We start from the raw sequence: 53883 nt of genomic DNA, 5'->3' as shown, positions 1-53883 counted from the left end.
CTGCGGGGCCTGGCCGTACGGGGCCGGCTGGGCCTGCGGGGCCTGGCCGTACGGGGCCGGCTGACCGTAAGGGCCGGCCTGGCCCTGCGGGGCCGGCCAGCCCTGCGCCGGCTGGCCGGGCCCGACCGGCTGGCCGTAGCCGGGCTGGGCCGCGCCGGCGAACTGGTGCGCCGCTGCCTGCTCGCGGGCCTCCTTGCGCGCCTTGAACGCCCGGACGATCAGCAGGATCGGCAGGATGAAGACGTAGAAGAAGATCCGGTACGTCCCGCCCTCGAAGAGGAACATCAGGTAGAAGCCGTAGCCGAACATGGCCAGGCCGACGACGACGTTGAGGATCCGGGATCCGGTGGACTGCTCGCGGATCGCCAGGCCCAAGACGATCATCGCGATGCCGCCGAGCAGCAGCAGCAAGTCATAGATGAGGAAGAACATCTGATTCCTGTCAATCGGTGAAGATGCCGGCCCACCATAGGGGAGCCGTCACTGGCCCCGCTGCCCCGTTGCCTGTGGCAACCGCCACCTCATTTGAGCTGGCCAGCGGTGAGGCCCGCCTGGATCTGCCGCTGGAACGCCGCGTAGACCACCAGCACCGGCAGTGTGGCGATGGTCAGACCGGCGAACAGGCCGCTGTAGTCGCCCTGATAGCCCTGGCTGACCGCGAGTGCCGTGAGGCCCTGGGCCAGGACGTACTTCGAGTCGTCGCCCTGCATGAGCACCTGCGGCAGGATGAACTGGTTCCAGTGGCTCAGGAAGTTGAAGATCGCCACGCTGATCAGTCCCGGACGCGCCATCGGCAGCATCACCCGGAAGAACAGCCGGAAATGGCCACACCCGTCGATCAGGGCCGCCTCCGCGACCGCGGTCGGCAGGGTGCGGAAGAACGCGGTCAGGAAGAACACCGTGAACGGCAGCGAGTACGCCGCGTACACCAGCATGAGGCCGGGCCAGGTACCGAGCAGACCGGCGTTGCGGACCACGAAGAAGAGCGGGACGAGGGCGAGGAAGACCGGGAACATCATGCCGCCGACGAACAGGTAGTAGACGACCTGACGGCCCCGGAACTCGTAGCGCGCGAAGACGTACGCCGCAGTCGCGCCGAGCAGCATAGTCAGCGTGAGCGAACCCGCCACCACGATGGCGCTGTTGAGGAAGTACCGGCCGATGTGCGCCTCGGTCCAGGCCCGGGCCCAGTTGTCCAGGCGCAGCGCGCCGGGCAGCCCCCACGGGTCGGAGAGGATCTCGCCGTCGCTCTTGAACGAGCTGAGGAACATCCACAGCAGCGGCAGCACGGTCAGCGCGCCCCAGACCAGCAGGAAGCCGTGCGACGCGACTTTCACCACACCCAGCTCGCGGCGGGCCGGCCCCGGGTCGTGGCGGGTCGGGCCCGGCTCCGCGCCCGTCGTGGTGGGCCTGTCCAGGGTGGTCATGAGTACTCGATCCTCTCGCGCCGGGCGGCCCGCAGCGCCAGCACCGCCACCGTGAGGGTCAGGAAGAACATCACCACGCCGATTGCCGAGGCGTACCCGAACTTGCTCTCGCTGCCGAACGCGGTCTCGTACATCCGCAGCCCGATGACGTCGGAGGAGAAGTTCGGTCCCCCGTTCGTCATCAGCTGGACGAGGATGAAGCCGTCCAGCGCCGCGATGGCCAGGTAGATCCAGGCGACCTGCACGGTGTCCCAGAGCAGCGGGATGGTGATCCGGCGCAGCGTGACCCACCGGGACGCGCCGTCGAGCAGGACCGCCTCGTAGATGTCGCGCGGGATGGCGGACATCGCCGCGCCGAAGAGCACCACGTAGAAGCCGACGTTGCTCCACACCATCACGGCGAGTACGCACCAGAAGGCGGTGCGCGGATCGCCGAGCCAGGTCGGCGCGGGCAGGCCGACGGCGCGTAGCAAGCCGTTGAGCAGGCCGCTGTTCGGGTGGTAGATCTCCCGCCAGAGCAGCGCGATGATCACTACCGAGAGCACCTGCGGGAAGAAGTAGACCAGCCGGTAGAACGCTGATCCGCGGACTCCGGTCACGCCGGCCCGGTCGCCGCGACCGCCCATCGACAGCATGGTGGCGAAGAACAGGCCGAGGCCGATGGTCAGCACCGGCACCACGGCGAGCAGGATGGCGTTGTTGCCGATCGCGTTCCACACCCGGTCGTCATGCAGCATCGTCCGGAAGTTGGCGAGACCGACCGGGTCGGCCTGCGCCGAGTAGCCCAGCCAGCTCGTCGTCGAGATCTGGAACGCCTGCAGGTACGGCGAGATCACGAACAGGACGTAGAGCGCCAGCGGCGGCAGCAGGAACGTGATGATCAGCGGGTACTTGCCATGTCGCACGAGGGGGATCCTCCTCCAACCGGCCAGGGAGGTGGGGGCGGGCCGACGCCCACCCCCACCGGCTGGCTACGCGGCCCGCTTGTACTTCTTGATCGAGCTGTCCTGGGCGATCGAGTCGGCGCCCTTCTGGCACTGGTCGAGGAACTCCGCCGGGCCGATCCGCCCGCTGAAGAACTCACCGCACGCCGCGTCGACGAGTTCCCGCTCCAGCTTGCGGTAGAAGTTGTTGTAGACCCAGTTGAAGCCGTTGGAGCCGGAGGCCTCCAGCGCCTTCGACACCGTGCTCAGGCCGAACGGCAGCTCGACGCCCTCGGTGGCGCCGGCGACCACGGGCAGGCTGGAGACCTTCTTGGTGAAGTCCTGGGCGCCCTTCTTGGAGAGCATCACCCGCATGTACTCCAGGCCGCCGGCGACGTTCTTGGCCTTGGCCGGGACGATGAACGGCTCGCCCGCGGTGCCCCGGATCGCCTCGAACGGCAGCTTGTCGCCGGTGCTCAGGCTGGGCGTGGGCACCACGGTCATGTTGAAGCCGGCCGGGGTGACCTTCGCCTGCTCGTTCTCCAGCCAGGAGCCGCAGGAGATGAAGGCGGCCTTGCCCTGGCACCAGGCCGTCTGGGACTGGATGTGGTCCAGGCCCGGCGAGCCGTCCAGGATGTACTTGTCCTTGACGATCTGGTGCCACGCGTCGGCAGCCGCCTTCATCGCGTCGGACTTCCACGCGTTCGGCTCGAGGTTGTCGATCGCCATCGCCACCGACGGTCCGCCGAACTTGATCGCCGTGGAGATCAGCGGCCAGCTCATGTAGCGGGGGTGCTTGCCCGCGTACGTCCACGGCGCGATGCCGGCGGCCTTGATCTGCTTGCAGAGCGCGATGTGCTCTTCCCAGGTCTTCCCGTACTGCCAGTTGCGCTCGGTGAAGAGCTTGGTGGAGTACCAGATGCCGTACGCGGTGTACGTGTAGTTGAGGACGAGGAACTTGCCGTCGTACGAGCCGACCTCGACGGTGCCGGGCAGCAGCGTGTCGCGCACCTTCTTGCCGGGGATGTCGAGGCTCGGGGCGTCGAGCAGTTCGCCCAGGTCGGCGATGGCGCCCTGGGACACCAGGCCGTTGGGGTCGATCTGGCCGGCGCCGGAGTTGTTCACCACGTCCGGCGGGTTGCCGTCGACGAAGCGCGGCTGCAGGGTCTTGTTGATCTCCTGCGTCGCCGCGTGCTTGATCTCCGCCTTGGGGTATTTCTCCTTGTACATGGCCTCGTGGGCCTTGGCGTACTCCTCGCCGAAGCCGCCGTTGAAGATCACCACCTCGAGCGGGGCGTCCTCCTTGACGCCGAGCGGGTTCTGCTCGCTCTTGCTGCCCTTGTAGCCGGTGTCCTTCTTGTTGTCGTCGCCACCGGAGGTGGCGCAGCCGGCGAGCAGGCCGGCGGCGGGGGTGACCAAGAGGCCGGCGGCGGCGGTGCGCTGCAGGATCTCACGCCTGTTCATCGCATCTCCTCGGTTCGGGTACGGGGCGGCCCGCCGGGGATGGGGGACGGCGGCCGCGACGGCGAGGCACGGTGGGGTTACGCGTCGCTTGTCTTCAGTTCAATCCGAATTGCTGAAGAATTTCTACGACAGTGGGGCGCGGACCACAAGACCCGACGACCGAACCGTTATCACCGCGAGCCAGAACTCGCTGGAATAGCCTGGGCCCATGCGCCGCCTGCGGCAGCTCGCCGAGCGCACCCCGCCCAGCCGCGAGCGCTACGCCGACCTGCTCCGGGCGCTCGCCATCACCCTGGTCGTCCTCGGCCACTGGACCATCGCCGTGATCGGGCACGACCAGTCCGGCCGACCCACCGGGCACTCCGCGCTCGGCGACCTCCCCTGGGCCTGGCCGCTGACCTGGGTGGTCCAGGTGATGCCGATCTTCTTCCTGGTCGGTGGTTACGCCAACGCCGCCGCCCTGACCTCCTGGCGGTCCCGGGGCGGAGACGCCACCGGCTGGCTGATCGACCGCAGCAGCCGGTTGATCCGGCCCACCACCGCGCTGCTGGTGGTGCTGGCGGCCGGCGCGGCGGTGGCCCGGCTGCGCGGCGCCGACGCCACCGAGATCCGCACGGTGGCCTGGTTCGCCACCATCCCGCTCTGGTTCCTCGTCGCCTACCTGGTGGTGGTCCCGCTGACCCCCGTCATGTACGCGCTGCACCGCCGCCTCGGCCTGGTCGTACCGCTGGTGCTGGTCGGGCTGGTGGCGCTCGGCGATCTGGGCCGGATCCTCGGCCCGGCCGACCTGGCCACCGGGAACTACCTCTTCGGCTGGCTGGCCGTCCACCAGCTCGGCTTCGCCTGGTACGACGCCCGGCGCCCAAGCCCCACAGCACCGGATCAAGGCAGCGGGGACCGTGCCGGACTGCGCCGGCGACGGCTGCCCACCTCGCGGCGCGCCGGGGCGGTGCTGGTGCTCGTGGGGCTGGTCGCGCTGCTGCTGTTGACCCGCGTCGGGCCGTACCCGGTGTCGATGCTGAACGTGCCGGGCGAGCGCCTGGACAACACCGCCCCGCCGAGCGTGGCGCTGCTCGCGGCGGCCATCGCGCAGCTCGGGCTGATCCTGTTGCTGCAGAATCCCGCCCGACGGTGGCTGCGCCGCCGCGGCCCCTGGCAGGCGGTGATCGCGGTGAACGCGGTGGTGCTGACCGTCTTCCTCTGGCACCTGACCGCCGCCGTCCTGCTGGTCGGCCTGCTGGACACCCTGGGGGTGCTGCCCACACCGCAGGTCGCCACGGCGGCCTGGTGGGCCTGGCGGGTGCCCTGGCTGCTCGCCCTGGCCGTGGTGCTGGCCGCGCTGGTCGCCGTGTTCGGCCCGATCGAGGCCCGCACCCGCCGGCACGGCCGGGCGAGCACCGGCGGACCGGTCCGGACCGCGCTGGTCGCGGTGGGCTACGCGGGCCCGGTCGCCGGGCTGCTGATCAACAGCCTCACCGGCAAGACCGCGCCCGAGCCGCTGGGGCTGCCCGCCCCGGCGCTGGCGGCGTACCTGGCCGGGGCGGGGGTGCTGCGACTGCTCAGGTCTGAGTGGGGAAGCCGAGGTTGACCCCGCCGTGCCGGGGGTCGAGCCAGCGGCTGGTGACCACCTTGCCCCGGGTGAAGAAGGCCACCCCCTCGGCGCCGTGCGCGTGCAGGTCACCGAAGAGCGACGCCTTCCAACCGCCGAAGGAGTAGTACGCCATCGGCACCGGGATGGGGACGTTGATGCCGACCATGCCCACCTCCACCTCGTGCTGGTACCGCCGGGCGGCCCCGCCGTCGTTGGTGAAGATCGCCGTGCCGTTGCCGTACGGGTTGACGTTCACCAGGTCGACCGCCTCGTCGTACGAGCCGACCCGGACGACGCTGAGCACCGGCCCGAAGATCTCGTCGGTGTAGATCGACATGTCCGGGGTGACGTGGTCGAAGAGGGTCGGCCCGAGCCAGAACCCCTCCGCCACGCCGTCCGGGGTGACGTCCCGCCCGTCCACCACCGGCACCGCGCCGGCCGCGATCCCGGACTCCACATAGGACCGGACCCGCTCGGCGTGCGCGGCGGTGACCAGCGGACCCATGTCGCAGCCGCGCCGGCCGTCCCCGGTACGCAGCCGGGCCATCCGCTCGGCGATCTTCGCCACCAGGGCATCCGCCACCGGCTCCACCGCGACCAGGGCGGAGATCGCCATGCACCGCTCCCCCGCCGAGCCGAAGCCGGCGTTGACCGCCGCGTCTGCGGCCAGGTCGAGGTCGGCGTCGGGGAGCACCACCATGTGGTTCTTCGCCCCGCCCAGCGCCTGCACCCGCTTGCCGGCCAGCGCGGCGCGCTGGTGCACGTACCGGGCGACCGGGGTGGAGCCGACGAAGGACACCGCCTTCACCCCCGGGTGGTCGAGCAGGGCGTCGACCGCCTCCTTGTCGCCGTTGACCACGTTGAGCACGCCGTCGGGCAGGCCCGCCTCGCTGAACCACTCCGCCAGCAGCAGCGCCGCGCTCGGGTCCTTCTCGCTGGGCTTGAGCACCACCGCGTTGCCGCAGGCGACGGCGACCGGGACGAACCAGAGCGGCACCATCGCCGGGAAGTTGAACGGCGAGATTACCGCCACCACCCCCAGCGGCTGGCGCAGGCTGTACGAGTCGACCTCGGTGGAGACGTTCTCGCTGAAGCCGCCGCGCAGGGCCGACGGGATGCCGCAGGCGTACTCGATGACCTCCAGGCCCCGCTGCACCTCGCCGCCGGCGTCCGCGAGCACCTTGCCGTGCTCGGCGGTGATCACCTCGGCAAGCCGGCCGCGCCGGGCGTGGACCAGCTCGCGGAAGGCGAACAGCACCGCCGTCCGCTTGGAAAGCGACGCGTCCCGCCAGGCCCGCGCCGCCCGCTCGGCCGCCTCCACCGCGCCCGCCACATCCGCCGCGGAGGCCAGCGCCACCAGCCCGGTACGCCGGCCGGTGGCCGGGTCGAAGACGTCCCCGCGCCGCTCCGAGTCACCGACGACCCGCTTGCCGTCGACGAAATGCCCGATCGTGTTCACGCCGCCACCTCCGCCGCCACGCAGGAACGGATCGCGTCGACCAGAATCGCCAGGCCCTCCCGGGCCTCGTCCTCGGTCAGCGTCAGCGGCGGACCCATCCGCACCACATTGCCGTAGAGGCCGCCCTTGCCGACCAGCAGACCGCCGGCCCGGCACGCCTCGAAGACCCGGGCGGTGAGCGCCGGGTCGGGTTCACTGGTGCCCGGGCGGACGAACTCGACGCCCAGCATCAGGCCCTTGCCGCGCACCTCCGCGACACAGTCGAGATCGGCCACCGCGGCGCGCAGACCGTCGCCGAGGATCGCGCCCACCCGCTCCGCGTTGGCCTGCAGGTCGTGATCCAGCAGATAGTCGAGGACCGCGTTGCCGGCCGCCGTGGAGATCGGGTTGCCGCCGAAGGTGGAGAAGCTGATCGCCGGCACCGACTCCAGCACGTCGGCCCGGCCGACCACGCCGGCCAGGGCGAAGCCGTTGCCGATGCCCTTGGCGAAGGTGAGCAGGTCCGGAGTGACGCCGTGCGCCTGGTAGCCCCAGAAGTGCTCGCCAGTCCGTCCCCAGCCGGTCTGCACCTCGTCGCTGATCAGCAGGATGCCGTGCTCGTCGAGCACCTTCTTCCAGCCCGCGAAGAGCCCGTCCGGGCCGTGCACGAACCCGCCGACGCCCTGGATCGGCTCGGCGATCAGGCAGGCCACGTCGCCGGAGGTCTGGGTGGCGAGCACCTCGCGCAGGTCCTCCACCGCGGCGTCGATCCGGTCGGACTCGTCGAGCCGGGACAGCAGACCGCGCAGCCGCTCACCGGAGTGCAGCCAGGCCACCTGCAAGGGGTTGAGCGCACTCGCCGACCAGCTGCGGTTGCCGGTCACGCCCATGGCCGCGTACGACCGGCCGTGGTAGCTGTTGCGCACCGCGAGGATCTGGTGCGAACGGCGGTGGTTGGTGGCGACCAGCAGCGCCGCCTCGTTCGCCTCGGTGCCCGAGTTGGTGAAGAAGACCCGCGCGTCGGGGATGCCGGAGATTCGGCCGATCTTCTCGGCCAGCTCCACCTGCTGCCGGATCAGGTAGAGGGTCGAGCTGTGCACGATGCCGGTGCGCAGCTGCCGCTCGACCGCGTCCCGGATCTCCGGGATGTCGTAGCCGATCATGTTGGTCAGCACCCCGCCGAAGAAGTCCAGGTAGCTGCGTCCCTGGGCGTCGGTCACCCGGCGGCCGGAGCCGGAGACCAGCTCGATCGGTTCGGCGTAGTAGAGCGGCATCCAGGACGGGAGCACGGCCCGGTGCCGGGCCAGCAGATCGTCGGAGGTCATCGTCGCACCCTTCAGCGGCGGTTGGTCCTCGCACGCTCTCACCGCCCGATGAGGGGGACAACTGTCACTGTGTAGCGCAGCGGCCCCGGCCGCCTGACACCGCGTCAACCCGCGCCGCTGCCGCTGTGGCCACGATCCACAACGGCCGGTGCCCGCGTACGGACGGGCGGTAGCATCCGCCGGGTGCGGACGACGGGGGTGGCGCTGCCGGCCGGCGCGGCGGGAACGACCGACGGGGAACTCACGGCGGGGGTACGGGCGTGGGTGGACTCGCCGCCGCTGCGCGCCCTGGTACGGCACTTCGGCGGTGACTGGCCGGCCGGGGACCTGCCGGCAGTGCTGTCCGGGCTGGACGACTTCTCCGCCCGGCACTGGGACTTCCGCGAGGGGCGGGAACGCCCGGAGGCCCGGGAGCCGGCCTTCGACCCGGCGACCGTCCGGCTGGTGCTCGACGCCGCGGCGGCACTGGGCCTGGTCCGACCCGTCCCGCCGGCCCTACCCCGATACGCCCACCTGCTGGTGCTCGGCGGGCTGGCGCACGCCTGCCTGCGGCGCACCGCGTACGCCGCGCACCTGGCGCGCACGGTCGCCGGGATCACCGGCGAGGTGGCGGTGCTGGGCAGCTGCCGGCTCCTCTCCCCGGCCGAGTCACGGATGCTCGCCGACGCCGGGATCACCGGCTGCTCGACCGAGGTGGACGCCCTCGACGCGGGCGTACGCGCCGCGTTCGGGGTCACGACGCCGAGCGAGGAACGCGGCGAGCCGGCCGACCACCCCCACCGGGCCTGGTCCTCGCGCACCTACCGACCGGCCGGCCTGCCCCCGGTCCGGGTCCTCGCCGCCCCGTCCAGCGAGCCGGACCGGCGCCGGGCGCACACCGCCGACACCCAGCGGTTCTGGGCCGAACACGTCCGGCTGCGGGCCGGCGACCCGGTGCTGATGGTGACCGCGCCGATCTACGTGCCGTTCCAGCACTGCGACGCGCTGCGCACCCTCGCCGTGCCGTACCGCTGCGGGATCGACACGGTCGGGGTCGACCCGACGCTGGCGGCGGTGGCCGGGCTACCCGAACCCACCCTCACCCCGGGCCGCTACCTCCAGGAGATCCGGTCGGCGATCCGGTCCATGCGCGCCCTGCACGCGGTACTGCCAAGCTGAGACGGCGCCGGTGCAGGAGCCCGCCCCGGTTGCCCTCACCGGGAGGGACTCAGCGGAACCGGGCACGCGCAATCGCCCGAGAGACCTCCGCCGGCTGCTCCACCTCCAGTACCAGCCGGTCGTACGGCTCCCCGTCCAACTCGACCAGCAGCACCTCCTCGGCGCGGTGCACGCACCAGAACGACCGGCCGTTGGTCCGGGAGACGTAGCTGCCCGCCATGATCAGGCCGGGCCAGAAGGTGCCGGGTAGCCGCCAGCCAGAGCCCCGCGCGTACGCCTCGGCGCGGGAGACCGGCCGCACGCCGGTGATCGCGGCGGTGGGCACGCGGACCCCGGCGGTGAGCGCCCACAGCCGGTCGGCGCCGGTGAGCCGGACGACCAACTGGTCCGGGTCCACGTCCACCAGCACCGCCATGATCACGAGGTTAGCCCGACGGACCGGCCCCGACCAGGGCCGGCCGGGGCTCAGCGGGCGGTGTCGGCGACCGCCTGCGCGAAGACCTCGGACCGGTGCTCGAAGTTGCGGAACCGCCCGTAGCTCGGCGCGGCCGGGGAGAGCAGCACCACCCCGCCGGCCGGGGTGAGCTTGCGGGAGAGCCCTACCGCGGCGACCAGGTCCTCGGCGAGCTCGGTCCGCACCGCCGGCAGCCCGGCGAGCGCCTCGACGATCCGGGGGCCGCTGTCCGGGATGCCGATCACGGTGACCTCCCGCTCGGCCAGGTGGTCGCGCAGCGGGCTGTAGTCCAGGCCCCGGTCGGTCCCGCCGACGATCACGGTCAACGGCCGCCCCTCGTACGCGTCGATCGCGTGCATCGCCGCGTACGGGCTGGTGGCCAGGGTGTCGTCGACGAAGGTGAGGCCGGACGGGTCGGGGATCTCGGTGAGCCGGTGGGCGAGCCCTTGGAACCCGGCGACCGCCACCGCGAGGGTGTCCTTGGCGGCCACCACGTCCACGCCGAGCGCGTCCAGCACGGCGAGAGCGACGCAGAGGTTGCCCTCGTTGTGCCGGCCGACCAGCGGCAGCACCGCGCGCGGGAAGAGCGGCTGGTCCCGCAGGTGGAACCAGGGGCTGCCGTCCGGGCCGGAGGCGACGTGGGCGGCGTCCGGCAGGCCGACCCGCACCGCGGCCCGGTCCCCCAACTCCAGGGCCAGCCGCGGGTCCGCGCCGTTGACCACCACCGTGTGCGGGCCGTGCGCGAGCAGGTTCAGCTTGTCCCGGTAGTACTCCCGCTCGCCGCCGTGCGCGTCGAGGTGTTCGGGGAAGAGCGCGGTGACCACGGCCACCCGGGGGGAGTCGGTCAGGTCGGCGCACTGGTAGCTGGACAGCTCCAGCACGTACAGCTCGGCCTCGGGCAGGTCGAGCAGCGGCACACCGATGTTGCCGCCGAAGACGTTGGGTCGGCCGGCCGCGGTCAGCAGGTGGCTGATCAGGCTGGACGTGGTGCTCTTGCCCTTGCTGCCGGTGACCCCCACCGTCCGGGCCGCGTGGTCGGCCATCCAGAGCGCGCTGCCCTGGGTGATCGGGACGTCCCGGCGGCGCAGCTCGACCATCCACGGGTGGGTGTTCGGCACGCCCGGCGAACGGACCACCACGTCGGCGGCGGCCAGCCGGGCGAAGCCGGCCTCCCCGGTGACCAGCGGAGCGGCCTCCGCCAGCGCCCCCTCCCAGGGCAGGGTGAGGAAGTTCGCACTGTCGTCGACCACGACCAGCTCGGCCGGGCCGTGCGCGGCGATCGCGGTCACCGCGGCCCGGCCCTCCCGGCCGGCGCCCCAGACGGCGACATGACGTCCGCGCAGATCAGACAGGCGCACAGGCTCTCCTCGGGTCGCGACGGTGGTCGGCGGGCACGGTCCGACGCAGCCGGACACGGCCGGACGAACCAGGGCCTAGTATTGCGTGTGCCCAACGAGCAGCTCCGGCGGATGGACGCCTTCACCTTCCCGTCCTACTCGATCGACTTCGCCACCGGCGAGGCGTTGTTCGACTACGCCCTCACCGGCCCCGACGGCGAGCAGCGGTTCACCGAGGTGATCACCTTCCCGTTGCCCGCCGAGCCGGTGTCGGACGAGACCGCGGCCACCGTCAACCGGGTGCTCGACCTGCTGCACATCGTCGCCGGGGTCAGCTACTACAAGGCCGCCGCCCCGCCCCGGCTGGTGCTGCCGGCGCCGCTGGGCGCGGCCGCCGTCGAGCTGGTCACCGCCGTCTACACCAAGGGCCTCGGCGAGTACGCGTACCGCAACCAGCTCCCGCACGTGCTGGAGCTGCGCCCCGAGGTGCCGGCCGGGGAGGTCACCCCACCCCGGGTGTACGACGACTCGGACCGGCGCCCGCTCTCCGCGGTCGGCGGCGGCAAGGACTCCATCGTCAGCCTGGAGGCGCTGCGCCGGGCCGGCTTCGACCCGGTGCCCTTCTCGGTCAACCCCAACCACGTCATCGTGTCGGTCAACGAGGCGTCCGACCTGGTGCCCCTCGCGGCCCGGCGGCGGATCGACCCGGTGCTGTTCGACCTCAACGCGGCCGGCGCGCGCAACGGGCACATCCCGGTCACCGCGATCAACTCGCTGATCGCGGTCGCCACCGCCGTGCTGCACGGCCTCGGCCCGGTGGTGATGTCCAACGAGCGCTCGGCATCCGACCCCAACCTCAGCTGGCAGGGGCACGAGATCAACCACCAGTGGTCCAAGGGCGTCGAGGCGGAGGGGCTGCTGCGGGCCGCCCTCGCCGAGCACGCCGGGCTCACCGAGCCGTACTTCTCGCTGCTGCGGTCGCTGTCGGAGCTGCACATCGCCCGGCTGTTCGCCGAGATCGACCGGTACGACGCCGTGGTGACCAGCTGCAACGCCGCGTTCAAGCTGCGCGACGCGAGCGAGCGCTGGTGCCGCGACTGCCCGAAGTGCCGGTTCGTCTTCCTGGCCATGGCGCCGTTCATGCCTCGGGAGCGGCTCACCAGGATCTTCGGTGGCGACCTGCTCGCCGACGAGGCGCAGATCCCCGGCTACCGCGAGCTGCTCGGCGTGGACGGGCACAAGCCGTTCGAGTGCGTCGGCGAGGTCGAGGAGTCGGTGGTGGCGCTGAGCCTGCTCGCCGAGCAGGACCAGTGGCGCGACGCCCCGGTGGTCCGCGCCCTGGTCGACGCGGTCCCGGACACCGCCTGGTCGACCGCGGCCACCTCGGACGTCTTCACCCCCGCCGGCCCCACCTTCGTCCCCCCCGCCTACGCCAAGGCCCTCACCACCCTCACCTAACCCCTTCCCCACCCCACCCCACGCCGCCCCGCCGCCGCCGTCGTTGATCAAGAAGTTGTTGCCGCGACACGCCGAAGCAGCGGGCAACAACTTCATGATCAACCGCGCGAAGGCTGGGGTGGGGGCGGGCGGGGTTAGGGGGTGCGGACGGCGTCCAGGGCCAGCAGGGCCACGTGGAGGGAGAGGCAGGCCTCGACCGAGTCGAGGTCGACGTCGAGGATCCGGCCGATCCGGGCCAGCCGCTCGTAGAACGCCGGCCGGGACAGGTGCGCCGCCGCGGCCGCCGCCGACTTGTTCCGGCCCTGCTCCAGGTACGCCCGCAGGGTGCCGAGCAACTGCTCGCGGGGATGCCGGGCGTCGTACGCCAGCAGCGCACCGAGTTCCCGCTCCACGAAAGTCTGCAGGCGCGGCTCGTCCCGCAGCAGGTGCAGCAGGCCGGCCAGCCCGACGTGCGGCAGCCGGAAGATCGGCAGATCCCGCCGGTCCCGGCGGGCCGCCTCGGCGATCTGCCGCGCCTCGACCAGTGAGCGGCCCGCCTCCCGCAGGCTGCCCACCCCGGACCCGGCCGCGATGATCACCGCTGCCGGAGCGGCCGCCCGCGGCGGGACGGCAGTCGGACGGGCCGGCCCGTCGGCGGCACGCGGCGCGCCGACGGCGACGGGACGGGTGGCCACGTCGACCGGGCGGGGGGCGGACCGGGGGCCCGGCGGACGGGCCGGGACGGCGTCGAGGCGTACCCGGCGCAGCGCGGCGGCGAGCGCGGCGAGCGCCTTCTCCTCGGCGGCCGGGTCGGCGAGGGCGAGCAGCGCGCCGACCGCATGGTCGTCGACGGCGCTGGTCAGGGCGGTGAGCCTGGCCTCCCGGAGCGCCTGGCCGACCGACTCGGCGAGGTCGCGCAGCCGGGCCGGGCCGGCCTCCGGACCGGACTCCCCGGCCTCCGCCGCGTCGTCGGCCCGGTACCGCACCACGACGCCGACCAGGTGGCGGCGGTCCAGCGTCACGCCGAGGGCCTTGGCCCGCAGCGCAACCTCGTCGACCGGACGGGAGTGGTCGATCAGGGCGGTGAGCAGGGTCCGGTGGATCTGCCGTTCCAACCCCTCGGCGTCGCGCCGGATCAACCGGCCGAGGGCGAGCGTGGAGGCGGCCCGCTCGATGAGGATGGTGAGCCGGGTGGGCGGGGTCGGCCGGGTGCCGTCGATCCCGTCGAGCGGGACGACCTCCGGCGGGCGGTCGTCGGCGGCCAGCAGCCGGTCGGCGCCGCCCGTGGTCAGCTCGCCGCCGGCCGGCCAGCGCAGCAGCAGCCGCCCCCAGTCCTCGCCCCGGGCGCCGACGGTGGTGACCAGCCACCCGCTGTCCGGGTCGTACGCGGTCCGCCCGGCGGGCCGGATCCGCCGCGAGTGCTGCTCCCAGCCGTCGAGCAGCAACTCGGCGCTCTCCCCCGCCGGGTCGTACGCGAGCACCCGCCGGGACAGGTTCTCCAGCACCACCGGACACCCGGCCAGCTCGGCGGCCTGCCGCACCACGTCTTCCGGGCCGGCGCCCTCCACGGAGAGCTCGGTGAACCGCTGGTGGATCTCCTCGGTGGCCCGCAGCTCAGTGAGCTGGGCGTCCACGATCAGCGCGTGCACCGCCTCGGTGATCCGGACGAACGGGGTGGCCCGGCGCAGCTCGACCAGGGGCAGTCCGCGCCGCTCGGCCGCGGCGGCCATCACCCGGGGCACTCCGCTGAGGTAGCGGCGACCGAGCTCGACGACGAGCCCGGACACCCCGACGTCGGCCAGGTCGTCGATGAACGCGCGCAGCCCCGCGTCGTCCGGAGGTAGCCCGATGCCGGTGGTGAGCACGAGTTCCCCGCCGCCGAGCAAGGTGGCGATGTCCGGCACCTCGGCCACGTGCACCCAGCGGACCGGGCGGTCCAGCCCCGCGTCGCCCGCGACCAGGCGCGGGGCGCCGTGGCGTACCGGCACCAGGGCGAGCACTTCACGGACGGTAGGGAACACGGGCGTCACGCTACCCTGCGTCACCGCCGATCACGAAGACCCGCCGCCGCCACGTCCCGAGTCCGTCGAGTAGCGTCGCCATGATCGTGATCAATCGGAGGGGGACGCATGGACGGGACGACGGTCAGCCGACGGACGTTCGGGAAGCTGGTGGGTGCCGCCGGGGTGGGCACGCTCGGCGCGGGGGCGCTGGGGGCGGCGCCGGCGAGCGCCGCAGTGGACACCTGGACGGCGTCCGGCACCGCGGTCAGCTCGCTCAGCGCGTTCGACGACACCATGAAGGCCTTCATGCAGGCCCGGCACATCGAGGCCGGCCAGCTCGCGGTGACCTACCAGGGGCGGCTGGTGCTGGCCCGGGGCTACGGCAACAACTCGCCGCAGTACATCCAGCCCACCTCGTTGTTCCGGGTGGCCAGCCTCTCCAAGTCGTTGACCGCGGCGGCGATCGTCCGGCTCGCGCAGGACGGCAAGCTCAACCTCGGTGACCCCATCACCAAGTTCCTGAACCTGACTCCGCCGCCCGGGCAGACCGCCGACCCCCGGCTGAGCCAGGTCACCCTCTGGCGGCTGCTCCAGCACACCGGCGGCTGGGACCGGGACCTGACCGCGTTCGACCCGGTGTTCAAGGACCGGGTCATCGCCAACGCGCTGGGCGTGCCGATGGAGCTGACCCACGCCGACGTCATCCGATTCATGTCCGGCCAGCCGCTGATGCACGACCCCGGCTCGACCGTCTCCTACAGCAATTACGGCTACCTGCTCGCCGGCCGGATCATCGAGAAGGTCACCGGCCTGCCGTACGAGACGTACGTGAAGCAGAAGCTGCTCGCCCCGCGGGGCATCACCCGGATGGCGACCGGCTGGACGATCAGCCGACACAGCGGCGAGGTGGGCTACCACTCCCAGTACACCGGTCCGACCGTGCTGGACAACTCGGGCACGATCGTCAACGCCCCGTACGGCACGTTCAGCATGCGCATCCACGACGCCAACGGCGGCTGGCTCGCCTCCGCGGTGGACCTGGTCCGCTGGGCGGCAACCTTCGACAGCGGCAACACGGTGCTGAACAGCACCTCGATCGGCCGGGTCTTCGCCGTGCCCAACCCCACCGGCGTGAACGCCGACGGCTGGTACTACGGCCTGGGCTGGCAGGTGCGCCCAGTCAGCGGCGGCACCGGCCGCAACACCTGGCACACCGGCAGCTTCGCCGGCACGTACAGCATCATGGTCCGCACCTACCACGGGATGAGCTGGGCGGCCGTGTTCAACCAGCGCGACGACGAGTCCGGGCTGAGCTACGGCGCGATCGACTCGGCGCTCTGGACCGCCTCCCGCGCGGTAACCAGCTGGCCGACCCACAACCTCTGGTCCACGTACTTCGGCTGACCGACGTGACGGCGGGGCGGTCACCGCCCCGCCGTCACAGCGCACCCCATTCCCGAGGCATCGCTCAGTCGACGCCGAACTCCATCGCGGCGCGGTCGAGTGCCTCGTCGTCGGCGGAGGAGACGCCCCGGGAGGCGATGGCTTCCGCGCCGCCCTGGGGCATCGCACCGATCAGCCCGGTCGAGGCCGCCTGCGCGGCGCCGACCATCCGCTGCGGGGCCGCGCCGCCGACCATGCCAAGGGTGGCGTACTGCTCCAGCTTCGCCCGCGAGTCGGCGATGTCCAGGTTGCGCATGGTGAGCTGGCCGATCCGGTCCGACGGGCCGAACGCCGAGTCCTCGGTACGCTCCATCGACAGCTTGTCGGGGTGGTAGCTGAACGCCGGGCCGGTGGTGTCCAGGATCGAGTAGTCCTCGCCCCGGCGCAGCCGCAACGTCACCTCACCGGTGACCGCCGTGCCGACCCAGCGCTGCAACGACTCGCGCAGCATCAGCGCCTGCGGGTCCAGCCAGCGCCCCTCGTACATCAGCCGACCGAGGCGGCGGCCCTCGTTGTGGTAGTTCGCCAGCGTGTCCTCGTTGTGGATGGCGTTGACCAGCCGTTCGTACGCGGCATGCAGCAGCGCCATGCCGGGCGCCTCGTAGATGCCCCGGCTCTTGGCCTCGATGATCCGGTTCTCGATCTGGTCCGACATGCCCAGGCCGTGCCGGCCGCCGATGGCGTTGGCCTCCAGCACCAGATCGACGGGGCTGGCGAACTCCTTACCGTTGATCGTCACCGGACGACCCTGGTCGAAGCCGATCGTGACATCCTCGGTCGGGATCTCCACCGACAGGTCCCAGAACCGGACTCCCATGATCGGGTTGACCGTCTCGATGCCGGTGTCGAGGTGCTCGAGGGTCTTCGCCTCGTGCGTGGCGCCCCAGATGTTGGCGTCGGTGGAGTAAGCCTTCTCGGTGCTGTCCCGGTACGGCAGGCCGCGTTCGAGCAGCCACTCCGACATCTCCTTACGTCCGCCCAGTTCGGTGACGAAGTCGGTGTCGAGCCACGGCTTGTAGATGCGCAGCTGCGGGTTGGCCAGCAGGCCGTACCGGTAGAACCGCTCGATGTCATTGCCCTTGAAGGTCGAGCCGTCGCCCCAGATCTGGACGTCGTCCGAGATCATCGCCCGCACCAGCAGGGTCCCGGTCACGGCCCGGCCCAACGGGGTGGTGTTGAAGTACGCCCGCCCGCCCGAGCGGATGTGGAAGGCCCCGCAGGTCAGCGCTGCCAGGCCCTCCTCGACCAGGGCGGCGCGGCAGTCGACCAGGCGGGCGACCTCGGCGCCGTAGCTGAGCGCGCGACCGGGCACCGAGGCGATGTCGGGCTCGTCGTATTGGCCGATGTCGGCGGTGTAGGCGCAGGGAACCGCGCCCTTGTCGCGCATCCACGCGACCGCTACCGAGGTGTCGAGGCCGCCGGAAAAGGCGATGCCGACGCGTTCGCCGATGGGCAGGGAGGTGAGAACCTTGGACACAAGGAAGATTATGCACCACCCCGCATCATCATGCAAACAGAAGTGCTCGACGCCGGCAGGGGCTACCCGATGCCGAACGGTGGGTCGTCGCGACCCAGTTCCCAGAACGCCACCGCCGCAGCGGCGGCCACGTTCAACGAGTCCACTCCGCGCCGCATCGGGATGACCACCCGTACGTCGCTGGCGGACTGGGCCGCCGCAGTGAGGCCGGGGCCCTCGGCTCCCAGCAGCAGCGCCGCCCGCTCGCGCTGCGCCGGAGCCACCCGCTGGATCGGCACGGCGTCCGGAGCCGGCGTCATGGCAAGCACGGTGAAGCCCGCTTCCCGCACCTGGTCCAAACCCGCGGGCCAGCGTTCGAGCTTGGCGTACGGCACCGCGAAGACCTCCCCCATGCTGACCCGCACGCTGCGCCGGTAGAGCGGGTCGGCGCAGGACGGCGACAGCAGCACCGCGTCGACGCCGAGCGCGGCGGCCCCCCGGAAAATCGCGCCGAGGTTGGTGTGGTTGTTGACGTCCTCCAGGATCACCACCCGGCGGGCGGCGGCCAGCACCTCGGCGGCGGCGGGCAGCGGCTTGCGGTGGAACGAGGCGAGCACCCCTCGGTGCACGTGGAAGCCGGTGGCCCGCTGGAGCACCTCGGGGGTGGCCGCGTACACGGGGGCGTCCCCGATGTCGAGGTCGGCGAGCTGGTCGACCCGCTTGGCGTCGACCAGGTACGACCGGGCCGGGTAGCCGGCCCGCAGCGCCCGCCGCAGCACCAGCTCCCCCTCGGCGATGAACAGGCCGTGCGGGGGCTCCCAGCGGGTACGCAGCTCCACGTCGGTCAGCGCGCGGTAGTCGGCGATCCGGTCGTCGTCGGGGTCGGTGATCTCGTGGACGGGCACCCGACGATTCTGCCTGGCCGGCCGCCGGGTCCCGGGCACCGGGCCGGGCGGCCGGCCACCGCCGGGTGGTGGGCGGCCCGGGGCCGCCCCACCCACCTCACGCCCGCACGTAGCGCAGCAGCACCGACCGACCGTCGAAGCCCCGGGTCTCCACCAGCCGCAGGTCGAGCCGGTCCTTGTCCGGGAAGACCGGCGTGCCACCGCCGAGCACCACCGGGTGCACCACCACCTGGTACTCGTCGATCAGGCCCAGCGCGGTCAGCGCGGCCGCGGCACCGGAGCCGCCGGTCAGCAGCAGTTCCCTGCCGGGCCGGGCCTTCAGCTCGGCGACCTCGGCGGCGAGGTCGCGGCCGATCACCCGGGCGTCGTACTCGGCGCTCTCCAGGGTCCGGGAGATGACGATCTTCGGGGTACGCCGCCAGATCGGGGCGAACCCCAGGTTGTGCGGGTCCTGGGAGATCTGCTCCGCCCGCGGCCAGTACCACGACATCATCCCCCACACCTTGCGGCCGTAGAGGAAGGCGTCGGCCCGGTCGCACAGCTCCAAGGAGTACGCCGAGATCTCCGGCCCCATGACCGGCCAGTCGAATTCGCCGTTCGGGCCCTCGATGAAGCCGTCGACGGACTGGTGCACCCAGTAGACGAGCTTGCGCATTGGTGTCCTCCTGCTCGGTCGCGCCCCGGCGGGCGCGCTCACCGGTGAGTCGGAGCCGCCGCACGGGATCCGACACCCGCGCGGATTTCTTTTCGCCGAATTTGCGGCCGGCGGCTACCGTGCCGACCCGTGGCCAACCCCGTGATGATCGCCCTGGTCGGTGTCGACGGCTCCGGCAAGAGCACCCAGGCCCGGGCCCTGGTCCGCCGGCTGACCGCCGGGGGCGTGCCGGCGACGTACTTCGAGAACGCGGGCGGGCGGCCGCTGTGGAACCGGCTCGCCCGGGCGCTCGGCCGGCCGGACGGGGTGGCGCTGTTCGGCCGTACCCTCTATCCGGCATTGGAGGCGACCGTCCGCGCGGTCGCGATGGCCCGCACGCTGCTGGTCAGCCGGCTGACCGGGCGGACGGCGGTGCTCGACCGGTGGACCTGGTGCCAGTACGTGATCATGGCGGCCCGCGGCGACCGGGGACGGCGGGCGGTCCGGGCCTGCTACGCCATCTTTCCCCGACCCACCGTCGTCTGCTTCCTGGCGACCTCGCCGGAGGTGGCCCGGCGACGGGTCCTGGCCCGCGGCATCGACACGGAGGAGTTGGCGCACCTGCGCGCGCTGGACGCCGCCTACCGGGCGCTGCCCGAGTTCGGGTCGTTCGTGGTGGTCGACGGCGACGGCGACCTAGACGAGGTGGCCGCGGCGCTGGACCGCGTGGTGTCGCCCCTGCTCCGGCGCTGACCGGGCTAAGTTCCGAAGGTGGAGTACCACCTGGTCGACCGGCTGCCCACGGTCGAGGAGTTCGTCGACGTCACCACCGCCGTCGGCTGGAACGAGGCGTACGACCCGGCGGCGATCCCGGCCTCGCTGGCCGCCTCGCTGCACGGGGTGGTGGCGGTCGAGGGCGACCGGGTGATCGGGATCGGCCGGCTGATCGGCGACGGCGCGATCTACTACTACCTGCAGGACCTCGCCGTGGTGCCGGAGCGGCAGCGGCGCGGCGTGGGCGCGGCGATCCTCGGCCGGCTGGAGGAGTGGATCGCTGGCCGGGCCTCGTCCCGCACCTTCGTCGGTCTGTTCGCCACCAGCGAGTCGATCAGCCTGTACCGGCGCTTCGGCTACGCCGTCCACGACGAGATGACCGGCATGTTCCACGTCGGCCCCCACCGCCCCGCCGGAGCGGGCTGAGCGGTAAGGAGGGGCCGCCGGTCAACGCTCCCTTCCTGACCTCAGCCGCGGCCGCGGTTCTGGAGCCAGCGCAGGAGGTCCTGCGGGAGGCCGCGGTCCTGCTGCTGTCGCTGCTGCGGCTGCGGGGTCGGCTGCGGCTGGGGGCGCTGCGGGTCGCCGGCCAGGTCCTGGCTCGGCGCGGTGAAGTCCTTCACCGGCTTACCGTTCACCGCGGTCCGGATCACCCGGGCCACCGCGTCGATCACCTTCGCCTGCACCGCCGAGCCGACCAGGTCGGTCGAGTCGTCGGGGTTGGCCGCGATGCCGGCGACGGCGACCTGCGGGGTGAACCCGACGAAGGTCTCGGTGGCGTTCTGCTCGGAGCTACCGGTCTTGCCGGCGACCGGCCGGCCGACGATCCCGTTCACCCCGGTGGCGGTGCCACCGTTGCACTGCCCGTACGCGGACTGCTGGCCGACCGGGCAGCGGGCGGCGTCGGTGGCGGCCCGGGCGATGTCCGGTTCCAGGACCTTCTTGCAGGACGGCTGGCCGACGTCGACCTTCTCGCCGTTGGCCGCGGTCACCGAGGTGACCGGCAGCGGGGAGCAGTACGTCCCCTCGGCGGCCACGGTGGCGTACGCGTTGGCCAGGTCGAGCGGGGTGGTGGCGGCGACGCCCAGGGTGAACGCGCCCCAGTTGGCCGCGTTGTCCTTGGCGAAGGCGGCGTCGGAGTCGGCCCGGAAGGTGATGCCGAGCCGCTGCGCCATCTCCACCACCTTGTCCTCGCCGACCTGCTCGGCCAGCCAGACGAAGTACGTGTTCACGGAGCGGCCGAAGCCGTCCCACATCATCCGGTAGCCGTCCATCCACTGCGGGTTGGCGTTGGCCGGGCACCACTTGCCGTCGCAGTTGCCGTCGGCGTCGGAGGCGTACCGGGTGGGCAGCTTGGCCGGGGCGTCGAAGCCGGTGGCGAGCGGCTTGCCGGCCTCCAGCGCGGCGAGCATGGTGAACAGCTTGAAGGTCGACCCGGCCTGGTAGCCGTCGACGCTGGCGCCGCCGGAGATCAGCGGGTTGACGGTGTTCGGGTAGTTGGTCTGCCCGGCCGGGTTGTCGGCCAGGCTGTAGTGCCGGTTGACCGCCATGGCCAGCACCCGGCCGGTGCCCGGCTCGACCGCCGCGATCGGCAGGGCGCGCTTGTTGTCGTAGCCGTAGACCTTGGTGGCCTGCTGCTGCGCGGTCGCCTGGATCTTCGGGTCCAGCGTGGTGACGACCGTGTAGCCGCCGCGGCGCAGCGCCTGCTCGCGCTCCTTGACGGTGTTGCCGAAGGCCGGCTGGGTCAGCCACCACTGGCGCAGGTAGTCGCAGAAGAAGCCCCAGTCGTCGTGGCCCTGGGCGCCCGCCGTGCAGCCGTTGGGCTGGGCGGTCGGGTGCAGGGTGAGCGGCTCCGCCTTGGCCGCGGCGGCCTGCTGCGCGGTGATCGCGTGGGTCGCCACCATCGAGTCGAGCACGTACGCGCGGCGCTGGAGCGCCTTGTCCTTGTTCCCGTCGATCGGGCTGTACTCGTCGGGCGACTGGACCAGGCCGGCGAGCAGGGCCGCCTCGCCCAGGGTCAGGTCGGCCGGCGCCTTGCCGAAGTAGCGCTGGCTGGCCGCGGCGACGCCGTACGCGCCGGAGCCGAAGTAGGCGATGTTGAGGTAGCGGTTGAGGATCTCGTCCTTGCTGAGGGTCTTCTCCAGCGCGGACGCGTACCGGATCTCCTGGAGCTTGCGCCCGACGGTCTGCTCGGTGGCCGCCTGCCGCTCCTCGGCCGTGCGGGTCGGGTCGGTCTTGAGCACGTTGCGGACGTACTGCATGGTCAGCGTGGAACCGCCCTGCTCGGTGCCGCCGCCCTTGACGTTGGCGACCAGGGCGCGGACCATGCCGCGCAGGTCGGCGCCGCCGTGGGAGTAGAACCGGCGGTCCTCGGCGGCCACGATCGCCTGGCGCATCACCGGGGCGATCTCCGCCAGCGGGACGTCGGTGCGGTTGACGTCGTAGAACGTCGTGATCAGCGTCTTGCCGTCGTTGGCGTAGAGGTAGGAGCGCTGCGGCTGCGCGGGGGTACGCAGCGCGTCGGGCAGTTGCGCGTACGCGCCCAGCACCGACTTGGTGACGAACCCGCCGAGCAGGTTGCCGGGCAGGGCGGCGACCGCGACGACGAGCCCGGCGAGGACGCCGGCGAGGAGCACGGTGAACAGGCGCGACAGCGGCGACCGGGGAGACGGCATGGCCCCCAGGATTGCCGCAAACACCGCTATCCGGCCACCCCGCCAGGCAACTGTCAGTTACCTCACGGCGACCTCCCAGCCACGTCGGCACCCGGTTGATCATGAGGTTGGCGGCGATGTGGATCTCGCGGACCGCCGCCAACCTCATGATCGCCGCTGGGCACGCCGCCGTCAGGTGGGCCGGGTGGGGTTGGTGGGGGTGGTGGGGGTGGCGAGGGCGCTGGCGGCGAGTGCGTCGCGGGCGATGGCGGCGGGCACCAGGCGGCCGGAGCGGTAGCCGATGCCGATCCCGGAGACCAGCGCGAAGATCGCACCGAAGGTCTGCAACGAGCCGATCAGCGCGCCGGCCAGGCCGAGCAGCGGGGCGGCGATCATCAGCATGATCCCGTCGCCGTAGGAGAACATCCCGGACCGGGCGACCGACCAGCCGGTGAGGAACCAGCCCACGCTGTAGCAGGTGGCGCCGAACAGGACGAGGGTGCGCGCGGTGGTGCCGAAGACGGGCGCCTCCTGGGCCATCCCGGCGAAGGGCAGCATCAGCACCGTGCCGGCGATGCTCACCAGCAGCCCGGCCGCGGCGATCCGCCGGCACCGGGTGGCCGCCAGCAGGCCGGTGAGGGCCAGCAGGGCGAGCAGCCCCAGCCAGACCGCGGCCACCCAGCCCACCAGGTAGAGCGGGTTGCCGTCGGCCGGGTAGGGGTCGTTGCCCACCCCGCCGTCGCTGGCCATCGCCACCAGGCCGTAGAGGATCGCGTACGCGGGCAGCAGCCAGACCGCCGCGCGGGCGAACCGGCGTACGGACCAGGCCCAGCTCGCGTTGGTGGCGGGGGCGGCCGGCCCCGGCTCGGAGACGAACGGCAGCACCCCGAACCCGCCCCCGGTACGCCGGGTGCCGAGCGGTCCGGCGGGATCGTGCGCGCCGGGGAACTGGTCCTTGGAGAACAGCTCCTTGGAGAAGAGGTCCTTGGAGAACAGCCTGTTCGCCGGATCCTTCATGCCTCACCTCGCTCCGCCCACGGGCGGCGCGGGACGCGTACGGCGCCCCGGTCCTGCTCACCACCCGTCCTCAGACCGATCGTGGCAGGCACCGGGGCGCCGCATGAGGCTTTCTCGCATTTGCCGTCCGGGGCGGACGGCCGTCCGGATCAGCCCCGTTCGCGCTGGTCCGAGGGGTCGTTGAGCAGGCTCTCCGGGGAGACCGGCTCGGGGGCCGGCAGCCCCTGCGGGCCCTTGCCGCCGGTGGCCTGCGCCTCGGCGACGCGTACCTCGTTGTGGATCTCCTGGGCGGCGGTCGCGGCGGCCTGCGCGGCCTCGGCGGCCTCGCGCTCCACCTCGCCGGCGCCCTTGCTGGCCTCCGGCGACGGCACGTCGCCGACCATGTTGGCCAGCCCGCCCAGCGCGCCGCCCATCCCCTCCAGGGCCTTGGTCAGCTCGGCGGGGACGATCCAGACCTTGTTGGCCGAGCCGTTGGCGATCTGCGGCAGCGCCTGGAGGTACTGGTAGGCGAGCACCTTCTGGCTCGGGTTGGCCTGGTGGATCGCGTCGAAGACGGTACGGATCGCCTTGGCCTGGCCCTCCGCCTGGAGGATCCGGGCCTGCCGGTCACCGTCGGCGCGCAGCACCGCGGCCTGCTTCTCACCCTCGGCGGTGAGGATCTGCGACTGCTTGAGGCCCTCGGCGTTGAGGATCGCGGCCCGGCGGTCCCGCTCGGCGCGCATCTGCTTCTCCATCGAGTCGCGGATGCTCGGCGGCGGCTCGATCGCCTTGATCTCGACCCGGGTGACCTTGATGCCCCAGCGGCCGGTGGTCTCGTCGAGCACGCCGGAGAGGTGCCGGTTGATCTCCTCGCGGCTGGTCAGCGCCCGCTCCAGGTCCAGCGAACCGATCACGTTGCGCAGCGTGGTGACGGTCAGCTGCTCGATGGCCTGGAGGAAGTTGGAGATCTCGTAGGTGGCCCGGACCGAGTCGACCACCTTGAAGTAGAGCACGGTGTCGATCGAGACGACCAGGTTGTCCGAGGTGATCACCGGCTGCGGCGGGAAGCTGACCACCTGCTCCCGCATGTCGACCTTGGTACGCACCTTGTCGATGTACGGCACCAGCAGGTTCAGCCCCGGGTTCAGGGTCCGCTTGTATTTCCCCAGGCGCTCCACCACGTCCTGGCGCTGCTGGGGCACGACCCGCACCGCCTTCACCAGCGTCACCACGACGATCACCGCTACAGCGATCAACACGATCGCGGCAAACTCCATACCCTTCACCTTTTCGCTTCGGGCAACCCGCCCGGGGTGGAAATGTCGTCCTGCCAGACCAGGGCGATGGCGCCCTGGACCTTTATCACCTGCACCCGCTCACCGGCGGCGTAGCTCCGCGTCGCGTCGTACGCCCGGGCGCTCCACAGCTCACCGTCGATCTTGACTAGCCCCCGATCGGCCGTCACCGGCTCCAGCACCAGGGCCGTAGCCCCCTCGAGCGCCTCGATGCCGAACGGCTGCTCGCCGCTCTCCAGCGCCGGGCGGGCGTGCCGCCGGATCACCGGCCGGACCACCGCCACGCAGAGCGCGGAGACCACGGCGAAGACCAGCGCCTGGAGCGCGACCGGGGCACCGAGGGCGGCAGCGCCGGCGGCAGCGAACGCCCCCGCCGCGAACATGATCAGGAACAGCGTCGTCGTGAAGATCTCGGCGACCGCCAGCAACACACCCAACACGATCCAGAACACGGCGTCCACCCCACGATCGTGACACGTCGACGCACGCGGCAACGACCCGAGATCATCTCCTAAGCTCGGCACCGCCGAACCGCGACGAGGAGGACCCACCATGGCTCTGCTGCCGGAGACCGCCCGACAGGTGGACGCGCTGGTCGCGCGGGCCCAGGCCGAGGGGCGCGCACCCTCCCTCGCCCTCGGGGTGATCCGGGACGGCGCGCTCGCCCACCTCGCGGTCGCCGGCGAGCAGCCCCGCCCCGACGGGGACCTGCAGTACCGAATCGGGTCGATCAGCAAGACCATGACCGCCGTGCTGGTCATGCAACAGCGCGATGCCGGCAGGCTGGCCCTGGACGACCCGCTGGAGCGGCACCTGCCGGGCACCCCGGTGGGCGCGCTCACCCTGCGCCAACTGCTCGGGCACGCCAGCGGGCTGCAGCGCGAGCCGGACGGGCAGTGGTGGGAGCGGGCCGCGGGCGCCGACCTGGCCACCCTGCTCGCCGGGCTGACGCCGGAGAAGATCGCTCACCCGCCGCACCGGGTCTACCACTATTCGAACCTGGCGTACGGGCTGCTCGGCGGGGTGCTGGAGCGGATCACCGGGACCCCATGGGCCGACCTGCTCCGCGAGCGGATCCTCGAACCGCTGGGCATGCGGCGCACCACCTACCACCCGACCGAGCCGTACGCCCGGGGCTACGTGGTCCACCCCTGGCACGACACCCTCCGCGAGGAGCCCCGCACCGACACCGACGCCATGGCCCCCGCCGGCCAGCTCTGGTCGACGGTGGCGGACCTGGGCCGGTGGGCGGCGTTCCTGGCCGACCCGGCCCCGGACGTGCTCGCGCCGGCCACCCTCACCGAGATGTGCGCGCCCGTGGTGATCAGCGACCTGGACTCCTGGACCGGCGGGCACGGCCTCGGCCTGGAGCTCTACCGGGTCGGCGACCGGGTGTACGTGGGGCACGGCGGCTCGATGCCCGGGTACGTCGCCGGCCTCGCGGTGCACCGGCCCGGCCGGGCCGCCGTGGTCGACTTCGCCAACGCGTACGGCCTCAGCCGCGGCCACCACGTGGTCGGCCTCGCCCGCGAGGTGCTCACCCTGGTGCTGGACGCCGAGCCGACCCCGCCCACCCCGTGGCTCCCGGCCCCGGAGCCCGCGGCGGGACTGGCCGAGCTGACCGGCCGCTGGTGGTGGATGGGTCTGGAGTACGAGTTCCGCCCCGACCCGACCGGCGACCTGCTGGCCGGGCCGGTCGGGCGGCCGGTGCTCCGGTTCACCGCCGAGGGCCCGGACCGCTGGCGGGGTCGCTCCGGTCCGCAGGACGGCGAGATCCTCACTGTGATCCGCGACGAGGCCGGCCGCCCGGTCGCCCTGGACCTGGCCACCTTCGTCTTCACCCGCACTCCCGACCAGGAGCCCTGACCCGCCCCGGAGCTATCCTGCCGCGACCTGCATCGACGGCGTCCCGGTGACGGTGGCAACGCTGGCTGGACGCCGCAGCCGGATCAACGCCACCACCCGGGCCGCCAGCACGCCACCATTCATCGCAGCGGCGACGGCCGACCACAACACCAACGGCAGGGCGGCGTAGCACAGCTGTCCGAAGGTGATGTCCCGTCCGCCGGCGTACACCAGCCCGAGCAGGTCCGGCAGGTTCACCAGCAGCAGCACCGGCACGAGCCGGGGCAGCAGCCGGAGAACCGTCAGCCACAGCGGCCGGCGACCAGCCTTCGCCAGCCACACACCCGTACGCCGCAGCCCCCGGACACCGAGCGCGACGCTGAGCAGGGTCAGCCCGGCCAGAACGAGGTCGGTAACCAGCCGGACCGGAGCGGGCACCGGCGGCCGCCCGCCGCCGGTGACGAGCTGCGCCAGCGAGTCGGCGAGCTGGTCGGTGCCCTCGTTGCCCAGGCCCAGGCCGCTGTTCCCGACCACGGCGATGCCATAGCCGGAGGGCAGCAGCAGCTGGCTCGCCGTGTGGGTGAACCAGACGCCGTTGTGGCGCACCCAGCCGCGCTCGTCCCGCTCCCAGCCGATGCCGTAGGTCGATCCAGGGCTGCTGGGCGTGTGCATCGCGGCGACGCTCGCGGCCGAGACGAGGCGGGTACCGTCGGCGGACACGCCGCCGCGCCCCTGCATGATCAGCCAGCGGGCCATGTCGTGCGCGGTGGTGATGACGCCGTCGGAGCCGGCGACGAAACGCTTTGGCTCGGTCGCTGGCACGGTCACGCCGTACGCGTACACGTAGCCCGCACGGACCTGCGGTGGCAGGTCCCGTGGGGTCTGGTCGATGCTCGTGGTGTCGGTCATGCCGAGCGGCGCGAAGACGTGATCGTGCAGGTAGGCGGCGAACGGCTCACCGGACACGACCTCGACCAGCCGGCCGGCAAGGTGATAGTTCGTGTTCGTGTAGGCGTACTTCGTGCCGGGGCCAGTGGCCAGCGTCGCCGACCGGGCCCGCAGCACCGCGTCGGCGAGCGAGTCCGGCTGCGGCAGACTCTTCTCGGCGAGCGTACGGTCGGTGATGCCCGAGGTGTGGTTCAGCAGCTCGCGTACGGTGATCTCCGCTCCGCGCGGATCGGCGAGCTGGAAGTTCGGGAGATATCGCCGCGCAGGTGCGTCCAGCGCAATCTTTCCGGCCTCCACCAGCTGCATCACGGCCAGCGCGGTGAACGACTTGCTCACGGAGGCGATCGGCATCGGCGTGGCAGCGGTCACCGCGGCCCCCGACGAGTCATGCCCGTATCCGCCCACATGCACGACCCGACCGTCGCGAACGACCGCGACGGCGATCCCCAGATACCCGGCCCGGTGTGCGAAATCCGCTACGACCCGTTGGATCTCCGCGGTGTCGAGCTGCCGTCCGCCCGCGGCTGCCGGGCCGGGCGCAGCGGCCACGGCCAGCCCCGTGCCCGCCATCACCATTCCCGCCAGCCGCATCCACCTGTCGTACCGCACAATGCGCTCCCGTCGTCTCAGTCAGCGACGGCCACGCTACGAATCCGAACAGCCTCGCCACAGGAGCCGATCGGCAGCTTCCCGCACTGACCTTCGTCAGGTCCAGCCACCGACCGCCGCCGCGATCCGGGGCGGGAAGGGCACTCCCGCCAAGATCGCTCGCCGGTCACCGCTGCCCTCAGGGCTACCGGAACCGAACCACGCAGCCGACGCACGACGGGTCGGGGCGACCGTGCCCAGGCGGAGGGATCAAGCCTGACCGCCCGGAGCCGGGCAACGTCGCCCCCGGCCCACAAGCGCAACCACTACGCAGGCGCGGTCACGAAATCGATCAACCGCTCCATCGCGTTGATCAGCGGCGTCTCCACGTCGGCAAAGCTGTCCACCCGGGACAGGATGTGCCGCCACATGTCCGCCGGCTCGGCCACCCCGAGGGCCGCGCAGACCCCCTCCTTCCAGGGCCGCCCCGGCGGCACCACCGGCCAGGCCGGGATGCCCAGCGCCTTCGGCTTCACCGCCTGCCACACGTCCACGTACGGGTGGCCGGTGACCAGCACGTGCGGCGAGGTCACGGCCGCCACGATCCGGCTCTCCTTGGAACCCGGCACGAGGTGGTCGACGAGCACGCCGAGCCGGCGACCCGGGCCGGGGTCGAAGGCGCGCACCTCGGCGGCCAGGGCGTCGATGCCGTCCAGCGGCTCCACCACCACGCCCTCAATCCGCAGGTCGTCGCCCCAGATCCGCTCGACCAGGGCCGCGTCGTGCACCCCCTCGACCCAGATCCGGCTGGCCTTGGCGACCTGCGCCCGGACGTTGTCGACCGCGATCGAGCCGGAGGCGGTCCGCCGGCGGGCGGCGGGCACCGGGGCGCGTACCGGCCGGCGCAGGGTGACCGGCCGGCCGTCGAGCAGGAACGCGGCCGGGAGCAGCGGGAAGTTGCGCCGCCGGCCGTGCCGGTCCTCCAGCACCACCGCGCCGGACTCGAAGCCGACCACCGCGCCGCAGAACCCCGAGTCGGCGTCCTCGACGACCAGTTCCGGTTCGGCGTCCACCTCCGGGGTGACCTTCCGCCGCCGCCAGTCCCCCGCCAGCACGTCCTCGCCGTATCGCCCCGCCATGTCGATCACGCTAATCGCCGCCCCGGCGCGCCGCCCGCCGACGCGCCGCCCCGACCGCTCGGCGACGGCCGGCGCCGGCGAAGAACCGGGCGAAGCGGGCAGTTGGGGGCAGGTCACGCCACCGGAGCGGCAGTCGAGACAGGGGCGGCGGGGAACACGTACCCTTTCGGCATGTCCTCCCCCGCAACGGGCGCGGCCACCCTGGCTCCGCGCCGGTCGAGCCGGTTCGTTGCCTGGGTACGCGCCTGGCGGGCCGGCCTGGTGCCGTTCGACGAGGTAGCCGACGCGATCGCCGGCGACGAGGAGCACTTGGTCGCCGACGCCCCCGGCACCTGGACCGACGTGTCCCTGCGGGAGGCGCTGCCCAGCCTGGCGAAGCTCTCCCCGGACGAGATCCGGCTGGTGCTGCCCGCCCCGGGCGACCCGCGCGGGCTGCCCGGTCCCGGCGACTTCGCCGGCGCGGCGCTGCTCGCCGGCGAGGCGGTGGTGGCCAGCGGGCTCGGGCTGGTCCCGGAGGTGCGCAGCCACACCTCCGGATCCGGGATGACGTGGGAGACGGTGCTGTGGCGGGTGTACCCGCTGCCGGCGGACGCGCCGAAGGCGTCCCTCGCGGTGCCCGGCGCGGCCGAGGCCGAGGCCGAGCTGGCGGTCGCGCTCGCCGAGACGACCGCCGCGCTCACCCGGCTCGACGTGGCCCAGTGGCGACCGGAACTGGCCGGCGCCCTCGCGGCGCTGCGCCGCCCCGACGGCGCGACCGACCTGCCGCCCGGGTTCGACCCGCGGGCCCGCCGGCTCTTCGCCCGTGCCGCGGTGCTGGACCGGGTGCTGGCTCTCGCCGGGGAGAGCGCCCCGGGCGGGGCGGTGAACACCTACGAGGCGCAGCAGCGGGACGCCGCGCTGCGCCCGCTGACCACCGCCTGCCGGCAGGCGCTGGTGGCCGCCTGCAACGCCCCGCTGCGCCCCTGACCGCGGGCCGTGGGCCGGCCGGGCCCGCTGCGCTCAGACCTCGTCGATCAGGTCGGCGACCGAGTCGACGATCCGGGACGGCCGGTACGGGTAGCGTTCCGCCTCGGTCCGCGAGCTGATCCCGGTGAGCACCAGGATCGTCTCCAGCCCCGCCTCCAGGCCGCAGAGGATGTCGGTGTCCATCCGGTCACCGATCATCGCGGTGCTCTCCGAGTGCGCGTCGATGGTGTTCAACGCCGAGCGCATCATCATCGGGTTGGGCTTGCCGACGAAGTACGGCTCCACCCCGGTCGCCTTGGAGATCATCGCGGCCACCGAGCCGGCGGCCGGCAGCGCGCCCTCGACGGACGGGCCGGTCGCGTCCGGGTTGGTGCAGATGAACCGTGCCCCGTCGTTGATCAGCCGGATCGCCTTGGTGATCGCCTCGAAGCTGTAGGTGCGGGTCTCGCCGAGCACCACGTAGTCCGGGGCGAAGTCGCTGAGCACGTAACCGACCGCGTGCAGGGCCGTGGTCAGCCCGGCCTCACCGATCGCGTACGCGGTGCCGCCCGGCCGCTGGTCGGCCAGGAACTGGGCGGTGGCCAGCGCGGACGACCAGATCGCCTCCTCCGGCACGTCGAGCCCCATCCGGGCCAGCCGGGCCTGCAGGTCGCGCGGGGTGTAGATCGAGTTGTTGGTCAGCACCAGGAACGGCTTGCCGGAGGCGCGCAGCTTCTTGATGAACTCGGGCGCACCGGGCACCGGCTGGCCCTCGTGCACCAGCACGCCGTCCATGTCGGTGAGCCAGCTCTGCACCGGCTTGCGATCATGCATCTGTCGTCCCCAGGGGTGTCGGAGGTCGGTCGGGCTCAGGGCCGGCGGGCCGGGGGCACGCAGCACAGCGCCGGGCAGGTATCCCACATGGGCAGCTCGCCGAGGCGCCGGACGGGCCGCTCGCCGGCCGGGGCGGTGCGTTCTCCGACCAGCTCGCGGACCATCGCCACGAAGCGCGGGTCGGTGCCCGGGGTGGCGGCGCGGACGAAGTCCAGGCCGAGCTGCTTGGCCGTCTCCAGCGCCTCGGTGTCCAGATCCCACACCACCTCCAGGTGGTCGGAGACGAACCCGATCGGGCTGACCACCACGCCGGTCACGCCCTGCTCGGCGAGGGCGGCCAGGTGGTCGTTGATGTCCGGCTCCAGCCACGGCACCTGCGGCGGCCCGGAGCGGCTCTGCCAGACCAGGTCGTACGGCAGGTCCGGCGCGGCGGCGGCGTGCACCAGCCGGGCCGTCTCCTCGAGCTGGGCGGTGTACCGGCCGCCGTGCGGGCCGGCGGTGGCGGCGGCCGAGACCGGGATGGAGTGCGCGGTGAACACCAGCCGGGTGGTGTCCCGCTTGGCCGGGTCGAGCTGGGCCAGCGCCGCGCGTACCGCGTCGGCGTGCGGCTCGACGAAGCCGGGGTGGTCCCAGAACTGGCGCAGCTTCTCGATCAGCGGGGCGTCCGGGCCGACTGCGGCGCGGGCGGCGACGATGTCCTCCTGGTACTGGCGGCAGGACGAGTAGCCGCCGTACGCGCTGGTGACGAAGGCGAGGGCCCGCTTGATCCCGTCGTCGCGCATCCGCGCCACGGTGTCGGCGAGCATCGGGTCCCAGTTGCGGTTGCCCCAGTAGACCGGCAGGTCGACGCCGTTGGCGGCGAAGTCCGCGCGGATCGCCGCGAGCAGGTCCCGGCACTGCTGGTTGATCGGGGACACCCCGCCGAAGTGCAGGTAGTGCTCGGCGACCTCGGCGAGCCGCTCCGGCGGCACGCCCCGCCCCCGGGTGACGTTCTGCAGGAAGGGCAGCACGTCCTCGGGCCGCTCCGGGCCGCCGAAGGAGACCAGCACCAACGCGTCGTACGCCATGCGCCCATTCTCCCCCGACAGCCGTGACGGCCCCGCGACCACCCCGGGTCGGGGCGTTGGACCGGGGCCCCTCCTCCGCCGGAACGTCAAGCAGGGGCCCCGCCTCGCGGCTCAGGCGCCGAGCGCGTGGTAGCCGCCGTCGACGTGGACGATCTCGCCGGTGGTGGCCGGGAACCAGTCCGACAGCAGCGCCAGGCAGGCCCGGGCGGCCGGCTCCTGGTCGGTGAGGTTCCAGCCCAGCGGGGCCCGCTCGGCCCAGGCCTCCTCGAACTGCTCGAAGCCGGGGATCGACTTGGCGGCGATGGTGCGCAGCGGGCCGGCGGCGACCAGGTTGCTGCGGATGCCCCGCTTGCCCAGGTGCAGCGCCAGGTAGCGGGAGGCGGACTCCAGCCCGGCCTTGGCCACGCCCATCCAGTCGTACACCGGCCACGCCTTGGTGGCGTCGAAGGTGAGGCCGACCACCGCGCCGCCCGCCGACATCAGCGGCAGCGCCGCCATGGCCAGGGACTTGTACGAGTAGGTCGAGACGTGCATCGCGGTGGCCACGTCCTCCCACGGCGCGTCGAGGAACCCGCCGCCGAGGCAGCTCTGCGGGGCGAAGCCGATCGAGTGCACCACCCCGTCGAGGCCGTCGACGTGCTCGCGCACCTTGTCCGCGAGGCCGGCCAGGTGCTCGGCGTTGGTCACGTCCAACTCGATCACCGGCGCCGGCTCGGGCAGCCGCTTGGCGATCCGCTCGACCAGGGAGAGCCGGCCGTAGCCGGTGAGCACGACCTGGGCGCCGTTCTCCTGGGCGAGCTTCGCCACCGAGAAGGCGATCGAGGCGTCAGTGATGACGCCGGTGACCAGCAGCCGCTTACCGGCCAGAAGTCCGGACATTGCGCAATTCCTCCGTGCTCTGCTCAGTGACCCATGCCCAGGCCGCCGTCGACCGGGATGACGGCGCCGGTGACGTACGCGGCCGCGTCCGAGGCGAGCCAGGTGACGACCCCGGCCACCTCCTCCGGGCTGGCCATCCGGCCGGCTGGGATCGACTTGTGGATCTCCGCCTTGCGCTCCTCGGGCAGCACGGCGGTCATGTCGGTGTCGATGAAGCCGGGCGCCACCACATTCGCGGTGATGTTGCGGCTGCCCAGCTCGCGGGTGATCGAACGGGCCACGCCGACCAGGCCCGCCTTGCTGGCCGCGTAGTTGACCTGGCCGGCGCCGCCGGAGAGGCCGACCACCGAGGAGATGAAGATCATCCGACCCCACTTGGCCCGGAGCATCTTGGTCGAGGCCCGCTTGGCGCAGCGGAACGCGCCGGTCAGGTTGGTGTCGAGCACCCGGGTGAACTGCTCCTCGGACATCCGCATGATCAGGGTGTCGTCGGTGATGCCGGCGTTGGCGACCAGCACCTCGACCGGGCCGAGCTCGGCCTCGACGGCGGCGAACGCGGCGTCCACCGACTCGGCGTCGGTGACGTCGCACTTCACGCCGAACAGGCCGGCGGGAGCGTCGCCGCTGCGGTGGGTCACCGCCACCCGGTCGCCCTGCTTGGCGAAGGCCTGCGCGATGGCCAGGCCGATCCCCCGGTTCCCGCCGGTCACCAGCACGGTACGGGCCACGGTTTCCCCCTCTGCTCAGCTGATCTCCCAATCGCTGGCGAGCCTAGGGGTTACCGGCAGGTAAGCGCTAACGCGGCCAGGTCACACCGGGGTACGACGCGGTGGCTCACCCCCTGGTGGGACGACGGTGACCGGGGCTACCCGTACGCTGCCGCTGATGGAGAAGCACCCTGTCCGGGCCGCCTGGCAGGCGCTGCGGCGGACCGTCGCGGGGCCGGACTTCCCGCCCGCCCGGCTGCCGGTGCAGCGCTGGCCCCGGATGGCTCGGTACGCACGACCCGCCGGCCTGCTCGCCGTGGTCGGCCTGTTCGCCGCCACCCTGGCCTGGGAGACCGACCGACGGCTGCCCGGGGTGGTGGCGATCCTGTTCGCGGCGCTGACCGTCGCGCCGCTGCTCGCGCTGCCCCGGCGTCCGCTGCTCGCCTGGCGGCTCACCATCGTGGCCCTGCTCACCTGCACCTTCAACGCGCCGCCCGGCCAGGCCTGGCCGTGGAACCCGGTCCTGGTGCTCGGGTCGCTGCTCGTGCTGGCGGTGGTGGCGGCCCGGGTGGACCGGCCGGTGCTGGTCTGGGTCGGCCTGATCACCATGGTGCCGGTCCTCGACCTGGTCCGGCCCAGCCACCGGGCCGGCGTGGTGGTGCTGGTCGTGGCCCTGCTGGTGCTCGGCGACCTGGTCCGCGGCAACCGCGCCGGCCGCCGCGCCCTGGCCGAGCAGACCGAACTCAGCGAGCGGGAGAAGGAGCGCCGGGCGGTGCTGGAGGAGCGCACCCGGATCGCCCGCGAGATGCACGACGTGGTGGCCCACCACATGTCGATGATCGCCGTGCAGGCGGAGACCGCGCCCTACCGGCTCGGCGACCTGCCGGAGCCGGCCCGGGCCGAGTTCGCCGCCGTCGCCGGTTCGGCCCGGGAGGCGTTGACCGACATGCGCCGCCTGCTGGGTGTGCTGCGCAGCGAGACAACAGGCCCGGAGACCACGCCCCAGCCCGGCCTGGCGGACCTGCCGGCCATGGTGGAGGCCGCCCGGCGGGCCGGCCTCGCAGTCACCCTGGACAGCCCGGCACCCGCCGCCGGGACGCCGACGCCGATCGGGCTGGCCGCGTACCGGATCGTGCAGGAGGGGCTGGCGAACGCCGCCCGGCACGCCGCCGGCGCCGCGGTGCGGGTCACCGTCCGCCCCGATCCCCACGCCCTGGCCGTACGCGTGGAGAACACCGCCGGCACCGGCGGGCCGAGGGTGGCCGAGCGGGGCGCCGGACACGGGCTGACCGGGATGCGGGAACGGGCCCTCGCGCTGGGCGGTACGTTCGCCGCCGGGCCGGTCCCCGGCGGCGGGTACACCGTCGTCGCGGAGTTGCCGTACGACACGGAGGGTGCAGGCGGATGATCCGGGTGCTGATCGCGGACGACCAGGCGATGGTCCGGCAGGGCTTCGGCGCGCTGCTGGCCGCCCAGCCGGACCTGCTCGTCGTCGGGGACGCCGCGGACGGCGCGGCGGCGGTCGAGGCGTCCCGCCGGCTGGACCCGGACGTGGTGCTGATGGACGTGCGGATGCCGGTGCTGGACGGGCTCGCCGCCACCCGCCAACTGCTCGGCGACCGCCGGACCGACCGCCCCCGGGTGCTCATCCTGACCACCTTCGACCTGGACGACTACGTCTACGAGGCGCTGCGCGCCGGGGCGAGCGGCTTCCTGCTCAAGGACGCCCCCGCCGCCGACCTGGTGCACGCCGTCCGGGTGGTGGCGGCCGGCGACGCGCTGCTCGCCCCGTCGGTGACCCGGCGGCTGATCGCCGAGTTCGCCGCCCGCCCCGGCCGGCGCCGGCCCCGCCCGACCGACCTGGCCGCGCTGACCCCCCGGGAGACCGACGTGCTCCGGCTGATCGCCCGGGGCCGCTCCAACACGGAGATCGCCGCGGACCTCGTGGTCGCCGAGCAGACCGTGAAGACGCATGTCGGGCGGATCCTGGCCAAGCTCCAGCTCCGCGACCGCGCCCAGGCCGTCGTGCTGGCCTACGAGACGGGTCTGGTGGCCGCCGGCGAGTAGCTCCCCGGTAGCACGCCGGGAACCAGTCCCCAGGGTGACGATCTTCGACCCGCCCGCACCGCACGCTTCCGCCGGACCACTTCCGGAGGGAGCACGAGAATGCACTGGACCCGACCCGCCCGCGCGGCGGCGACCGCGCTGCTCGGACTCGGCCTGCTGGCACCGGGCCGGCCCGGTCCGGTCGCGCCGGCGGCGTACGTCGAGGCGTATCCGGCGGTGGCCGCACAGCTTCGCGCGGGCGGCCCGCCGTACGACCGGTGGGCCGCGGACGGCCGGCAGTTCCTGGTCTTCGAGCCGCGCGGCGACGGCCTCGCCGTGGAGGTGCTGGGCGACCTGGCCACCGCCGATCGGATCGCGGTGCTGGTGCCCGGGGTGGGCAGCACGCTGCGGGACTTCGACCGCGGGCTCGGCGGGGTGGCCCGGCGCGCCCCGGCCCGCCAGGCCCGCGACCTGTACCGGGAGCTGCGGGCGGACGACCCGGCGGCCCGGGTGGCGGTGCTGGCCTGGCTGGGCTACGACGCGCCGGACGGGATCCTCACCGCGGCCGGGCCCGCCAGCGCCGACCGGGGCGCGACGGCGCTGCTCGGCACGCTGCGCACCCTGGCCGCCCACCGGCCCGACGCGGCAGTCACCCTGATCGGGCACAGCTACGGGGCGCTGGTGGCCGGGCGCGCCGCCCGGCGCGCCCCGGCGCAGGTCACCGATCTGGTGACCCTCGGCGGCATCGGCACCGGCGTGGACCGGGCCGGCCAGCTCGGCGGCGTCCGGGTGTGGGCGGCCGAGGCGCCGACCGACTGGATCCGCCGGGTGCCGCAGGTACGGCTGCCCGGTCTCGGGCACGGCACCCGGCCCGGCGACTCCGCCTTCGGCGCCCGGCCGCTGCCGGTCGACGGCGTCGCCGGGCACGACGGCTACCTGGTGCCCGGCACGGCGACGCTGCCGGCGGTCGCCGCGGTGGTGCTGGGCGGCGAGGCCCGGGCGGGGGTCGCGCGATGAGGGATCGCGCCGTGGACGCGCTGCGGGCGTACGCCATCGGCGGCGTGGTGCTGGGCCACTGGCTGGTCACCGCCCTGGTGCTGACACCCGACGGAACCGTGCACCAGACCAGCCCGCTGGCCACCATGCCGGCGCTGGCCCCGGCCAGCTGGCTGTTCCAGACGCTGGGCCTCTTCTTCTTCACCGCCGGTCACGCCGCCGCCCACTCGCTGGCCGGCTTTCCCGGCCGCCCCGCGCGGTGGCTGCTCCGCCGGCTGGACCGCCTGGTGCTGCCCGCCCTGGCGCTGCTCGGCCTGGGTGCAGCCGGGCTGCTGGTCGCCATCGTGCTGGGCACCCGGGACGACATCCTCAGCGTCGCGGTGACGCTGACCGCCAGCCCGCTGTGGTTCCTGCTGCCCCTGGTCGCCCTCTCCGCGCTCACCGCGCCGCTGCGCGCCGCCGTACGGCGCTGGGGACCGGTGCGCTGCGTGCTGCCCGCGGTCGCCGTGGTCGCCGGGACGGACCTCGCCGTACGCCTGCCGGCGGCGCGCCCCTGGCTGCTGCCGGTCGCCGTCCTCGCCGCGTGGTCGGTGCCCTACCTGCTCGGGCTGGCGCACGCCGAGGGACGGCTCGCCGGGCGTCGCCCGGCCGTGGCGCTGGTCGCCGTCGGGGCCGTCGCGCTGGCCGCGCTGCTCGCCCTCGGCTACCCGGCCAGCGCGGTCGGGGTGCCCGGCGCCGGCCGGTCGAACCTCAGCCCGCCCTCGCTGTTCGCCATCGCCCTGTCCGTGGCGCAGGTCGGCGCCGGGCTGCTGGCCGGACCGGCCCTGCGCCGGCTGGGCGACCGGCCCGCGCCGGCCCGCCTGGTCCGCGGGATGAACCGGCACGCCATGCGGGTCTACCTCTGCCACCAGCCGGTCCTGGTCGGGGTCAGCGCGCTGACCGCCCGGTTCGCCGGCCCGCAGCCCGGGCTGCACACCCCGCCCGACGGCCCCGGCTGGCTGGCCACGCGACTGTGCTGGCTGCCGCTCCTCGCGCTGGTCCTGGCGGTGCTGGTGCGCTCCCGATCGGGAGCCGCCGCTGGCGCTGTCGGCCGGACGGCGCGGGCGGACCGGTCGGCCGAGTACGGGGTGCCGGCGCGCCGGGTGTACGATGATCCCCGTTTGCGGGCGGGATCGCCCGTGACCTTCGTGCCCCGCCGACCGGAGGAGGTGATCGCCGTGCGAGATGGCGATCCTTCCAGTCGTGGCCGGGCCGATCGTCAGCCCCACTGAGCCGCGACTCAGTCGGCGTAGCTGACCCCGCTTCCCGCCTCGGTGCACCGCCCGCCTCCTCGGCCGCCGGCCGAGCGATCCTGGTGCGCGGCCCGCCGGTGGCGGAGCAACCCGGTCACGACTTCGTGTGCGTACGTCCTGATCCATCCCCGCGGTCCCGGCCCGCGCCGCCCGGACCGTCCGTCGCCACGGAGCAGTCCCATGAGCCGTTACGTCGCCCCGCTGGGCTTCACCCTCGCCGCTCTCTGGGTGGCCGTCCTCTTCGTCCTGGCCGGCGGTCGCTGACCGCCGACCGGGACGCACCCCGGCCGGCCCCAGCGTCCGCCCCGCCGGCCGTCCCGCCTCAGACCAGGCGGGACGACCAGAGCAGGCTCAGCGCACCCGCGCAGAGGGCGAGCAGCAGCGCGATCCCCGCGTACCACTGGGTGATCTCCCGCGGCTCGGTCCGGAACCCGATCGAGCTGCCCATGTCCTGGTAGACCCGCTTCAACTCGCTCACCGAGGCGGCCTCGTAGAAGTAGCCCTGGGTGGTCTCCGCGAGCTGGGACAGCGCCGCCCGGTCCACCGGCACCCGCTGCAACTGGCCGCCGATGTCGACCTGGCCCGAGTCGGTGCCGAACGCGATGGTGGAGACCGGCACGTTGGCCGCCTGCGCCGCCGCGGCCGCCTCCTCCACCGACCGCCCCGAGGTGCGGTAGCCGTCGGAGAGGAGCACGATCCGGGCCGGCGGGATGCCGGCCGCGCCGTCGGCGGGCACCGAGCGGATCGCCTCCAGGCAGGTGAAGACGGCCTCGCCGGTGGCGGTCGCCTCGGCCAGCACCAGCCCGTCGATGGCGGTGGTCACGGCGGCCCGGTCCTTGGTCGGCGGGACCAGCACGTTCGCCGACTTGGCGAAGGAGACCAGCCCGAGGTTGTAGGTCTCCGGCAGCTCCCCGACGAACTGCTTGGCCGCCTCCTGGGCGGCTTCGAGGCGGTTCGGCGCCACGTCGTCGGCCTGCATCGACAGCGACACGTCGATGGCCAGCATCACGGTGGCCCGTTCCAGCGGCTCCCGGGTGTCGATCGCCGGCCGGGCCAACGCGGTGGACAGCACCAGCAGGCAGAGCAGGAACGCCGTCGCCGCCACGTGCCGCCGCCAGCCCAGCCCCTTGGGCGCGAGGGTACGCAGCAGGTCGACGTTGGTGAACCGCATCGCGTACGCCCGGCGGTGCAGCTGCCGCCAGACGTACGCGGCGGCCAGGGCGAGCACCGGCAGCACGGCCAGCAGCCACCACGGTTGCAGAAAACGGATCATCGGGTCGTCCCTCGGGTCCGGGCGTGCCGCTGCGCGGCCACGAACCGCACCATGTCCAGCAGCCAGTCTCGGTCGGTACGCAGTCGCAGATGGGCCGCGCCGGCGGCGCGCAGCTCGGCGGCGACGGCCGCGCGCTGGACGGCCGCTGCATCGGCGTACCGGCGGCGCAGGCCCGGGTCGGCGGTCTGCACCTCGTGCAGCTCCCCCGTCTCCGGGTCGACCACCGGCAGCACCCCCACGTCGGGCAGCTCCAGCTCGCGCGGGTCGACCACCTCGATCGCCAGCACGTCGTGCCGGACCCGCAGCTTACGGAGCGGCCGGCCCCACTGCTGCGGTGGTGCGAGGAAGTCGGAGATGACCACCGCCACCCCCCGCCGCCGGGGCGGCCGGTTGAGCATGTCGACCAGCGCGCCGAGGTCGCTGCGCCCCGGCCGGATCTCCGTCCCGGCGATGGCCCGGAGCATCCCCTGCGCCTCCTTGCGGCCGGCCCGCGCCGGCAGCCGCAGCAGGGTGCCCGGGCCGCCGGCCGGCGGGCCGCCACGCCACCGGCCGGTGGGCGCGGGCACCGCACTCCCGGTGCCGACCACCGCGCCGATCCGGTTGCCGCCGCGGACGGTCAGGTGGACCAGGGCGGCCGCGGCGGCCACCACCACGTCCCGCTTGAGCCACTGCCCGGTGCCGAAGTCCAGGCTGGCCGAGAGGTCCACCGCCAGCCAGGTCTCCAGCTCCCGGTCGGCCACCGTACGCCGCACGTGCGGCGTCGTGGTCCGCGCGGTGACCGGCCAGTCCATCCGGCGTACGTCGTCGCCGGGGCGGTACTCGCGGGACTCCCCCGCCTCGCTGCCCGGCCCGGGCAGCAGCCCGGCGTAGTCGCCCTGGAGCAACCCGTCAAGCTTGCGGGTGACCATCAGCTGCAACCGGGCGAGGACGGCCCCGGAGCGGTCGCCGGTGGCCGGCAGCCGGGTGGGTGGCGTCACGGCCGCTGCCCGGGCCAGCCGGCGCCGGGCGGCGCGGCCGGTGGCGGCGGCGTGGCCTGCTGCCGGGGCGCGACCGCCGGCAGCGGGATGGTCGACATCACCCGGTGCACGATGTGGTCGGCCGGCACGTCGTCGGCGAGCGCGTCGTAGCTGAGCACCAGCCGGTGCCGCAGGATGTCCGGGGCGATGTCCTGCACGTCCTGCGGCAGCGCGTAGTCCCGGCCACGCAGCAGCGCCAACGCCCGGGTGGCCCGCACCAGGCCGAGCGAGGCGCGCGGGCTGGCGCCGTACTGGATCAGCTGCGCGACGTCCGGCATGCCGTGCTCGGCGGGGGCGCGGGTGGCGAGCACCAGCCGGACCGCGTAGTCGACCAGGGCGTTGTGCACGAAGACCTGGTCGGCCTTGCGCTGCAGGGCGATCAGGTCCGGGGTGTCGAAGACCCGGGTCGGCTCGGGCGGGGCCACACCCATCCGGTAGACGATCTCCCGCTCCTCGGCGTCGGTCGGATAGCCAACCACGATCTTCATGAGGAAGCGGTCCCGCTGCGCCTCCGGCAGCGGGTAGACCCCCTCCTGCTCGATCGGGTTCTGGGTCGCCATCACCAGGAACGGGTCGGGCACCCGATGGGTCTCCCCGCCGATGGACACCTGGCGCTCACTCATCACCTCCAGCAGCGCCGACTGCACCTTCGCCGGGGCTCGGTTGATCTCGTCGGCGAGCAGGAAGTTGACGAACACCGGGCCCAGCTCGACGTCGAACTTCTCGCTGGACTGCCGGTAGATCCGGGTGCCCATGATGTCGGCCGGCACGAGGTCCGGGGTGAACTGCACCCGGGCGAACGATCCGCCGACCACCTTGGCCAGGGTCTCCACGGCGAGGGTCTTGGCCACGCCGGGCACCCCCTCCAGCAGGCAGTGCCCCCGGGCGAGCAGGGCCACGAACATCCGCTCGACCATCCGGTCCTGGCCGACGATGACCCGCTTGATCTCGAACAGCGCCCGCTCCAGCAGGGTGGCGTCCTGGGCCGGGGTGGTGATCGCCGGGGGCGGCGCGCCCGGCACGGCCTCGGTCGGGGTCGGGGCGTCGGGCGTGGTCGGCTGGGCCACCGGTCCTCCACAGCTTGGTCGTCGTCGCGGCTGGTGCGTATCAAGACTGTCATGCCCGGCTGAGAGCCGAGGGCGGGAGAGGGACCATTTTCGCCGCGCCGTCCCACCGCACGGAAAACGCTGAACACGGGTGGACAACAAGGGGTCCAGCGTGTGTACGATTCACCCCGTCGCCGGGCGGCTCCCCCCGTGGCCGCCCGGCGCTAAGCTTCCCGGGCGTGCGGGCCTAGACTCGCCCCGGTGACCATTCCCACTCCCGCCGACGAGGCGCTGATCTGCTCGGCGCGGGGGTGCCGCGCCCTCGCCGTCTGGGCCCTGCGTTGGAACAATCCCCGCCTGCACGACGCCAACCGGCGCAAGACCTGGCTCGCCTGCGCCGAGCACCGCGAGTCCCTCAGGGGGTTCCTCGACGCGCGCGGCTTCCTCCGCGAGGTGGTGGCGGTGCCGGAATCGCCTACGCTCGAAGCGTGAGCGAGCGGAGCGAGGGAACCATTCAGCTCAGCAACCGGGCGCCTCGCGCCGGCGTCGGGCGAAGCGAGGCGGCGGCGTGCGCCAGCGGAGCGGATCACCCCGGTGAACGGTGATGACCTCGCCGGCCGCCCGCCGACCCGGCCCGGCCCCCTGGAGCCCTGGCCGGACACGGTCCGGTGGCAGCCGATCTCCCGCGACCTGATCTGGGTGGAGCTGATCCGGCTCGGCATCGGGTTCGCCGTGGCGCTGCTGGTGCTCGGCGTGGCCTGGGCGATCACCGGCCACTGGCTGCCCGGCGTCGTCCTCGGCGTCGCGGTCCTGCTGGCCGCCTGGCGGGCGGTCACCATCGTCCGGGCCGTGCACGCGTGGGGTTACGCCGAGCGGGAGAACGACCTGCTGGTCCGGCACGGGCTGCTGGTCCGGCGGCTGTCCATCGTTCCGTATTCGCGGATGCAGTTCGTCGACGTGACCGCGGGCCCGCTGGAGCGAGCGTTCGACCTGGCCACGGTGCAGCTGCACACGGCCGCGGCGGCGAGCGACGCCCGGGTGCCCGGTCTGCGGCCGGCGGAGGCGTCCCGGCTGCGGGACCGGCTGACCGCGCTGGGCGAGGACCGGGCGGAGGGGCTGTGAGCCACGGCCCGGCCGACCCCGAGCCCGGCGCCCCGATCCCGCACCCGGCCGACCCGGCACCGCACCAGGCCGGCCAGGAGCCCGGCCCGGTGCCGCAGCCGGCCGGGGACGAGCGGCCCGCCGCTCCGGCCCCGTGGCCGCACCCCGGGTACGGCCAGCCAGCGCCGCCCGCGCCGGGCCCCGCCGGCCCCACCTGGCCCCCGTCCGACCGGCCCGGGCCACCCCAGCCCGGCCACGGCCAGCCCATTCCACCGCCCGGCCACGGCCAGCCCGCCCCGCCTCCCCTCGGCTACGGACAGCCCGCCCCGTCGCCCGGCTACGGCCAGCCCGGACCCGGCGCGTGGGCGCCACCCGGACCGGGCCCGTGGGCGCCACCCGGACCCGGTCCGTGGGCGCCGGCCGGGGGCGGTCCCGGCTGGCCGGGGAGTCCCACCCTGCCGCCGCCCGGGGGCGAGGAGCCGCGGCAGCGGCTGCATCCGCTGAGCCCGGTGCTGCACGGTGCCAAGTCTCTGGTCGTGGTCATCGCCGGCCTGTCCTGGTCGACGCTGTCCCGGGTCGGCTTCGGCTGGTTCACCGTGCTGGTGGCGGTCTTCGTGGCCGGGGCCACCGTGCTGGCCGTGGTGAGTTGGTGGAACACCGGCTACCACGTGGTGGGCCGCGAACTGCGGGTGCACGAGGGCCTGCTCTGGCGGCGTACCCGGGCGATCCCGCTGGAGCGGTTGCAGGCGGTGGAGGTGGTCCGGCCGCTGCTGGCGCAGCTGACCGGGCTGGCCGAGCTGCGGCTGGAGGTGGTCGGCGGGGGCAAGACCGAGGCGCCGCTGGCGTACCTGGGGGTGGCCGAGGCCGGCGCGCTGCGGCAGCGGCTGCTCGCCGTCGCCGGCCGCGCGCCCGAGGTCGTCCCGCCCGCGGCCGGCGCGCCGCCGCCACCGGCGCCGGCCGGGCGCCGGCTACACGCCGTACGCAACCAGGACCTGTTGGTCAGCCAACTGCTCACCCCGCAGGCGTTCCTGCTCCCGTTCGGCGTCGCCTTCGTGGTGGCGCAGTTCCTCTCCGAGGGGTCCTGGTCGTTCATCGCGGTGGCCAGCACCCTCACCGCGATGGCCGGCGTCGTGCTGCAACCGGTGCGCCGGGTGCTCGACGACTGGTCGTTCCGGCTCGACCGGGACGACGGCACGCTGCGCGTCCACAACGGCCTGCTGGAGACCCGGGTGCAGACCGTCCCGCTGCACCGGGTGCAGACCGTCCGGGTGACCTGGCCCCTGCTCTGGCGGATGAAGGGCTGGCTGCGGCTGCGGCTAGAGGTGGCCGGCTACTCGGCCGCCGAGCCGGACGACCGGAACCGGCCGGACCGGCTGCTGCCGGTCGGCGACGCGCGGACCGGCGAGCTGATCGTCGCGGAGGTGCTGCCCGGCGTACGGCTGGCCGCGCTGCCGTCGACGGCGCCGCCACGGCGGGCGCGCTGGCTGCGTCCGCTGACCCGCGCGGCGGTCGGCGCCGGCCTCGACGAGCGGGTGTTCGTCGCCCGTTCCGGGCTGCTCACCCGCCAGTTGACGCTGGTGCCGTACGCCCGGATCCAGAGCGTCCGGGTGACCCAGGGTCCGGCACAGCGGCGGCTGCGGCTGGCCACGGTGCACGCCGACACCGCCGGCGGGTCGGGTGCGGCCGCGCCCGACCGGGACCTGGCCGAGGCGTGGGACCTGGCGGCCGAGCTGACCGCGCGGGCGCACGCGGCCCGGCACGCCGGCCGGGGCCGGCGACGCTGACCGGGGCATTCCCGGCCGGCACCGCGCCGGTCCCCGGCACCTCAGCGTTCGGCGGGCACCGGGTCGGCGACGGGCGGCTCGGCGTCGACCGGGGCTGCCGGGGCCGGCACGGCCTGCTGCGGGCCACCGGCGGCCGCCGCGGGCCGCGCCCGGCGGGCCGCCCACCAGCGCTCGGCCAGGCCGACCACCAGGAAGGTCAGCCCGACGTAGGCCCAGCCGACCAGCACGTCGATCAGGTAGTGCTCGCCGCTGTAGATGAGGGTGAAGGTCATCGCCAGTGGGTACGCGAGCAGCAGCGGCCACCAGCGCTTCCGCACCGAGCGCAGGAAGAACAGCACCACGAAGAGGGCGAACGCGGTGTGCAGTGACGGCATGGCGGCGACCGGGTTGGAGGCGATCTGCCCGGCGTTGAGCAGATTGCCCGCGCCGTGCATGCCGATCTCCTTCCAGCCCCGAGTGGAGATCCGGGCGACCTCGGTGAGCAGGCCGTTCTGCGCGGCCCACCACGGCGGGGCGGCCGGGTAGAGGAAGTAGGTGGCCAGCCCGGCCGCGCAGAGGAAGCCCCAGCGCCGCATGTACGCCCCCCAGCGCGCGCGGTCGCGCAGCCAGAGCACCGCCGCGGCGGCCAGCGTCGCCACGAAGTGGGAGAAGTAGACCCAGCTGACCAGCACGTCCCACCAGTGCACCTCGGGCCGGTAGAGGTGCTGCTGGAGCCAGACCGTGGGCACCTCGCCGCCGGTGGCCCAGCCCAGCATGAACCGGTCGGCGACGATCAGCTCCATGGCGTGCGGCGTCGCGCCGTTGTCGGCGAACCCCCGGGAGAGGTTGTACGCGGCCAGCAGCAGCACCACCGGGATCCAGTCCCGGGCGAAGCGCAGATGGCTGCGCCACGGCCGGGCGGAGTGCCAGGCGATGGTGCCCGCCCAGATCCAGAGGAAGGCGTACGCGGGGTCGGTCGGCAGGCCGATGGCGAACCATGCGGCCACGAAGCCGAGCGCCCAGATCGTCATGGCCACCACCCGGCGGCGTCCGCCGTCGGGCGAGGAGGTGGTACCGGTCCGGGCGGGGGGCTGGGGGTCTGTCACGACGGCCATCGCGGTCAAGGTTAACGGCGGGCCACGGATCGACTGACGGCGACCACCCGCCGGCCGAAGGAACGACGGTACGGAGAGCGGGCGTCCCCGCCCCGCCTCGTCTAGGCTCGGGGCATGCAGGAGCAGCCGGAGACGCCCTTCGCGCCGGGCCTCGCCGCCCGGGTCGAGCTGACCGTCACGGACGCCGACACCGCGCAGGCGGTCGGCTCCGGTGACGTGCCGGTGCTCGGCACGCCGCGGGTGCTCGCCCTCGTCGAGGCGGCGACCGTGGCGGCCACCGCGACGCGGATGCCGACCGGACAGACCACCGTCGGGCTCCGCGTCGAACTGGACCACCGGGCGCCGACCCTGGTCGGGCGGACGGTGGTCGCCTGGGCCCGGCTGGCCAAGGTCGACGGCCGGCGCCTGCTGTTCGAGGTGACGGTCGCCGAAGGCGACGAGATCGTGGCCGATGGCCGGGTCGAGCGCGTGCTGGTCGACCGGCAGCGCTTCCTGGAGCGCGCCTCGCGGGCGTCATGACCGCCCGATTCGTCGAGATCGCCGACGGCGTCCACCTGCTGCGCGAGCCGCTGCTGCAGGTCAACGTGACGCTGGTGGTGGGCGACGACGCGGCCCTGCTGGTGGACACCCTCTCCACCGCCGGACAGGCCCGGGAGCTGGCCGAGGCCGCCCGGGCGGTCACCGCGCACCCGTGGACGATCGTCAACACCCACCACCACTTCGACCACTGCTTCGGCAACGCCACCCTGGCCGCCGACCCGCCCCGTCCGGTCTACGCCCACGAGCTGGCCGCCGTCGCGCTGCGCGACCGCCCCGACGAGCTGCGCCGGGCGGCGTACGAGGAGATGCGCGACGAGCAGCCGGCGCTCGCCGCCGAGCTGGCCGGGACCGAGCTGCTGGCCCCGACGCACCCGGTGCGCGAGGAGACGGTGCTCGACGTCGGCGGCCGGCGGGTGCTGCTGCGGCACCCGGGGCACGGGCACACCGACGCCGACCTGGTGGTGCACGTGCCGGACGCGGACGTGCTGGTCGCCGGCGATCTGGTGGAGCAGAGCGGTCCGCCGGCCTTCGAGGAGTCGTACCCGCTGCAGTGGCCGGACGCGGTGGCCGACCTGCTGCGGCTGACCACCCCCGGCACGGTGGTGGTGCCCGGGCACGGCACGCCGGTCGACGTGGAGTTCGTCCGGGCCCAGCACGCCCAGTTGGTCCAGCAGGCCTGGCTGATCCGGGCCGGCCACACCGGCAGCGCCCCGCCCGAGCGGGTGGCGGCGGAGTCGCCCTTCGGCGCCCGCCCCGGTCTGCTCGCCGCCCGCCGCGGCTACGCCGAGCTCGACGGCACCGCCTGACACCGGGCGAAAAACCACATCCGGGATCACCCTCGATCCAGGAAACCGGGGGCCTCCTCGCCGCCCGGAGGCCCCTACTTCACGGCTCGAGCATGATCTTGGCCCTCGCCCAGGCGGTCAGGCGGGGAAGCGGGCGAGCACGGCGGCGCGGGTGGGCATGGCGACGGCGCCGCCGGGAGACTCGCAGACCACCCCGGCGACGCGCAGGGCGAAGGCGACCCGGTCCCGCCAACCGACCGGGTCCACCGGTTCGCCGGCGGCCAGCAACTCGGCGATCAACGCGCCCATCACCGAGTCCCCGGCGCCGGTCGCGTCCACCGCCTGGACCTTCGGGGCGGGGACGCGTACCACGTCGTCGGCGGCGGCGACCAGCGCGCCGTCCGCGCCCAGGGTGACCACCACGGTGGCCGCCCCCAGCTCCCGCAGGTACGCGGCGACCCCCTCCACCGGCTCGTGCGGGTAGAGCAGGGCCGCGTCGGCGGTGCTCAGCTTCACCAGGTGCGCGCTCGCGGCGAACTCGGCGACCACCTCGCGCAGCCCGTCCAGCGCGCCGGACCCGTCGAGCAGCCGGGGACGGACGTTCGGGTCGAACACCCGCAGCGCCCCGGCGGTCGCCCAGGCGCGCCGGGCGGCGGCCAGCACCGGCGGGTGGAGCAGCACGATCGAGCCGCAGTAGAGCACGTCGGCGCCCTCGACCAGGGCCACGTCCAGGTGGTCGGCGGTGAGCAGCCCGTACGAGCGGGGCTCACCGTAGAAACGGAAGTCCGGTTCCGGGCCGGCGAAGGTGGCCACCGCCAACGCCGTCGGCGCCGGTACGGTGACCGCTCCGGCCAGCCCGACGCCGGCCTCGCCGAGGAAGGCGCGGATCCGCTCGGCGAGCGCGTCGTCGCCGAGCGACCCGACGAACTCGACGTCGCCGCCCAGCCGGGCCACCGCCACGGCCACGTTGAGCGGCCCGCCGCCGATCGCCTGCCGGTAGCAGGGTTGCCCGTCATAACTGGTCTCGAGCAGGTCGACCAGCGCCTCGCCGAGCACCACCGCGTAGCCCATCCTGCCTGCTTCCTACTTCTTGCTCATAGTTGAGTGGTTCGGATGTTTCGCTCTCCGCCCAGCGGTGGCTGGGCTGGAGTCCTGGACCGGCAGTCTGGTCCGGTGGCGATCGGTCCGGTCCTGCAGGATCTGCTTCACCCGCCGGTGCGGTGTGTGCAGGGCGATGTCGGGGTCGCCGGCTCTTCGCAGGATGTTGATCGCGGCGTTCACGTCAGCCTGCCACACCACCCCGCACTCTGTGCAGTGAAACCGGTCCCCACTGCGTCGGCCGAAGTCGCCGCAGCGGTGGCAGGTTTGTGAGGTGTAGGCGGCGTTGACGGGAACGTGCGCAGAACCTCTACGCTCCGACACGCTTTTCAGGGCCTCGGCGGTGACTCCTTTGGTCCACGCGGCGAGACGCCGGTTGATGTTCTTAGGAAGCTTCTTGCGGCCGATGAAGCGTTTGGTGAGGTCTTCAGCGATCACCGTGTTCGCTTTGTCGACGACCTCGTGCACGGCGGTGAAGATCTCCGTACGCACCCGCGCCCGGTGCCGGGCGGCCTGCCGGTCCCGCTTGATCGTGCCGAGGTTGTTGGCCTTGATCCGGTGGGCCTTCGCGTGGTCACCGCGGAGCGCGGCGGTGTTGGCGATCGAGCGTAGCTTCGCCCGACGTCGGTTTCGTTCCTTCAACCGGTCCGACTCGCGGGTGAGCAGGTCGCCGAGTTGTTCACCGTGGGGCTGGCCGTCGGAGTCGGTGAGGGCTTCGGTGTAGCCCTTGTCCACACCGATCGTCGCCTCGCCGCACGGCCGCTGCGACGACGGCATCTGCGATGCGTCGATCTGGTAGTGCACCTCGACTCGGCCGCCACGCAGGATCAGCCGCAACGTCCCCGCCGGGGCCACGGTCGTCGACAGCGGGATCTTGACCATCTTGCGGCGTTCGAGACCGGGAACGGCCAGCCACAACCGGCCCCGCCCATCGACGACCGTGTTGTACTTGTCGGCGCGCACCACGATCTGATTGTGCGTGCGGTTGCGGCCACGCTTCCAATGCTTGCGCATCTGCCGTGCCAGGAACGGATCAGCGGCCCACTGGTCGGCCTTCAGCGCGCCGAACATTCGCTTGCGCTCGGCCGGATCGCTCGTGCGTCGGCTGATCGCCCGCCGGACCTGCACTTTGGCCGCCTCCAGGTTCGCGGCGATGTCAGCCATGGCGTCGCGGACGGTTTCCTTCCACGCATTCGCCAACACACCAGACAACGCGTGCGTGCCATCGGCCAGCCACCGGTCCCGCACCTGCCGGTCGGTCAACCCGGACCCGACACCGCGCACGGACCCGTACCGCTGCCACACCTCGCTGCGCACCCGGCCCAACCGACGGGCCTGCTCCACCAGGCCAGCGTACTTACCTGGGTTCAGCCGGGCCGAGTAGGCGATGCGGGTGACCTTCACCGGTCATCCCCCACGGTCAGGTCCACCCCTTCGAGTTCCTCCTCGTAGCGGCGCAGACCGTCCAGCCGGCACGAGAAGGCGTGCACGATGGCCAACAAGTCCTCCACCAGTTCCTGCTGTGGGGACAGTGACTCCTGATTGGCGACGACGAGATCGCAGCCGCCACGCGCCGCCACATGCTCCAGAAAGTCGCACCCGAACCGGGCCAACCTGTCCTTGTGCGCCACCACCAGCGTGGCGACCTCACCCCGGTCGACCGCATCCATCAACGCCAGGAACTTCTCCCGGCGACGACACCCGGCAATACACCACAAGCTTCCGCCGCCCGGCGTCGAAGCCCGGCTGCAACACCCTGCGCACATCAGAATCGTCGAAATACCGCTGACCCGACGGCAGACGACGAGCCGTGATCCGACCCTCCACCTCCCACCGACGCACCGTACTCACCGAACGGCCCACCCGCTTGGCGAACTCACCGATCCGATACACGCTACCCACAACAGTCAATTGTGGACAGCTCTGAAAGGAAAGCAACCACAGTCGCTGCTCCCCGTGTCGGTCGTACCCCGATCCTGGCGGACGCGCGCGCGGCTCAGCGGACCATGCTGCCGACGACGGGCTTGGTCAGCAGGGCGGACTGGTTGCGCTGGATGCCCGGGTCGAGGGTCTTGGCCACGAAGATGGCGTGCCAGATGCAGAAGATCAGCACCGTCCACACCTTGCGGGAGTGGTCCGCCTCCTCCCGCTTGTGCTCCTCCAGCAGCCGCATCGCGTACGACAGGTCGATCAGGTCACCGGCGCCGGAGGTGGCCAGCACGTGCCGGGCCCACTCGTACATCTCGCCGCGCAACCAGACCCGGGTCGGGGTCGGGAAGCCGAGCTTCTTGCGGTTGACGATGGCCGGCGGGACGACGCCCTGCAGCGCCTGGCGCATGGCGTACTTGGTGGCCTCGGAGCGCGGCGGCAGCTTCAGGTCGACCGGGATGCCGGCCGCCACGTTGAACACCTCGCGGTCCAGGAAGGGCACCCGCACCTCCAGCGAGTGCGCCATCGAGATCCGGTCGGCCTTGACCAGGATGTCGCCGCGCAGCCAGGTGTAGAGGTCGACGTACTGCATCTTGGTGACGTCGTCCAGCTCGGTGCACTCGGCGTAGATCGGCGCGGTGACGTCGGTGTAGCGGACCGAGGGGTCGTAGCGGCGCAGCAGGTGCTGCTTCTCCTCCTCGGTGAACATCCGGGCGTTGCCGTAGTAGCGCTCCTCGATCGGGGTGGTGCCGCGCTCCAGGAAGCTCTTGCCCTTGACGCCCTGGGGGATGGCCTTCGACACCGCCCGCAGGCCCTTCTGCACCCCGCCCGGCAGGCCGTTCACGGTGCTCAGCGACAGCGGCTCGCGGTAGATGGTGTAGCCGCCGAAGAACTCGTCCGCGCCCTCGCCGGAGAGCACCACCGTGACGTGCTCGGCGGCCTTCTTCGCCACGAAGTAGAGCGGCACCAGCGCCGGGTCGGCCACCGGGTCGTCCAGGTGCCAGACGATCTTGGGCAGCGCCTCGATCATGTCCTGCGGCCCGATCTTGGTGGGGATGGTGGTCACGTCGAGGTGCCGGGCCGAGTCCTGGGCCACGTCGATCTCGGAGTAGCCGGGCACGTCGTACCCGACGGTGAAGGTGAGGATGTTCGGGTTGAACTCCCGGGCCAGGGCGACCACGGCGGTGGAGTCGATGCCGCTGGAGAGGAAGGAGCCGACCGGCACGTCCGAGCGCATGTGCATCCGGACGCTCTCCCGCAGCGTCTCCCGGATCTCGTGGTAGAGCTTCTGCTCGTCGGCCACCGGCGCCGGCCGGAACACCGGCCGGTACCACCGGCGCACCTCGATCCGGCCGCCCGGGGTCCAGGTCAGGTACTCCCCCGACCCGATCCGACTGATCCCCTTGTGCAGGGTGCCCGGCTCCGGCACGTACTGCAGGGTCAGGTAGTGACTCAGATTGGCGGTGTCGATCCCGGCGTCGCCCTGATACGCGGACTGCGCGAACGGCAGCAGCGCCTTCTTCTCCGAGGCGAGGTAGAGGCCGTCCTGGGTCTGCAGGTAATGCAGCGGCTTGATGCCGAAGTAGTCCCGGGCGCCGAACGCCCGCCGCTCCTGCCGGTCCCAGATCACGAAGGCGAACATGCCGCGCAGCCGGGTGAGCACCTGCTCGCCCCAGTAGTGGTAGCCGGCGACGATCACCTCACCGTCGCCGTTCGTGGCGAACTGGGCGCCGAAGTCCCGGATCAACTCGTCCCGCAGCTCGATGTAGTTGTAGATCTCACCGTTGAAGGTGAGCAGGTAACGACCGTTCGCGTACGGCAGGGGCTCGTGACTGAGGGCCACATCGATGATCGCCAGGCGCTTGTGCGCGAACACGCCGTCCGCGTAGCGGCCGGAGGCGTCGCCCACCACCTCGACCCCGGTCTCGTCCGGGCCGCGGTGGTGCAGGCACTCCAGTGCGCTTGCGATGTGGTCGCGGTGGGCAGCGGCGTCACCGCGCGCGCTGAAAAAGGCCAGGAGTCCGCACATGATGGCCATCTTTCCACGCGGCCGGAGCGGCCGTCGCGGCACCGCAGGCTCTCCCCGCTCCCGTGCGCGCGGTACCGTCTGCACCAGCGACGAGGCTCAAGGAGGCGGACATGGCCGAGGAGCGGACCCAGCAGGGCAAGCCGGCGGACGGCACCGAATCACACGACCCCGACTTCCCGGAGGCGTTCCTGGCGTTCATGCGGCAGGGCTGGCGGGACAGCGAACTACCGGTCGGTCCCCGCCCCGAGGTGCCCAACTACGCCAAGCGGCGCGCCGCGCTCGCCGCGGCCTTCCCCGGCGAGACGCTGGTCATCCCCACCGGCAACGAAAAGGTACGCGCCAACGACACCGACCACCCGTTCCGGGCGGGCAGCGACTTCGCGTACCTGACCGGCGACCTCGAACCGGACAGCGTGCTGGTGCTGCGCCCGAACGGCGACGCCACGCTGTACATGCGGCCCCGGTCGTCGCGGGAGACCGACGAGTTCTTCCGCAGCCGCAACGGCGAGCTGTGGGTGGGCCGCCGGCCCACGCTGCACGAGAGGTCGACCGAGCTGGGGCTGCCCACCGCCGACCTGACCGAGCTGGACACGGCGCTGGCCGACCTGGCGCCGGGGCGTACCCGGGTGCTGCGCGGCTTCGACGCCCGGGTCGACGCCGCGGTGCGGCCGTACGACGGCGCCCGGGTCGACGGGCAGCCGGGCCGCGACCGGGAACTGGCCATCGCCATCTCGGAGCTGAAGCTGGTCAAGGACGAGTGGGAGATCGCGCAGCTCCAGGAGGCGTGCGACGCCACCGTGCGCGGGTTCGAGGACGTGGCCCGAGCGCTCCCGGCCGACCGGAGCGTCTCCGAGCGGCTGCTGGAGGGCATCTTCGCGCTGCGCGCCCGGCACGACGGCAACGACGTCGGCTACGGCTCGATCGTCGGCGCCGGCGAGCACGCCACGATCCTGCACTGGGTGCACAACCACGGCGCCACCCGGCCGGGCGAGCTGCTGCTCATGGACATGGGCGTGGAGAACCGCAACCTCTACACCGCGGACGTCACCCGGGTGCTGCCGATCAACGGCCGGTTCACCCCGCTGCAGCGTCAGGTGTACGACGCCGTCTACGCCGCCCAGCAGGCCGGCATCGAGGTAATCAAGCCGGGCGTGGCGTTCCGGGACGTGCACCTCACCGCCATGCGGGTGCTCGCGGAGGCGCTGAAGGACCTGGGCCTGCTGCCGGTGAGCGTGGACGAGGCGATGGACCCGTCCTCGACGGTCTACCGCCGGTGGACCCTGCACGGCACCAGCCACATGCTCGGCATCGACGTCCACGACTGCGCCAACGCCCGCAAGGAGATGTACCGCGACGGCCCGCTCGGCGAGGGTTACGTACTCACCGTCGAGCCGGGGCTCTACTTCCAGCCCGAGGACGAGCTGGTCCCCGAGGAGCTGCGCGGCATCGGCGTGCGGATCGAGGACGACATCCTGGTCACCGCCGGCGGCCCGGTGAACCTCTCGGCCGGCCTGCCGCGCCGCTCCGACGAGGTGGAGACGTGGCTGGCCGAGCAGCGCGAGGCCGGTCCGCGCCTGCCGGGCTGATCCCGGCCGTACGACCCTGACGGTGGGCCCCACCGCCGACGGCTGCGACGTTTCCGTCGTTCTGCCGCCGGTGGTGGGGCCCGCCGCTGTTTGCGCTGCTCGGCACCCTCCTCGCCGGCACGCGCCGAACGGTCTTCCGCCGCCTCCTGTGAGGCGAATGTGGGGTTTTTTCAGATACGTCCGCCTCGTGAGGATCCTTCTCATACGGTGTCGATCAGAGGCTACAACCGGTTTGTAGCTGGTCGCCCCACGAGGGGTGGTGCGACCCCTTTGTGCAACCGAAAGGGCGGAAGGCTCTGATGTCCAAGGACGTAACCACTTCCGACGGCGGGGACCCGATGAGCCCGCCGACGAGCAGGCGGCGCGCGATCTGGGTCGCTACCGGCGTGGCCGGACTGACCGGTGTCGTCGGTCTGGCGGCGCTGGGTGGCCTCGCCGCTCGCAACGACAAGTCCGACGACGCGCAGCGCGTCGCGGAGAACCACGCGGCCGCGCCGCAGAACGCGAGCGATGCCGACAAGGGCGGCGAGAAGGACGCCCACGAGGAGCAGAACAAAGCGGACGAGCAGGGCCGGGACGGCAAGGACCGGGACCAGGGCAAGCGT

General features: G+C 73.1%; 46 protein-coding genes and 3 pseudogenes. 19 read left to right on the top strand and 30 right to left on the bottom strand.

Going from position 1 to position 53883, the window contains the following annotated elements:
- The 4 genes and pseudogenes from ACY34I_RS28945 to ngcE all read right to left on the bottom strand — a co-directional run.
- A pseudogene (locus ACY34I_RS28945) lies at positions 1-432 on the bottom strand (hypothetical protein); the annotation flags it as partial.
- An 89-nt stretch (positions 433-521) separates the two neighbouring features.
- Positions 522-1427, bottom strand: a complete 906-nt coding sequence (locus ACY34I_RS28940; protein WP_462758207.1) for a carbohydrate ABC transporter permease — start codon at positions 1425-1427, stop codon at positions 522-524.
- Positions 1424-2332: a carbohydrate ABC transporter permease gene (locus tag ACY34I_RS28935; protein ID WP_462758206.1), complete on the bottom strand. Its 909-nt coding sequence runs from the start codon at positions 2330-2332 to the stop codon at positions 1424-1426. The genes ACY34I_RS28940 and ACY34I_RS28935 overlap by 4 nt, the downstream gene beginning before the upstream one ends.
- Positions 2333-2398: 66 nt before the next feature.
- A complete protein-coding gene (gene ngcE / locus ACY34I_RS28930; protein WP_462758205.1) occupies positions 2399-3814 on the bottom strand; it encodes an N-acetylglucosamine/diacetylchitobiose ABC transporter substrate-binding protein in 1416 nt (471 codons plus the stop codon).
- Between the two features lie 208 nt (positions 3815-4022).
- On the opposite strand from ngcE, the gene ACY34I_RS28925 reads away from it, so the two are divergent.
- On the top strand, positions 4023-5402 hold the full coding sequence (locus tag ACY34I_RS28925; protein ID WP_462758204.1) for an acyltransferase family protein: 1380 nt from the start codon (positions 4023-4025) through the stop codon (positions 5400-5402).
- Here ACY34I_RS28925 and ACY34I_RS28920 read toward each other — a convergent pair.
- Together ACY34I_RS28920 and ACY34I_RS28915 are read right to left on the bottom strand one after the other, a co-directional pair.
- Positions 5374-6864 carry a CoA-acylating methylmalonate-semialdehyde dehydrogenase gene (locus ACY34I_RS28920; protein ID WP_462758203.1) on the bottom strand — a complete coding sequence of 497 codons (1491 nt, stop codon included), beginning with the start codon at positions 6862-6864 and terminating at the stop codon, positions 5374-5376. The two genes, ACY34I_RS28925 and ACY34I_RS28920, sit on opposite strands and share 29 nt — an antisense overlap.
- Entirely contained in the window at positions 6861-8168 is a 1308-nt protein-coding gene (locus ACY34I_RS28915) for an aspartate aminotransferase family protein (RefSeq protein ID WP_462758201.1), read from the bottom strand. Before ACY34I_RS28915 ends, ACY34I_RS28920 begins: the two co-directional genes overlap by 4 nt.
- 183 nt (positions 8169-8351) lie before the next feature.
- On the opposite strand from ACY34I_RS28915, the gene ACY34I_RS28910 reads away from it, so the two are divergent.
- Complete coding sequence (locus ACY34I_RS28910; protein ID WP_462758200.1) at positions 8352-9326, top strand: hypothetical protein; 975 nt, start codon at positions 8352-8354, stop codon at positions 9324-9326.
- 49 nt (positions 9327-9375) lie between these two features.
- Here ACY34I_RS28910 and ACY34I_RS28905 read toward each other — a convergent pair whose 3' ends face one another.
- On the bottom strand, positions 9376-9741 hold the full coding sequence (locus tag ACY34I_RS28905) for a hypothetical protein (protein WP_462758199.1): 366 nt from the start codon (positions 9739-9741) through the stop codon (positions 9376-9378).
- 50 nt (positions 9742-9791) lie between these two features.
- On the bottom strand, positions 9792-11138 hold the full coding sequence (gene murD / locus ACY34I_RS28900) for a UDP-N-acetylmuramoyl-L-alanine--D-glutamate ligase (protein ID WP_462758198.1): 1347 nt from the start codon (positions 11136-11138) through the stop codon (positions 9792-9794).
- Between the two features lie 87 nt (positions 11139-11225).
- Here murD and ACY34I_RS28895 point away from each other — a divergent pair, with 87 nt between their 5' ends.
- Positions 11226-12575: a hypothetical protein gene (locus ACY34I_RS28895; RefSeq protein WP_462758197.1), complete on the top strand. Its 1350-nt coding sequence runs from the start codon at positions 11226-11228 to the stop codon at positions 12573-12575.
- A gap of 134 nt (positions 12576-12709) precedes the next feature.
- Here the strand turns inward: ACY34I_RS28895 and ACY34I_RS28890 are convergent, their stop codons facing one another.
- On the bottom strand, positions 12710-14575 hold the full coding sequence (locus ACY34I_RS28890; RefSeq protein ID WP_462758196.1) for a PucR family transcriptional regulator: 1866 nt from the start codon (positions 14573-14575) through the stop codon (positions 12710-12712).
- Between the two features lie 108 nt (positions 14576-14683).
- On the opposite strand from ACY34I_RS28890, the gene ACY34I_RS28885 reads away from it, so the two are divergent.
- Positions 14684-15961, top strand: coding sequence for a serine hydrolase domain-containing protein (locus ACY34I_RS28885; protein WP_462758195.1), 1278 nt, complete (start codon positions 14684-14686; stop codon positions 15959-15961).
- Positions 15962-16025: 64 nt separating this feature from the next.
- Here the strand turns inward: ACY34I_RS28885 and argG are convergent, their stop codons facing one another.
- From argG to ACY34I_RS28870, 3 genes are all read right to left on the bottom strand, one after another.
- Positions 16026-17477: an argininosuccinate synthase gene (gene argG, locus ACY34I_RS28880; RefSeq protein ID WP_462758194.1), complete on the bottom strand. Its 1452-nt coding sequence runs from the start codon at positions 17475-17477 to the stop codon at positions 16026-16028.
- Positions 17478-17539: 62 nt separating this feature from the next.
- On the bottom strand, positions 17540-18400 hold the full coding sequence (locus tag ACY34I_RS28875; protein ID WP_462758193.1) for a TrmH family RNA methyltransferase: 861 nt from the start codon (positions 18398-18400) through the stop codon (positions 17540-17542).
- Positions 18401-18458: 58 nt separating this feature from the next.
- The gene (locus ACY34I_RS28870) at positions 18459-19016 is read right to left on the bottom strand and encodes a dihydrofolate reductase family protein (RefSeq protein WP_462758192.1); all 558 of its coding nucleotides are present in this window, start codon (positions 19014-19016) and stop codon (positions 18459-18461) included.
- A 129-nt stretch (positions 19017-19145) separates the two neighbouring features.
- Between ACY34I_RS28870 and ACY34I_RS28865 the strand changes: the two genes are divergently transcribed.
- Both ACY34I_RS28865 and ACY34I_RS28860 read left to right on the top strand, forming a co-directional pair.
- The gene (locus ACY34I_RS28865) at positions 19146-19748 is read left to right on the top strand and encodes a dTMP kinase (RefSeq protein ID WP_462758191.1); all 603 of its coding nucleotides are present in this window, start codon (positions 19146-19148) and stop codon (positions 19746-19748) included.
- A gap of 18 nt (positions 19749-19766) precedes the next feature.
- Positions 19767-20195 carry a GNAT family N-acetyltransferase gene (locus ACY34I_RS28860; RefSeq protein ID WP_462758190.1) on the top strand — a complete coding sequence of 143 codons (429 nt, stop codon included), beginning with the start codon at positions 19767-19769 and terminating at the stop codon, positions 20193-20195.
- A 41-nt stretch (positions 20196-20236) separates the two neighbouring features.
- Here ACY34I_RS28860 and ACY34I_RS28855 read toward each other — a convergent pair whose 3' ends face one another.
- The 4 genes from ACY34I_RS28855 to ACY34I_RS28840 all read right to left on the bottom strand — a co-directional run bounded on the left by ACY34I_RS28855 (position 20237) and on the right by ACY34I_RS28840 (position 25172).
- Positions 20237-22441 carry a transglycosylase domain-containing protein gene (locus ACY34I_RS28855; protein ID WP_462758189.1) on the bottom strand — a complete coding sequence of 735 codons (2205 nt, stop codon included), beginning with the start codon at positions 22439-22441 and terminating at the stop codon, positions 20237-20239.
- Positions 22442-22612: 171 nt separating this feature from the next.
- Positions 22613-23437 carry a hypothetical protein gene (locus ACY34I_RS28850; protein WP_462758188.1) on the bottom strand — a complete coding sequence of 275 codons (825 nt, stop codon included), beginning with the start codon at positions 23435-23437 and terminating at the stop codon, positions 22613-22615.
- Positions 23438-23586: 149 nt separating this feature from the next.
- Positions 23587-24693: an SPFH domain-containing protein gene (locus ACY34I_RS28845; RefSeq protein ID WP_148801517.1), complete on the bottom strand. Its 1107-nt coding sequence runs from the start codon at positions 24691-24693 to the stop codon at positions 23587-23589.
- Positions 24694-24698: 5 nt separating this feature from the next.
- Positions 24699-25172, bottom strand: a complete 474-nt coding sequence (locus ACY34I_RS28840) for an NfeD family protein (protein ID WP_462758187.1) — start codon at positions 25170-25172, stop codon at positions 24699-24701.
- Between the two features lie 91 nt (positions 25173-25263).
- On the opposite strand from ACY34I_RS28840, the gene ACY34I_RS28835 reads away from it, so the two are divergent.
- Positions 25264-26577 carry a serine hydrolase domain-containing protein gene (locus ACY34I_RS28835; protein WP_462758186.1) on the top strand — a complete coding sequence of 438 codons (1314 nt, stop codon included), beginning with the start codon at positions 25264-25266 and terminating at the stop codon, positions 26575-26577.
- Between the two features lie 12 nt (positions 26578-26589).
- On the opposite strand, the gene ACY34I_RS28830 is transcribed toward ACY34I_RS28835, so the two are convergent.
- Both ACY34I_RS28830 and ACY34I_RS28825 read right to left on the bottom strand, forming a co-directional pair.
- Positions 26590-28113 carry a serine hydrolase domain-containing protein gene (locus ACY34I_RS28830; protein ID WP_462758185.1) on the bottom strand — a complete coding sequence of 508 codons (1524 nt, stop codon included), beginning with the start codon at positions 28111-28113 and terminating at the stop codon, positions 26590-26592.
- 305 nt (positions 28114-28418) lie between these two features.
- Entirely contained in the window at positions 28419-29231 is an 813-nt protein-coding gene (locus ACY34I_RS28825; RefSeq protein WP_462758184.1) for a DUF3097 domain-containing protein, read from the bottom strand.
- A gap of 171 nt (positions 29232-29402) precedes the next feature.
- Between ACY34I_RS28825 and ACY34I_RS28820 the strand changes: the two genes are divergently transcribed.
- On the top strand, positions 29403-30197 hold the full coding sequence (locus tag ACY34I_RS28820) for a hypothetical protein (protein WP_148801512.1): 795 nt from the start codon (positions 29403-29405) through the stop codon (positions 30195-30197).
- 33 nt (positions 30198-30230) lie between these two features.
- On the opposite strand, the gene ACY34I_RS28815 is transcribed toward ACY34I_RS28820, so the two are convergent.
- The 4 genes from ACY34I_RS28815 to fabG all read right to left on the bottom strand — a co-directional run bounded on the left by ACY34I_RS28815 (position 30231) and on the right by fabG (position 33684).
- Positions 30231-31097, bottom strand: a complete 867-nt coding sequence (locus ACY34I_RS28815; protein WP_462758183.1) for an HAD-IIA family hydrolase — start codon at positions 31095-31097, stop codon at positions 30231-30233.
- A complete protein-coding gene (locus ACY34I_RS28810; RefSeq protein WP_462758182.1) occupies positions 31046-32077 on the bottom strand; it encodes a ferrochelatase in 1032 nt (343 codons plus the stop codon). Before ACY34I_RS28810 ends, ACY34I_RS28815 begins: the two co-directional genes overlap by 52 nt.
- Positions 32078-32188: 111 nt before the next feature.
- Complete coding sequence (gene fabI / locus ACY34I_RS28805) at positions 32189-32956, bottom strand: enoyl-ACP reductase FabI (protein WP_148801509.1); 768 nt, start codon at positions 32954-32956, stop codon at positions 32189-32191.
- A gap of 23 nt (positions 32957-32979) precedes the next feature.
- A complete protein-coding gene (fabG, locus tag ACY34I_RS28800; protein ID WP_462758181.1) occupies positions 32980-33684 on the bottom strand; it encodes a 3-oxoacyl-ACP reductase FabG in 705 nt (234 codons plus the stop codon).
- A gap of 157 nt (positions 33685-33841) precedes the next feature.
- Between fabG and ACY34I_RS28795 the strand changes: the two genes are divergently transcribed.
- From ACY34I_RS28795 to ACY34I_RS28780, 4 genes are all read left to right on the top strand, one after another.
- Positions 33842-35071 (top strand): sensor histidine kinase, encoded by a 1230-nt coding sequence (locus ACY34I_RS28795; protein ID WP_462758180.1) that lies wholly within the window; start codon positions 33842-33844, stop codon positions 35069-35071.
- Complete coding sequence (locus ACY34I_RS28790) at positions 35068-35730, top strand: response regulator (protein ID WP_148801506.1); 663 nt, start codon at positions 35068-35070, stop codon at positions 35728-35730. The genes ACY34I_RS28795 and ACY34I_RS28790 overlap by 4 nt, the downstream gene beginning before the upstream one ends.
- Positions 35731-35829: 99 nt before the next feature.
- Positions 35830-36726, top strand: coding sequence for an alpha/beta hydrolase (locus tag ACY34I_RS28785; RefSeq protein ID WP_462758178.1), 897 nt, complete (start codon positions 35830-35832; stop codon positions 36724-36726).
- A complete protein-coding gene (locus ACY34I_RS28780; RefSeq protein ID WP_462758177.1) occupies positions 36723-37976 on the top strand; it encodes an acyltransferase family protein in 1254 nt (417 codons plus the stop codon). The genes ACY34I_RS28785 and ACY34I_RS28780 overlap by 4 nt, the downstream gene beginning before the upstream one ends.
- A gap of 343 nt (positions 37977-38319) precedes the next feature.
- Here ACY34I_RS28780 and ACY34I_RS28775 read toward each other — a convergent pair whose 3' ends face one another.
- Genes ACY34I_RS28775 through ACY34I_RS28765 form a run of 3 tightly spaced genes read right to left on the bottom strand, consistent with a single transcriptional unit; the run spans position 38320 to position 41353 of the window.
- Positions 38320-39270, bottom strand: a complete 951-nt coding sequence (locus tag ACY34I_RS28775) for a VWA domain-containing protein (RefSeq protein WP_462758176.1) — start codon at positions 39268-39270, stop codon at positions 38320-38322.
- On the bottom strand, positions 39267-40265 hold the full coding sequence (locus ACY34I_RS28770) for a DUF58 domain-containing protein (protein ID WP_462758209.1): 999 nt from the start codon (positions 40263-40265) through the stop codon (positions 39267-39269). The genes ACY34I_RS28775 and ACY34I_RS28770 overlap by 4 nt, the downstream gene beginning before the upstream one ends.
- Positions 40244-41353 carry an AAA family ATPase gene (locus tag ACY34I_RS28765; RefSeq protein ID WP_462758175.1) on the bottom strand — a complete coding sequence of 370 codons (1110 nt, stop codon included), beginning with the start codon at positions 41351-41353 and terminating at the stop codon, positions 40244-40246. The genes ACY34I_RS28770 and ACY34I_RS28765 overlap by 22 nt, the downstream gene beginning before the upstream one ends.
- 240 nt (positions 41354-41593) lie before the next feature.
- Here ACY34I_RS28765 and ACY34I_RS28760 point away from each other — a divergent pair, with 240 nt between their 5' ends.
- The 3 genes from ACY34I_RS28760 (at position 41594) to ACY34I_RS28750 (ending at position 44217) form a co-directional block, all read left to right on the top strand.
- A complete protein-coding gene (locus ACY34I_RS28760; RefSeq protein ID WP_462758174.1) occupies positions 41594-41824 on the top strand; it encodes a hypothetical protein in 231 nt (76 codons plus the stop codon).
- Positions 41825-41926: 102 nt separating this feature from the next.
- A complete protein-coding gene (locus ACY34I_RS28755) occupies positions 41927-42454 on the top strand; it encodes a PH domain-containing protein (protein ID WP_462758172.1) in 528 nt (175 codons plus the stop codon).
- A 434-nt stretch (positions 42455-42888) separates the two neighbouring features.
- Positions 42889-44217, top strand: coding sequence for a PH domain-containing protein (locus ACY34I_RS28750; protein ID WP_462758208.1), 1329 nt, complete (start codon positions 42889-42891; stop codon positions 44215-44217).
- Between the two features lie 41 nt (positions 44218-44258).
- Here the strand turns inward: ACY34I_RS28750 and ACY34I_RS28745 are convergent, their stop codons facing one another.
- On the bottom strand, positions 44259-45311 hold the full coding sequence (locus ACY34I_RS28745) for a phosphatase PAP2 family protein (RefSeq protein ID WP_462758170.1): 1053 nt from the start codon (positions 45309-45311) through the stop codon (positions 44259-44261).
- 114 nt (positions 45312-45425) lie between these two features.
- On the opposite strand from ACY34I_RS28745, the gene ACY34I_RS28740 reads away from it, so the two are divergent.
- On the top strand, positions 45426-45830 hold the full coding sequence (locus ACY34I_RS28740) for a thioesterase family protein (RefSeq protein WP_462758169.1): 405 nt from the start codon (positions 45426-45428) through the stop codon (positions 45828-45830).
- Positions 45827-46657 (top strand): MBL fold metallo-hydrolase, encoded by an 831-nt coding sequence (locus tag ACY34I_RS28735; protein WP_462758168.1) that lies wholly within the window; start codon positions 45827-45829, stop codon positions 46655-46657. Before ACY34I_RS28740 ends, ACY34I_RS28735 begins: the two co-directional genes overlap by 4 nt.
- A 117-nt stretch (positions 46658-46774) precedes the next feature.
- Here ACY34I_RS28735 and ACY34I_RS28730 read toward each other — a convergent pair whose 3' ends face one another.
- From ACY34I_RS28730 to asnB, 4 genes and pseudogenes are all read right to left on the bottom strand, one after another.
- Entirely contained in the window at positions 46775-47707 is a 933-nt protein-coding gene (locus tag ACY34I_RS28730) for a carbohydrate kinase family protein (RefSeq protein ID WP_462758166.1), read from the bottom strand.
- A gap of 12 nt (positions 47708-47719) precedes the next feature.
- Complete coding sequence (locus ACY34I_RS28725; RefSeq protein ID WP_462758165.1) at positions 47720-49138, bottom strand: RNA-guided endonuclease TnpB family protein; 1419 nt, start codon at positions 49136-49138, stop codon at positions 47720-47722.
- Positions 49135-49636: pseudogene (locus ACY34I_RS28720) on the bottom strand (IS607 family transposase). Before ACY34I_RS28720 ends, ACY34I_RS28725 begins: the two are co-directional and overlap by 4 nt.
- Before the next feature lie 94 nt (positions 49637-49730).
- Entirely contained in the window at positions 49731-51692 is a 1962-nt protein-coding gene (gene asnB / locus ACY34I_RS28715) for an asparagine synthase (glutamine-hydrolyzing) (protein WP_462758164.1), read from the bottom strand.
- 110 nt (positions 51693-51802) lie between these two features.
- Between asnB and ACY34I_RS28710 the strand changes: the two genes are divergently transcribed.
- Together ACY34I_RS28710 and ACY34I_RS28705 are read left to right on the top strand one after the other, a co-directional pair.
- The gene (locus ACY34I_RS28710) at positions 51803-53278 is read left to right on the top strand and encodes an aminopeptidase P family protein (protein ID WP_462758163.1); all 1476 of its coding nucleotides are present in this window, start codon (positions 51803-51805) and stop codon (positions 53276-53278) included.
- 299 nt (positions 53279-53577) lie between these two features.
- Positions 53578-53883, top strand: a pseudogene (locus tag ACY34I_RS28705) (hypothetical protein); the annotation flags it as partial.

This window comes from Micromonospora sp. RTBAU3-60 (assembly GCF_054963695.1).
This window is presented reverse-complemented; position numbering and strand designations above follow the sequence as displayed.

Bases quoted from the DNA above. Each gene is read 5' to 3' on its own strand.
- ACY34I_RS28940 (WP_462758207.1), bottom strand. From the start codon at position 1,427: ATGACCACCCTGGACAGGCCCACCACGACGGGCGCGGAGCCGGGCCCG.
- ACY34I_RS28740 (WP_462758169.1), top strand. From the start codon at position 45,426: ATGCAGGAGCAGCCGGAGACGCCCTTCGCGCCGGGCCTCGCCGCCCGG.
- ACY34I_RS28835 (WP_462758186.1), top strand. From the start codon at position 25,264: ATGGCTCTGCTGCCGGAGACCGCCCGACAGGTGGACGCGCTGGTCGCG.
- ACY34I_RS28825 (WP_462758184.1), bottom strand. From the start codon at position 29,231: ATGGCGGGGCGATACGGCGAGGACGTGCTGGCGGGGGACTGGCGGCGG.
- fabI (WP_148801509.1), bottom strand. From the start codon at position 32,956: ATGTCCGGACTTCTGGCCGGTAAGCGGCTGCTGGTCACCGGCGTCATC.
- ACY34I_RS28795 (WP_462758180.1), top strand. From the start codon at position 33,842: ATGGAGAAGCACCCTGTCCGGGCCGCCTGGCAGGCGCTGCGGCGGACC.
- ACY34I_RS28735 (WP_462758168.1), top strand. From the start codon at position 45,827: ATGACCGCCCGATTCGTCGAGATCGCCGACGGCGTCCACCTGCTGCGC.
- ACY34I_RS28745 (WP_462758170.1), bottom strand. From the start codon at position 45,311: ATGGCCGTCGTGACAGACCCCCAGCCCCCCGCCCGGACCGGTACCACC.
- ACY34I_RS28820 (WP_148801512.1), top strand. From the start codon at position 29,403: ATGTCCTCCCCCGCAACGGGCGCGGCCACCCTGGCTCCGCGCCGGTCG.
- ACY34I_RS28785 (WP_462758178.1), top strand. From the start codon at position 35,830: ATGCACTGGACCCGACCCGCCCGCGCGGCGGCGACCGCGCTGCTCGGA.
- ACY34I_RS28850 (WP_462758188.1), bottom strand. From the start codon at position 23,437: ATGAAGGATCCGGCGAACAGGCTGTTCTCCAAGGACCTCTTCTCCAAG.
- ACY34I_RS28730 (WP_462758166.1), bottom strand. From the start codon at position 47,707: ATGGGCTACGCGGTGGTGCTCGGCGAGGCGCTGGTCGACCTGCTCGAG.
- ACY34I_RS28710 (WP_462758163.1), top strand. From the start codon at position 51,803: ATGGCCGAGGAGCGGACCCAGCAGGGCAAGCCGGCGGACGGCACCGAA.
- ACY34I_RS28780 (WP_462758177.1), top strand. From the start codon at position 36,723: ATGAGGGATCGCGCCGTGGACGCGCTGCGGGCGTACGCCATCGGCGGC.
- ACY34I_RS28810 (WP_462758182.1), bottom strand. From the start codon at position 32,077: ATGGCGTACGACGCGTTGGTGCTGGTCTCCTTCGGCGGCCCGGAGCGG.
- ACY34I_RS28855 (WP_462758189.1), bottom strand. From the start codon at position 22,441: ATGCCGTCTCCCCGGTCGCCGCTGTCGCGCCTGTTCACCGTGCTCCTC.
- ACY34I_RS28915 (WP_462758201.1), bottom strand. From the start codon at position 8,168: ATGACCTCCGACGATCTGCTGGCCCGGCACCGGGCCGTGCTCCCGTCC.
- ACY34I_RS28905 (WP_462758199.1), bottom strand. From the start codon at position 9,741: ATGGCGGTGCTGGTGGACGTGGACCCGGACCAGTTGGTCGTCCGGCTC.
- ACY34I_RS28845 (WP_148801517.1), bottom strand. From the start codon at position 24,693: ATGGAGTTTGCCGCGATCGTGTTGATCGCTGTAGCGGTGATCGTCGTG.
- ACY34I_RS28870 (WP_462758192.1), bottom strand. From the start codon at position 19,016: ATGCGCAAGCTCGTCTACTGGGTGCACCAGTCCGTCGACGGCTTCATC.
- ACY34I_RS28925 (WP_462758204.1), top strand. From the start codon at position 4,023: ATGCGCCGCCTGCGGCAGCTCGCCGAGCGCACCCCGCCCAGCCGCGAG.
- ACY34I_RS28775 (WP_462758176.1), bottom strand. From the start codon at position 39,270: ATGATCCGTTTTCTGCAACCGTGGTGGCTGCTGGCCGTGCTGCCGGTG.
- ACY34I_RS28885 (WP_462758195.1), top strand. From the start codon at position 14,684: ATGGACGGGACGACGGTCAGCCGACGGACGTTCGGGAAGCTGGTGGGT.
- ngcE (WP_462758205.1), bottom strand. From the start codon at position 3,814: ATGAACAGGCGTGAGATCCTGCAGCGCACCGCCGCCGCCGGCCTCTTG.
- ACY34I_RS28790 (WP_148801506.1), top strand. From the start codon at position 35,068: ATGATCCGGGTGCTGATCGCGGACGACCAGGCGATGGTCCGGCAGGGC.
- asnB (WP_462758164.1), bottom strand. From the start codon at position 51,692: ATGTGCGGACTCCTGGCCTTTTTCAGCGCGCGCGGTGACGCCGCTGCC.